Source organism: Streptomyces sp. NPDC052107 (assembly GCF_040680215.1).
In the GTDB taxonomy this organism is placed as follows: domain Bacteria; phylum Actinomycetota; class Actinomycetes; order Streptomycetales; family Streptomycetaceae; genus Streptomyces.
Genome location: NZ_JBFAWG010000048.1, coordinates 1 through 57,671, shown reverse-complemented (window position 1 = coordinate 57,671; position 57,671 = coordinate 1). Strand labels below are relative to the sequence as shown.

Here is a 57,671-nt window from a genome sequence, read left to right as displayed (position 1 = left end):
TCCTGTCAGCGCCTGACGGACGTTCCAACTGCCCCCTGGAGGCGGATGGACGCGTGTGCGGTGCCCCATCTGTGCACTCCGCCGCTCCGTCCCGCGGTTGCCTGGCTATAGGCGGGAGCGCGTAGGCCCGAGGCCATCGCTGCTCGCAACGGTCGCCAGGACCGGGCGTCCCGTTCGTCGGGCGGGACAACGGGCGGGTGCGCAGCTGATGGGAAGCAACTGACGGAAAACGCCCAGCTGTTGCTCTGTGTCCCTCTAGTATGACTGTCTGCGCTGACGGCTCAGCAGTCTCACCCGCATGTCACACCCCTGTCCGGTGCCGGAACAGGGAGATACGGAGCAGCTCAACTGTGCACCTCAACCGCTTCTCCGCGTGCGGCTTCCGTTCTCTGACGCATGTCAAGGACATCCCGCTCGGCAGCCCGACGATTCTCGCCGGTCGGAATGACGGCGGGAAGAGTGCTGTCCTTGCGGCGCTGGCCTTCCTGCTGGGCGAGCATCGTCTGACGGATGAGGACCGCACCTACGAGCAGGGCGAGGACCTCAAAGGGCAGCGCTGCGCGGAAACTTGGATAGAGGGCGACTTCACCTTGGACGCGGCGGAGCAGGCTGCCAGCGAGTTGCCTTCCGAGCTGCGCATCCGTCGCCGCTCCCGCGCCGGTGAGGCTGCTTGCTGGGAGTACTACGGTTTGGTGCCAACCGACAGTCGTCTTCACGGGCTGGGACGGTTGCTGAGGAAGGATCTGGCGGACTTGGTCCGTGAGTTCGGTCTGACTCCGTCGGGCGCCCTGAAAGACGATTTGCTGGCCGCGCTTACCGCACACGCCAAGACCTTGCCGCAGACCGAGCAGTGGCAGCCGTTGCCGAAGCAGCTTGAGGAGCGCCTGCCGCGGCTGTTGGCCTTCGGAGGCCGGGACGAAAGCCCCGACGATGCTGTCCGCACCGCCCTGAACAGCTGCTATGAGACCTACCTTCAGGATGAGACGCTGCAGGGGCGTGTGCGGGAGATCGAAGCGGAGATCACACAGCGCCTAGAGAAGGAAGCCGACTCCCTGTGCCAGCACATCCGCCAGCACTGCACCGAGTTCGTCGGAGTGGAGGTCAAGCCGGAAGTCTCCTTCAAGGGCGGCTTCAAGCGTGCTCCGCTGGAGGTCTCCAAGGCTGACGGCGAGCCGGTCGATCTCACACGCTCCGGCCAGGGCAGCACCCGCCGCATCGCGCTTGCGGTGTGGGAATGGACCAGCAACCTCCTGGAGAACAACGAACTCGCAGCGGCAGCGGAGCAGGACGAACAGGAACCGACCCAGACCATCGTCGTCTACGACGAGCCCGACACCCACCTGGACTACCGCCACCAGCGTACGGTGATGGACATCATCCGCAAGCAGTGCGCCCTGCCACACGTCAACGTCATGGTCGCCACGCACTCGATGAACCTCATCGACGGCGTCGACATCGCCGACGTCGTCCACCTCAAGCTCGGTCCTAACGGCCGCACCCTCGTCGAACGCCTCCAAGACGACACCCACGACGGCATCGACTTCCACCTCGGACAGATCGCGGCCGCTGTCGGACTGCGCAACTCCGTCCTGCTGCACGAACGCTGCTTCCTGGCCGTCGAAGGACCCACCGAGCAGCAAAGCGTGCCGCTGCTCTTCCGGCTCTCCCAGGGGCTGTCCCTGCAAGCGGCCGGCATCGCCCTGTGGGCATGCGACAACAACGAAGGCGCCCTTCACCTGGCCGGATACCTCGTCAAGCACGACCGCACCGTCATGCTCATGGTCGACGCAGACAGCCGCACCAACAAGCACTTCAAGAACGAAAAACTCATCAAAGCCGGCCTCGACCTGACCACGCAGGTCGCCTACGTTGGCGAAAGCGAGGGTTATAACGAACTGGAAGAGCTCTTCACCGACGCGCAGTGGGCCGCGGCCGCCAATGCCCACTGGCCCCGTCAGGAGCAGTTGTGGGACGCCGACGACTTCGCCGCCCACCGCGGCAGCAAATTCAGCGACCGCATCCTCTACATGATCAAAGAACAGGCAACGGAGAAGAGCCCCAACGGCAAGGCCGACATGCTCTACGGCCTGGTATCGATGCTCACCACCGCCGAGGAAGTCCCCACCCAACTACGCGACATCTTCACCGAGGTGCAGGCCCTCGCCTGCTGACATCCTTGTCTTGTGCACGCCGCTGCAGCATGCGTTCCTTACGCTGCTCGACCGTCGGTGCCGCCCAGGCATGCCAGCCGACCTCGGCATTCCATTGCCGCGCATGACCACGCGCTTCGATCCCGCACCACCGGCACCCGCCGGGCGCCACGATGCGTACAGTGCTGGCAGAACGTGGTGATGACATCACATCCTCCTTCCCCCCACTGCTTATCTTGCCTCCTACCACTGACAATCACCCTGCAAGCAGAACCGTGCCCGCAGGGAGGCGAGCACCGCAGGACAGCTCCTCCTCACCGGCCCCCGCCACCCCTGATAAGAGACTGTTTATCGGGAAAACCGCACGTAGCCACAACCTCAGCAGTTACGGTCTGTGCTCATGCGGTTTCTGCACACTTCGGACTGGCACCTGGGCCGCCGGTTCCACGGAGAAGACCTTCTGCCCGCTCAGCGCGCCTTCCTCGACCACCTGGTCGGCACAGCCCGCACCGAGGACGCCGACGCCATCCTCATAGCCGGCGACATCTACGACCGGGCCATCCCCAGTCTGGACGCTGTGCGCCTATTCAACCGCGCCCTGCACCAGCTCGCCGACCTCGACGTGCCGATCATCATGATCAGCGGAAACCACGACTCGGCCCACCGGCTCGGTGTCGGATCCGGCCTCTTCGCCCGCGCCGGGATCCATCTGCGCACCGACCCGGCCACCTGCGATACCCCGGTCCTCCTCAACGACGCCGACGGCCCCGTCGCCGTGTACGGCATCCCCTACCTCGAGCCGTCGATGGTCCGCACCCAGCTGGAGGCGGAGGCCACCTCCCACCACGCGGTGCTCACCGCCGCCCTGGACAAGATTCACGCTGACCTCGCCAACAACCAGCCGGCCGGGACCCGGTCGGTGGTCATCGCCCACGCCTTCGTCACCCCCAGCACCGGACACAGCGAGGAACAGCAGGTAGAGGAGTCCGACAGCGAACGCGACCTCAGCGTCGGCGGTGTCGCCCACGTCGGCTCCGATGTCTTCGACGGCATCGACTACGTCGCCCTCGGCCACCTCCACGGCCCCCAGAAGGTCACCGACCGAGTCCACTACAGCGGCTCCCCGCTGGCCTACTCCTTCTCCGAGGCCACCCACACCAAGTCCTTCACCCTGGTGGACCTCACCTCCTCCGGCACGGCCCCCACCCTGAGGCGTCTGCCCTGCCCGACCCCCCACCGCCTGAAACGCATCGAAGGCCTCCTCGCAGACCTCCTCACCCACCCCGCTCACGAACCGCTGAAGGACGCCTGGCTCGAGGTCACACTCACCGACCCGGCCCTGCCCTTCGAGGCCATGGCCCGGCTGCGCCGTCGCTTCCCCCACACGCTCAGCCTCAAGCACCAGCGGGCCTTCATCCCCGCCCAGGCCACCGACACCCCCACCTACACCGAACGCCTCCGCGGCCGCAGCGAACTCGACATCGCCAACGACTTCATCACCGACATGCGCGGCACCGCCCCTACCCCCGACGAACACGCCCTGCTCCAAAAGGCTGTCGACGCCGCCCGCCTGAACGAACTGCAGAAGGAAACCGTCTGATGCGCCTGCACCACCTCACCCTGCAGGCATTCGGCCCCTTCGCCGGCACCCACACCGTCGACTTCGACGCACTGTCCGCCGACGGTCTGTTCCTGCTGCACGGCGACACCGGCGCCGGCAAAAGCACCCTGTTCACCGCCATCTGCTTCGCCCTGTACGGCGAACCCCCGGTCGACCGCGACCTGATGCTGCGCAGCCACCACGCCCCGGCCAGCCTGCTGACTCAGGTCACCTTGGACGTCACCATCGCCGGCCACCGGCTGCTCATCGACCGCGTCCCCCAGCAAAAGCGCCCCAAGAAGAACGGCACGGGCGACACCGACCAGAAAGCAGAAACCCGGCTCAGCCGGTGGACAACCGACTCCCTCGGCCAGGGCCACTGGGAACCCTCCAGCAAATCCCACCAGGAAGCCGGCAAGGAGATCAAAGACCTCCTCGGCATGAGCCGGACCCAGTTCTGCCAAGTGGTCCTCCTGCCCCAGAACGAGTTCACCAAGTTCCTCTACGCCGATGCGGGCAAGCGCCGCGAGCTCCTCGGCAAGCTCTTCCACACCGACCGATACGCCTTCATCGAACGCTGGCTGAACGACCACAGCCGCACCACCCAGAAGAACCGCGACGCCGCCCGCGACGAAGTGCTGCACCTGGCGGCCCGCACCCACCAAGCCGCCGGCCCGGACCTGAAATCCCAGTACGACGCCCCCACCCCCGATACCGCGCACGCCCTGACCGGCCCCGCCCTGACCTGGGCCAAGGACCTCATCCAGGCCAGCCAGGCCGACGCCCTCGCAGCCCAGGCCCACGCCGAGACGGCAAAGAAGAACCAGCTCACCCACCAGGAGAGGGAAGCCACCGCCCGCGAACTGCACAGGCGGCAAACCACCTACGCCACCGCCCGTGAACAACTGGACCAGCTGGACGAGCAGACCCCCCACCAAGAAGCCCTCGGCCGGCGCCGGGAACAGGCCCGCCGCGCCCAGCAGCTGGCACCGCTGCTGCACGCCGTCAGCACCGCCCGCGCCGACCACACCCGCGCCCAGGACAGCGAAAGCGCCTCCCGCACCCGGCTGCTCCCCGAGCACGCCACGCTTCAAGCCGCCGACCTCGCCACGGCCGGGCAACGCATGCGCGACGACATCGCCGTGCTAAAAACCCTGCTTCCTGAGGAAGCCACCCTCCACCAACTCACAGCCGACCTGAAGCGCATCGACGCCGAGCGGCAGGACTTCACCGTCCAGCAGCGCACCGCCCGCGACTGGCTCGAGCAGGAGACCACCCAGCGCGCCACCCTGGAGACCCGCCGGGAGGCCGCCCGCGAGGCCGAGGAACAAAGCCGCCGCCACCAGGCCCAGCTGGAGATCCTCAACGGCCGCGTGGCGGCCGCCGAACGCCGCGACGCCCACCTGGCGCAGATCACCACCACCGAGCAGCGCCTGGCCGCCGCGCGAAAAGAAACCGAACAGGCCGCCGAGGCCCACATCGGCATCCGACGCCGACGCACCGAGGGCATGGCCGCCGAACTCGCCGCGAGCCTCACCGACGGCGCACCGTGCCCGGTCTGTGGCTCATGCTCCCACCCGGCTCCCGCCCAGGCTCCCGACGGGCATCCCACCCGCGAGGACGAACAAGCCGCCGAGGAGACCCACCAGCGCGCCCAGGAACAGTGCGACGCGATCGCGGTCGAGCTGCAGCAGCTTCGCGAGAACGCCGCCGGTGCCACCGGCGAAGCCGGCGACACCCCTCTGGCCAGCCTCAAGACCGAACACGAGACACTCGCCGCTCAGCTGGCCAACTCTCTCAAGCGTGCCGCCGACCGCAGGACCGTTGAGGAGGAACTTCTCGCGCTGGACCGCGAACACATCACCATGACCGAGCAGGACAGTGTCGCCACCGCCGGCCTGTCCGCCCGCAACGCCAGCTACGACACTCTGTCCCAGCGGCAAGGAGAGCTCACCGAAAAGCTCCACGCCGCCCGCGGTACCGCCCCCACCCTCGCGGCCCGCATCGACGACCTCACCCGCATCGCCGACCACCTCGAGCAGGCAGCCGAGGCATCCCGCGCCGCGGCCACCGCCACCCAAGCCCTGCACACCAGCACCAGCGAGGCCACCGACGCCGCCACATCCCAGGGCTTCGACACACTCGCCGCCGCTGAACAGGCCTTGCTCAGCGAGCAGGACCTGGGCGACCTCGAGGAAGAGATCAACCAGTGGCGCGAGGCCCGCGCCTCCCACCAAGCTGTCCTCGACGACCCCCTCCTGCAAGAGGCAGCCGCACAGCCCGCCGCCGACGTCGAAGCTGCGGCAGCCCTGCGCGCCGCCGCAGACGACCAGCACGCACAAGCGGTCACCACCGCCAGCACCGCCCGGGCCCGCACCACCCAGCTCACCGACCTGACCACCACCCTGGCCGACGTCGTCGAGCGCCTGGAGGCTCTGGAGCAGGCCCACACCACCGCCCGCCACCTCGCCGACCTGGCCACCGGCAACGCATCCGGCACCCGGGTCCGCATGCAACTGGAGGCCTACGTCCTGGCCGCCCGCCTCGAACAAGTCGTCACCGCTGCCAACACCCGCCTGAGCCTGATGTCCGAAGGCCGCTACACCCTCCGCCACTCCGACCACCAAGCCGCCCACGGCGCCCGCTCCGGCCTCGGCCTGGAAATCACCGACTCCTGGACTGGCCGCCCCCGCAAGACCGACACCCTCTCCGGCGGCGAATCCTTCTTCGCCTCCCTGTCCCTCGCCCTCGGCCTAGCCGACGTCGTCACCCACGAAGCCGGCGGCAACCCCCTGGACACCCTCTTCATCGACGAAGGTTTCGGCACCCTCGACGACGACACCCTCCACAACGTCCTCGACGTCCTGGACTCCCTCCGCGCCCACGACCGCACCGTCGGCGTCATCAGCCACGTCCCCGAACTACGCCGCCGCATCACCCAGCGCCTGCACGTCCGAAAAGGCCCCACCGGCTCCACCCTCGCCCACCTGACCGAAGCAGCCGAATAACCTGCACTCCAGGAGAGCGGAGCTCCCGCCCCGCCCTCCTGGAGCACCCAGCCGACCCCCACGGAGCGCTACACCTCCATGGCCCCCGACATCGAGCTACGGCCCCACCAAAAGGAAGCCGTCGCTGCCACCGTCGCCACGCTCCGCGACCACGCCCGCGCGAGCGTGATCGCAGCCTGCGGCACGGGCAAAACCCTGATCGCCGCCCGCAGCACCGCCCGTATCGCCCCCAGCGGGCGGGTCCTGGTGCTCCTGCCGACGCTGGACCTGCTGTCGCAGACGATCCGCTCCTGGCGTGCCGCCGGACGCAAAGGCGCCTCCATCGCGGTGTGCTCGGCTCGCCAGGCCCTCGACCACGAGCCGCTCGGCGCCGATACCCCCCTCACTACCGACCCCGCCGAGCTCACCGCCCTCACCTGCACGCCCCGCCCCGTCGCGGTCACCGCATACGCCACCTACGCCTCCCTGCCCGCCGTGGTCGCCGCCCACCGCGACCACCACCTGCCCCCCTGGGATTTGGTGGTCGTCGACGAGGCACACCGCACCGCTGGCCGTCTCGGCAAGGCCTGGGCCGCCGTCCACCACGACGACCAGATCCCGGCCGCCCGCCGCCTCTACCTGACCGCCACCCCCCGCATCTGGGACCCCGACGACGCCCAGGACGACGCCGCGGAAGCGGTGGCCTCCATGGACGACGAGAGCCTGTTCGGCCCTATCGCCTACAGGCTGACCCTCTCCGACGCCATCGACCTCGGCCTGCTCGCCGATTACCAGATCCTCGTCCCCGTCGTGACCGACGAAGACCTGCGCGACTGGCTCGCCACCGGCCCCGGCGCCGGCGTCGACGGACTGCGCCTGGCCGGTCGCCAGGTCGCCGCCCTGCGCGCCATCCACGACCACCGATTGCGCCGCATCCTCACCTTCCACCACCGCGTCGCCGACGCCCGCGCCTTCGCCACCACCCTGCACGAAACCGCCGCCACCCTGCCCGCCTCCTTTCGGCCCGACGGGCTGTGGGCGGACTGGATCAGCGGCCACCACACCCCCCAGGTCCGCCGCCGCCTCCTGCTCGAGTTCGCCTCCCACACCGACCCCCACACCCCGGCCGTCCTGTCCAACGCCCGCGTCCTGGGAGAAGGCATCGACGTGCCCGCCATCGACGCCGTCGTCTTCGCCGACCCCAAGAACAGCCCCGTCGACACCGTCCAAGCCGTCGGCCGCGCCCTGCGCCAGCAACCCGGCGCCGGCAAGAAAGCCACCCTCGTCGTCCCCGTCTACCTCACCCCCGGCGAAGACCCCGACGACCTCCTCGGCGCCGACGCCTACACCCCGCTCTGGCACACCATCCAGGCCCTGCGCGCCCACGACGACCGCCTCGAAGCACGCCTCGCCGACCCCCGCACCCACCGCCCCACCATGCCCGGCGAGGACCCCGACGCCTGGCTGCACTTCGACCGCCCCACCCAGGCCGAAGAAGTCGCCCTCGCCCTCTCCCTGCGGGTCCTGGCCCCCAAGAGCGCCGAATGGCGCCGCGGCCTGAAAGCCGCCCGCCGCTACCACCACACCCACCACCACCTCGACGTCCCCCAGACCTACGAAGACACCACCGGCTACCCCCTGGGCCGCTGGCTCACCTGGCAGCGCCACCTGCACACCAGCGGCGCCCTCGGCGAAGCCCGCGCCCAGGCCCTCGAACGCCTCGGCATCATCTGGGACCCCCGCCAGCAGGCCTTCGAGCGGGGACTGGCCCACGCCGCCGCCTACGCCGCCCACAACGGCCACCTCGCCGTCCCGGTCGACTACCTCCACGACGAGTTCCCCCTCGGCCGCTGGCTGGCCACCCAGCGCACCCGCGCCCACACCCTCACCGCCCAGCGCACCGCCGCCCTCACCGCCCTGGACCCATGGTGGAACCCGCCCTGGCCGATCACCTGGCAGCGGGCCTACCACACGGCCCGCCGGCAGACAGAACAGAACGCGGCCGCCTCACCGGCGGGGGAGTGGCTCACCACCCAAGGGCAGCGCGCCGACGATCTTCACCTCGAGCAGCGCCGTCTCCTGAAGAATCTAGGACTCGACCTGCCGGACACGCCCGCCTCCCGCGCCAAGAATTCTCCGCTGCCGGCACGGCAGCGCGCCTTTGAGCGCGCACTGGCCGCCGCACGTGCCTTCCGTGAACGAGAGGGCCATCTCAATGTTCCCCAGAGGCACATCGAGCAGATCGACGGCGAACAGGTACGGCTGGGACAGTGGCTGAGCAACCTGCGCCGCCGCCGCTCCGGCCTCAGCCCGCAGCGGCGCGCAGCACTGGACGAGCTCGGCCTGTGATCCAAACGTCTGAGGAGCCGTCTTCTGCCTGCCCTCGCGGCATGATCGGTTCGCCGCAGGCGCCGCTTTTGGACGCTGCTTCATGGAATTGGCCGGATCCATCTCCGGCGCCTGGACCAGTGACCGGTCCGCAACCGTGCTCTGAGCGAGTGCGCGCGGATCCAGGCATGGCCCGACTGCCCAGGTGAGGCGCGCCTTCGGCAGCCGCACGCGGGGAGGATCGCCGGCAGGCGCGGCCAGCATCCCAGGCGCCCCGGAACCAAGCACTCAACCACGGTCGCATGTCCCGTCATGTCCTGAACTACTCGCTACACAGGGCGAGTTGAGCGATCGGTTCGTGATCCGTTGTCAGTTCCCGCCGCCAGCATGTCAGTGATTGCGGGGAAGACACGATCACTGGGGGAGGACCACATGCCGTTTGTCCGGCCGTACGTGCGGTCCGACGGGACGCCAGTACGCGGACACTCCCGATGGGCGCCAGGGGCGCGCCGGGAGATGACCATCTTCGCTCTCTTCGGCCTGGCCGTGTTCGGCATCGGCCACGCCTCGACGGCGAACGGAACGGACAGCGCGCCGCGCCAACCGTCGGTGACCTACCCGATCCGCTTCGACCACCACGCCGGCAGCACCTCAAGGGACGTCGAGCCACGCCCCACCGTGTCGTACCCGATCAAGTTCGATGCCCCCGAGCCGAGGAAGCCGACACCTCAGCCAACGGTCTCGTACCCGATCGACTTCTCCACCCTGGGAGCTGAGCGATGACCCGGCGCCCACCGGCCAAGCGCCGGACCACCAGCCGGCGACGCAGCCAGCAGGATACGCAAGCCGCCATCCTGGCCGCCGCGGCAGCAATCGTGATCACGGTGATGGTGGTCAACTGGCTCCTCGCACACTGGTGGCTGCTGCTTATCGCGGCCGTCCTCGCGGTCCTGGGCGGAACCTGGTGGTGGCAGCAGCGGACCCAGCACGCGGAGCAGGAACGGGCCCGAGCACAGGCCCTGCGCTATCAACTGACACAGCTGGATGCACTGTCCCACCGCCAGTTCGAGCACGCAGTCCGTGACCTGATGCACCGGGACGGCTGCAGCGATGCCATCCAGGTCGGCGGACGAGGCGACCTCGGAGCGGATGTGAAGGCCACCGACCCGCTCGGGCGGCGCTGGGTGATCCAGTGCAAACACCGCCGCAACGGCGCCCAGGGCACGCCGGTGGGCACCCCGGAACTGCAGGTGCTCAACGGGACAGGACGCCCGGTCCACAAGGGTGATGTCGTGGTGATGGTGACCAACGGAAGGATCACCCAGCCCGGCCGCGTCCTCGCCCGGCAGCAGCGACTGACTCGTCGACCGCCACGTACCGGCGTCGTGGGCCGCGGGCTCGAGGCCGCTGTGGGAACTGCTGCCCGTCCTGCCGCCGCCTTGCAGGCCGTCACAGCTCTCCTGAGCCCTGCTCCTGACCATGCCGGCGCATAAAGGTCGGTCAATCGGCTTCGCGGATGTAGCGGTAGACGGTCGCGATCCCGATGCCGAATGCAGCGCTGAGCTGGGCGTAGGTGTCATCGCACCGCAGATGGGCCAGGACGGGCAAGGCCTGCCGCCTGGCCGCGAGCCGCCACTACCGGGTACCGACCTCCCGTCGCCGGACGACAAGTTGCCCGGCGAGGTACCGCAGGGAGCGACAGGACAGGCCTATGGACGACGGGTAGTCAAGCACGGAAGCTCCTGTGGCACGGGTGATCTTGGTCGAGAGCCCGTCTACCAGGAACTTCATCGTTGTGCTGTCCAACTCCCAATTCATCACTGCCAGGTTGGAAGAGGCTCAGTGATCAATCCAATTGTGACGCGAGCAGTTCCCCGAGCTTGCCGAGGCTCTGACTCCAGCCTTCCTTGTGGAAAGCCCGCCGCCGCTCCGTGGCGAAGTCGCCCTGGTCGAGGACCAGCTCGGACCGTGCGGCGTCGATGTCGTGCAGCGACAGCGTCACCACCGTCTCCTGGTCCTCGGGGTCGGGATCCTCCCAGCGGAAGGTGTACGACAGGCGTACCGGGGGCTCGACCTCGATGAATTCGCCCTCCAGGTAGAACGGGTCGCCTTCTGGGGGCTGCATCGCGATCCGGTAGGTACCACCTGGGCGGAGGTCGCTCTCCACACTCGGGATGGTGAACCCATCCGGGCCCCACCAGCGGGCCATTTCCCGGGGTTCGGTCAGCTCTCGGAACACGACCGGGCACAATCCGTCCAGGGTGAGCTGCAGATGCAGTCTCACCTCGCCGTCCTGCGTCATCACGCACTACCTCCCACTGCAGGTGCCGGAATGACCGCCATGCCCATTCTTACGTCTCCCGACCGTAGATCACGATCTCACCGTGGTTTTCGAAAGTCTCTCGCACGTCGGCGTATTCGGATCCTCGGTGGGCGCAGAGGAAGTGGGGACCGGAACAGGATCCGGCATCATGCAACTCGATATCCGGCCCGCCCGAGACGCAAGCAGTTGATGCGTAAATAGCTGAAACGGCAAATGACTCTGAATTTGCGCATTGTCAGGGGCTTGTTAGGGTAGGCCATATGAGTGAGATGACAACGGAGTTCTACGTAGTAAAGAAGGGCGACAACCTGACCAAGATTGCCGCCATGTACGGTCTGACGCTGGACCAGATTCTGCAGTGGAATCCGGAGATCACCAATCCGGACGTGATTCGGATGGGGCAGCGGGTCCGCGTCTCCGCGCCGGAGTCGTCCGGCGAGTACCAGCCCTTCCCGGGTGCCGCCTTCTTCGCCCTTGGCACGGAAAGCCCGATCATCGAGGCCATGGGCTACCGCCTCATCGCGGAGAATTGCTCGGCCTACAGCGACGGGCCCGACGATAAGTGGAGCCCAAACGACCAAAAGTCCTACGCCAAGTGGCAGCGCAAGCTGGGATTCTCGGGCCCGGACGCAGACGGCACTCCGGGCAAGAAGTCCTGGGACAGGCTCCGCGTACCCCTTCTGACCGAGTGATCAGCCTTCGGCCTCCTCGTCGGCTGCACGGGCCCTTGCTGATCCGGCGCGGGGTGCAGGCCCTGCTGCGGGGACGACGGTGGTGCGGCCGACGGGGGCCGGGGGGTCCAAGGGGCCACGTACCGACTCCAGAACCCTTTGACCCTGCCGGTCGACCCATTTGGTGAAGAGTTCCTGGGAGTATCCGAAGATGACGGCCCAGGCGATGATCTGGGCCGAGGAATCCAGCGCGGTAAGCCCCGGCACGAAGCCGCCCCGCATGAGGAGAAGGCCGAGCACGGCTGTGAGGGCACCCGCGGGGATCTTCAGTGCCGCGAGGGCGACCGGCACCGGGTAGGAAGTCGACGTACCCCTGATTTTTCGCAGCGCTGACGCGGCCGCGACTCCGGCGGCGACCAGGCCGACGATTTCCACTACGAGGTAGTCGCCCCATGACGTGACAGCGGCGAAGTTCTGGTCGAGTTCGGTGGAGTGGGGCGAGCCCTGGCTGCCCGTGGGGCAGACGATCAGATAGGGAACCTTCGAATTCGGAGCACTCTGCCGTGGGGGAGTGAAGCACAACGGAACGGCGTCTGGAAAGAAGGCGGTCAGTACTGCCACCGCTGCCGCCAGGAAGAACAGAAAGGCGGCCACCCCACAGACGATGCGCACGAAACTGCCCGCACGGAGCTTCTCACGCAAGGCCACGCTGTGCGCGACATCCACGGCTTCGAGGACGACGACCAGTTCCGTCTCGTCGATGAGTCGTCGGCGGGCGTACTTCTCCATCACGATTTCTGTGGCAACCCTGCGTGGGTCGTCGCGGGCCAGGTGTTCTCTGACCACGGCAAGGAGTCCCGGAAGATAGGGAGCCACCTCGTCGGGGGACGAGAGGAACGACTTCAACCAGAGCAGGCGTGCGGTGTTCAAGTGAACCTGTGCCGCAGTGACATGAGACCCGAACGGCGCCCGGCGATGCTCGTCGAAGGTCAGGGTCTTCTCCGCGCAGTCGAGCTCCTCGTCGGCCGCGCCCAGAATCGCCTGGCCGTCCGGCCTGCCGGAAGCCTGCACCGCGCGCTTACGCTCGCTGACCAGGGCCCGGAGTTTGCAGACCGTGGCGCGGGCGTCCTCACCGAGTTCCCAAGAGCGCCGCTCGCGGTACCACTCCGGGTATCGCCCCGGTACCTTTCCTCGAATCCACCGGCCAAGTCCCATGGGCCCATGGTCCGTATCCAGCCACGTACCGGCGGTGATTGCCCCGAACGGGGGTGCGTCGCCCTTGGCTGCCGGGAGAGCAGGGCTGATGCATTCTCAGCCTGCAAGATGAACTGATCGCCAGTGGAAGTGCAGGCCGTGGCGGTGGTGCTTGCCGGAGTAGTTGGGCCGGTTTTCCGCCCCGGTGCGGCACTGGGTGGGGATCAAGGTGCCGTCGATGAGCACGGCCTCCCCGCCCCGCCTGGCTATCGTGCGAAGCGCGCGGTCCAGGCGCGGGGGGCGCGGGCGGCGAGCAGGCTGATCATCTCGTCGCGCCAGCGCCGCAGGGTCGACTCGGGCACGCCGCTGCCGCCGGCCAGGTCGAGCAGGCGCTGGTCGTGCCGCAGCATCGCCAGCACGAGCACCGCAATCCGGCCCGGCGGCAACGACCTAAACGGGGAGCCGATCGCCTTCGGGTGGCAACGCAGCAGGTCCGCGAGGTAGACGATGGTGCCCGTGGACACGTTCAGCTTGCACTGGTAGACAAGGGAGACGCGCCCTCGGCGGGCTCGTCGATTTTCGTCACACAATCTCAACGGCGCCCGGGTGCACCATGGTTACGCCTCGGGTCGTCCCTCGCGGCGACGGCCGGGCTGATCACAGGTGCGCGGTGAAGCGGTCGTCGGGCAGTTTGCGCAGCCAGCCCCGCCCGGCAAGCTTGGACAGCGTCCCGCGCAGCGGCTCCAGCTTGCCCCGCACCGCCACCTCCAACTCGAGAACCTCGCCGACCTGCTTGACCGTGACCGCCCGCCCGCATCGCGCACGATGGCGAGGATGTGCTGGTACTCCGGCGGCAGCGCGTCCTGGTCCACGTCGGCCCCACGGTGCGGGACCAGCAGCACCGCACGGGCCGCCACCTGCGTCGTCGGCGGCACAGCCGCCGCCGTTTCCACGGCGAGCTGTTCGGCCATCCGGTGCCAAACCCGTTCGGCGACGTCGAGTTCGCCACGCTCGGCCCGCACCTTCTCCGGCTGCTTGGCCAACTCATCTTCCAGCTCGTCCAGTTCCGCGCGTCGCGCCGCGATCCGTTCCGCGATCTTGGACTCCACCATGGAACCGGATCGTAGGCGGCGACGGGCCGTCGCCACGGAGGAACCAGCAAAACCGTCCCGGCCCGCCCGGTCAGACGATCAAGACCGCAGACTCCCGCCCGCGACCAGCACGAGCACCCCGACCGAGCGTCACGCCAGCCCCTCCGACCAGCACGTTCGAAGATGGCGAAGGCTCATTGAGTGATGTCGGGGCTTCTGCCTGAAATTTGACGGTCGGCTCCGGTAGTTCTGGCTGGGTGAGATACGCGCAAGGCGGAGGGTTGACCAACGCCGGGACAGCCGCGCGGGAGCGAGTCCGGCTTCGGGCCGTGGAACGCTTCGAGCACGGGGAGAAGGGCAAGGACATCGCCGCCGCACTGCGGGTGTCGCAGCGGTCGGTGGAGCGGTGGCGGAAGTCCTGGCGTGAGCGGGGTCAGGCAGGAGTGCTGTCGAAGGGATCGCCGGGTCGCCCGCGGCTGGGGCCGGCCCACATGGAGCGGCTGGAGCGGGAGCTGGAGCGTGGTCCACTTGCGCGGCGCCTTCGTTGAGTGTCAACCGCCGCAGGGCCGTGCTCAGGCTTGGGCCACTGACCTGATCACCTCCCAGGTGTGGCCTGGAGTCTTTTGACGGTCCAAGAATGCAGTCGCTGCCTGTCGGCCGTTGTCGAGCAGCTGATTGCGGGTGTCTGTAGACAGGCCGAAGTCCGTCGATGAGACACCCATCGTGTCAACGTAGATGGTGCGCTGGTCGACGCCTTCGTCGTGGAGGTGGTAGCGGTTCCAGTCGCCCGTACGGGTCTCCACGCAGGCGGTGGCGATCTGCAGCGCGGTGCGTACTGGCCGGTCTGGCGTATCGAGCGTCGGCCTGCTGGAAAGCTTCACGCCCCAGCTGGGCCACCGTGCCGGCAGGCCGTCAGTGCGGTCGAAGGCGGTGATCGGGAAGTTGGACAACAGTCCGCCGTCCACCCAGGTGGCGGTGCCGTTGCCGGTTTCGACCTGCACAGGCTGGAAGTAAAGGGGGATCGACATCGACGCTCGGACAGCGTCTACTACCCGCTGTTCGCGGGGTTGTTTGCCGTACTGCTCATAGTCCCAAGGAAGTCGTACCAGGACGCGGCGGGACAGGTCACTGGCGTGCACCACCAAGGAGTAGCGCTGGTACTCCGCGAGCGAGCTGCCCATGTCGTCCTCTGGGGAAATAGCGAGATCGGCGAAAGTGCGAACTCCCGCCGCCTCCAGTTGTGGACCGAGCCAGTCGGTCAGGTATTGGCCGGAGTGAGCGCCTTCGTGCAGCAGCAACTCGACGCCATCCGTCAAGCACCTGCCCAAGGGGCCGGGGAGCGGGCTGTCAGCGAAGCGGCTGTATTGCAAGTCCTTCATCACGCCGACCAGGTCGTGTAGGTCCTTGCCCGCCTTCTGGTAGGCAGCGACAAGCGCGCCCACAATGGCTCCGGCGCTCGTCCCAGCGATCCGTGGGAACCGATATCCGTGCTCGGCCAAAACGAGCACCGCCCCCAGAAGCCCGATGCCCTTAACACCCCCGCCTTCGAGGACCAGGTCCACGTTAGGTTGCTTGTCAGACATCTCCTCACGCTCCCTTACCCGATCCGGACGGTGCGCACGTAGTTGTCTTTCGATCAAATTCCGCAGTCACACTCACACAGACGTTGACGAGTCGACGACGCCCCTTAGTAGGTCGCCGTCGAACGCTGCGGACGCTCACTCGCATCGGAAGAAGTGATGCTGCCCCACTCGCGCAGTGCGTTTGCTCTTCTGAACTAACAGCTACCGGCGGGCGTCACTCACATTCCAGGCTAGGAACCATTGGCCTCACCTGCATCTTCAAATGTCCGGCGGGAAGGCGGTACTCCGCTCCGAGGTCGGTCGCCGCGGCCACGTATGCCTGGCTCCGTTGAATCGGGCCGTGGTGGTTGAGCTGACCCGAGTTTCGTGGAGTCCGCGATCGTGTGATCAAGCGGTCCGCGGGGCTTCCTCCAGAGTCGTCCAGTACGCCTGCTCGTACTCGTCGGGTGGGACGTAGCCCAGGGCGGAGTGGAGTCGTTCGCCGTTGTACCACGCGACCCACTGGAAGATGGCCCGCTCGACCTCGTCGAAGTCCCGCAACGGGCCCTGGTGGTCGATCAGTTCGGCCTTGAACGTGCCGTTCAGGGCCTCGGCCATCGCGTTATCGTACGAGTCTGCGACCGAGCCGACCGATGCCGCGGCTCCAACCTCCGCCAGTCGTTCCGTGTAGCGAATGGACACGTATTGGGACCCCGCGGTCGGAATGATGGATGAGGTCGGCGTCCTTCTTGATCTTCTGCCGCCACAGGGCCATCTCCAGTGCGTCCAGCGGCAGGTCCGTGCGCATGTGATTCGCAACCTGCCAGCCCACGATCCGACGGGAGTAAGCGTCGAGGACGAACGCGACGTCACGCACACTCAACGCCACACCGGGCCCGCAGGACACGCATCACCACAACCGACCTGACCAAGCCCTACTAGTCCCGGGTCCGCGCGGCCATCGCGTCCCAAAACCGGTCCAGTTCCCGGACGCGCATGCCGACCCACTGCGGTGTCTTCCTGCGCAGGCCCCTGGGCAGATGCCGCTTCCACGGTCCAGGCAGCAGGGCCTGCTGCTGGCGGCAGAACGGCTCGCGGACCTCGCTCCTGGGGAGGCTGCCGCGGGGCGGGTACGGGCAGAGCTGGAACTTGCAGTCGGGCAGACAGGCCGAGCCCGGTGTGGGTGGGGCCGCGGTTCCGGCCGGCATGTCGGGCCGCAGGGGCTCCCGGTTGGTTCGGATGCACGGGGGGAGCTGCATGCCGGGCTGCTCGGCGCGGGTCAGGCGCTCCTCAACGCCTTCTGGGAGCCCGTCGCGTTCGATGAGGTTCAGCATGACCAGCACGTCGGCGACGAGGCGTTGGGCGCGTCCGTCGAGGGTGCTCCAGCCGGCCGCGGGCGGGATCCACAGGTTGTGCTTGCGGTACGCCCCGGGGTTGCCGTTGCGGGAGCCGATGTTGTCAGTGACGCCCTTCTCGTCGACCCAGAGGAAGCGCTCGGGCTGTCCGGTCTCGAGGGCGAGGGCCACCAGGTCGCCCGCTTCGGCGACGAACGGATGCAGCTGCCGCCTGGGCGAGTCGCCGTTCAGGCCGGGTAGGCCGGGCACCCTGTTGACCGTGCCCGCCATCGACAGCCAGCGCTCCACGGTCTGGACGGCGGTCGTCCCGCCGATCGCCCGGGGCGGCTCGCGTGAACCGTCGCGGTCGTCGTAGCGGCTGACACTGTCCGGGAGCTCCCACAGGCACAGCGCCTGGAGGAGACAGAGCTGCGTGTACCAGCACCGGGACTGCTGCAGCACGGTCTCCGCCTGCCGGATCAGGTCGGCGCGGCCACCCGGATACGCGTCCGGATGGCGTTGGCGCCGGTTGGCCGCGTACTTGAAGCCCTGGGCCAGCGCGGCCTCCAGAGCGAGCGGCAGGTCGGGGGCGCCGCGAGTGAATGTCGGGTCGAGGTGGCGCAGCCACTTGTCGAGGCGTTCCCGGGCCTCGCCCCGGTGGGCGTCGTCGACGGAGCCCAGGAGCATGGGCAGCATCCAGGCCCGCATCACGAACTCCCGGAACAATTCGAGCCGTTGTTGCTGGTACTGCCGGTTGAACTTCTCCCGTTCGCGTTGCAGCGTCTCGATCTCGGCCAGCACGGCCTGCGAGGGTCTGGGAGCGGACCTCTCCTTCCTCATCTTGTGGGCCCATGCGTCGCACTGCCGCCTCTTCTCGGCCTTCAGCTTCTTGATCTCGTTGTCGTACTGCCTCAACGGGTCGGTGTGCAGACCGCCTACTATCCGCTCGCGGATCACGGCGAAGGCCGCGTTGCCGCCGGTGCCGAACTCCTGGGCGGCGGCCAGCCGGATGGAGTAGGAGGGCTCCGCCTTGCCGATTTGGAAGAGGCGCCAGTACAGCGGCGAGGTGTCGATCTTCTTGTCGGCCGTCCGCAGCGCCGCGCCGATCTGCTGGAGCAGTCTCAGCTTGGCGTCCTCGAGAGTGCGCCGATCCCCCTTGACGCGGTTCCAGCGGCCTTGCACCGCGGAGACGATGTCGCCCAGCAGTCTCGGGTTGTCTTCCACACTTTCGATCTCCAGGGCGGCCGCGTAGAGATCGAGGACCTTCGGGTCGTCCGGTCGCCGGTTCGCGGCCGCGAGGAGCCGGTGGGCCAGGGTGCGCCCGCCAACGGGTGCCCGCCGCACCCGGTCGTCCTTCCACTTCTTCACCTCGGTTAGGAGGCTGCCGCCCTTGTCCATGAGCTGTGCGGCCCGGCGGCGGGACAGGAACACCAAGGCGATGAGCAACTCACGGCTGGGACCGGGCGGTTGGAGTGCCTGCTCGGTGAGTTCTCCGGCGCCGTTCTCCTTGAGGTGGTCGAGCATGCGGTAGCCGAGGTAGGCCTGGATGATGCTGTGCGGGAAACGGATCTTTCGCTCGAAACCCTCCACCAGCTTGAGCTTGTCCGCGTTGTTCGCGAAGCGGGCGAGCACGGCGTTGCACTGGGCCATGTTCCCGCCCCGCAGGCCCTTGGCCTCCTTCTTGCTGAGCCGGTCGCACAGCGCGTCCCAGATCTGCTCCCGGTGCCACTCGGAGAACGCCTTCGCATTTTTACCGTACTTGTCGAAGCGACGACGGCTGTTGGTCCACAGGTGCTCCATCCGGGCCTGCGTGATCCGCACCGGACCGGGATGGGCGTCACGGTCGAGCAGATCCTCGAAGGACACCTCCAGCTTGTCCTGGAGCAGTCCAATGCAGGCAAGGGCCGAGACCACCTCGATGGTGTCCTTGCGCTCCGGCGGGGACAGTGGGACATCCTCGCGCAGTTGGCCCTCGCCCAGCGCCGTGTCCCACGTCTCCATCAGCCACAGCCGGAGCGTGCCGCGGTCGCGACTGCGCGTGTCCAGGCGATCCTTGTCCTCGCGCGGCCGGTCGCGCTCCAGAAGGCCGTGCTGGTGCAGTTCGCGGGCGATCTGCAGGTAGATCGGCGACTCGGTCACCTCCGCCGTCTCCACGATCCAGTCCACGCGGCGCTCGTCCGTCTCCGGTACGTGTGCTTCGACGAAGCGCAGTGCCTCCTCCTCGCTCAGCGGTTCCAGTTCCACGATCGCGGCGGCGGTGCTCTCCAGCGGACTGTGCGGTCGGGAGGCGATGACCAGCGGCAGCTTCTCCTCGTGGGCGCGCTCGATGGCCCGGCGGATGATGTTGTCGCGGTTCTGCTGGAGTTTGTCGTCGAGAAGTGCCTCTTCCAGGCCGTCGGCGATGACGACCGCCTTGTCGTCGGCGAGCAGTTGCTGCCAGACCCGATCGTTCTTGGAGCGGGCCAGGATGCCCTGGGGCGCCTCGTCGGCGAAGCGCCGCTTGCCCAGGAGTTCGAAGTTGAGGTCGGTCCCGTCGGCCACTTCCCGCAGCCGGACCGGCACAGGCACGGCGCGCTGCCGGGCCAGCAGTTCGGTGAGCCGCACCAGGACGGCGGTCTTCCCGACGCCGACCCCGCCGACGAGCAGATAGGGCCGCCGGGTGTTGCGCTCGCGCAGCCGTTGGGCGATGACCTGGGCGATCTCCTCGCGGCCCACGATCTCGGCGGTCTCCGGCCCGGCCGTGAGTACCAGTCCACCGGGGTCTTTGCGGGCCTTCGTGAGGTAACGCCGCCTGGTCCAGCGGTACCACCAGAACAGGAAGAGCGTGGCGGCGATTGAAGCGGTGAGCACTGGACCGACGAAGCGGAGGAAGGCGTCGAATCCTCCGTTCTTCCGCAGGTCCTCGAAGCCGGTCGACTCGCCCGAGATCAGGATGTACAGGCCCTCCCCGCACCAAGCGAGGACCGCAAGTACGGCGATGCCCCAGATGAGCCTGTTCACGTTGGCGTAGGAGATCCATCTGCGCCACTTCCTGGGGCGGGTGGTCTCGCGGCGGGCCTCCAGACGGATCGTCAGGGTGTGCCAGTAACCGATCAGGAGGCGTCGGACCCGCATCCCCGCCCGTCTTATACCCAGAGTGGCCATGGGCGCGTTGCGCGGACGCTCCTTGCCGGGCGGGTGTCGGACGATCTTCGTCATCGTGCGCTCTCCTTCCGAGAACGACTCTCGGCACGGAGGCCCGCGGGCACCTCCTTCTATGGAAACACCCCTGTCAGGCCCCGCAACTCGGCCGTCCGCAGCCGCGTGACCGTGAAGAACCTAGTGACCTGAGTCAGAGATTCTCTGGCAGTAGGCGGCGACCTAGCCGAGGATCTCGTCGGCGGTCTTCGTCCAGGCGAAGGGCCGGGGGTTGTCGTTCCAGTCGGCGACCCATGCCCTGATGTCGCGTTCAAGGGCCTGGACGGAGCGGTGGACACCGCGGCGGCGTTTCTTGCTGGTCAGTTCGCCGAACCATCGCTCCACCAGGTTCAGCCACGATGAGCCGGTGGGTGTGAAGTGCAGATGGAAGCGGGGCGGTGCCAGCAGCCACTGCTTGATGGCGGGTGTCTTGTGCGTGGCGTAGTTGTCCAGGATCAGATGCACGTCGAGGTCTGCGGGGACCTCCTTGTCGAGCTTGGCCAGGAACTTTCTGAACTCGGCGGCCCGGTGCCTGCGGTGGATCGAGCCGATCACCTTGCCGCTGGCGACTTCCAGGGCTGCGAAGAGGGTGGTGGTGCCGGCGCGGAGGTATCGTGGCTGCGGCGTTCAGGAACGCCAAGCATTATCGGCAGGACCGGCTGCGAACGGTCCAGGGCTTGGATCTGGGACTTCTCGTCCACACACAGCACCAGGGCCTTCTCCGGGGGGTCGAGGTGGAGGCCGACCACATCGCGGGCCTTGTCGATGAACAGCGGGTCTGTGGACAGTTTGAACGTCTCGCAGCGGTGCGGGGCCAGGGCGAAGGCACGCCAGATCCTTGAGATGGCCGACTGGGACATCCCGGTCGCCGCTGCCATTGAACGGGTCGACCAGTGCGTGGCGTTCGCCGGTTTCCCTTCCAACGTCTTGACGATGACCCGTTCCACATCGGCATCCGAGATCTTCCTGGGGACACCCGGCCTGGGCTCGTCGGACAAGCCGTCCAGACCGCGGTCGAGGAAGCCCCTTCGCCAGGTGCGGACCGTGTCCGGAGCGACCTTCAGCCGCCGTGACACCTCCAAAACTCCTGCCCCTGCCGGCCCACCACGCCGGCGACGCCGCTCCCGTTGCGGGCCCCCGGCGAGCGCGAGACCATGGAGGTGAACTCCGGGCTCGTGAACGGAGCCCCAGCAGTACGGCCGTCGTCCGCCGTCCCGAGCGACATGCTCGTTCCCCATTCGCAATACCCCGTGCACCTCGCCCGCCGAGGCGGTTTGGGCGTGCGTGGCCTCACCACTTCCAGAAGGTGTCATGGCCCTCTCGGACGAACAGCTGGCCCAGAGCAAGAACATCACCGTCGAACAGGTACAACAGCTCCGCAGAAGCCGGGGCACGACGAACGAGACACTCGAGACCCTCTCCGAAGGTGCTGTACGCCGGGCTCTGCGCCGCCTCAACTACCCAGATCTGCCCAACGCCCGGCGCGCGTACCGACTGAAGCAGGAGCGCGGCGACGACGGCGCCATCCCCGTGCACGCCCGCGGCAGGGCCATCGACCGGCTCCGTTCCGTTCTCGAGAACAGAGACACCGCGTCCGGTCCCATCACCGCGGGCGTACCGACCGGCCAGGCCCCCGGCACCCGTGCCCGCGGGCCGTCACCAACCGCGGGCATGGCGCTCACCCACTGGGAGTGGCTCGGTCCGGGGAACATCGGAGGCCGCACCCGGGGTATCGTCATCCACCCCGAGCAGCCCGAGAAGATGTGGGCCGCGAGTGTCGGCGGCGGAGTGTGGCACAGCCAGGACGCCGGTAAGCAGTGGGCGCCCGTCGACGACTTCCTGGGCAATCTGGCCTGCTCCAGCCTGGCCATGGACCCCTCGGATCCAAACATGATTTACGCCGGCACCGGCGAGGGCTTCAGCAACTCGGACGCCCTGCGCGGTAACGGCGTCTTCCGCACCACCGACGGTGCCTCCTGGAAGCCGATCACGGCCACGCAGACGGACGACTTCCAGGCCGTCACCCGGATCGCGGTCTCGCCCACCGGGGAGGTGGTCCTCGCGGCGACGGAGACCGGGCTGTTCCGCAGCGCCGACCCGGCCCGGTCGACCTGGACCAAGGTCCTGGACAACCCGCTCGGCATCGTGCTGTTCGACCCGCACGACGGAGACCGGGCGGTGGCCGGCGCCCTGGACGCGGGCGCGGCCTGGGCGAGTCAGGACGGCGGGCGCACCTGGCAGAGGGCCGGCCATGGCGCGGGCCCCTGGTCGGGCCGGATCGAACTCGCCTACGCGGCCAAGGATCCCACCGTCGTCTACGCCTCGGTCCAGATGACCAGCGGCCGCATCTGGCGGTCCACGGACGGCGGGCTGACGTACAAGGTCACGGGAACCCTGGACGCGGACGGCCGTATCGCGGACTACCTGGGCGACCAGGGCTGGTACGGCAACGCGGTGTGGGCCGGCGATCCGGACGACGAGAACCTGGTCGTCGTCGGGGGCATCAACCTCTGGCGCAGCACCGACGGCGGCGAGCACCTGGCCGAGATCAGCACCTGGTTCGATCCGCGGTCCGTGCACGCCGACCACCACGCGATCGTCTCGCACCCGGGCTACGGCAAGCACAACCGGACGGTGTACTTCGGCAACGACGGCGGCGTCTTCATGGCGGCAGACCTGACCAAGGTGGGTGTGGAGCCGCAAACGCCGTTCGTGAAGGGCTGGACGGAGCTGGACAACAACTACGGGGTCACCCAGTTCTACGGCGGAGCCGGGCACACCGGCACCGGGCGCATCATCGGCGGTGCCCAGGACAACGGCACCATCTGCTTCGACCCGGCCCGCGGCACCGAGGACTGGCGGCAGATCTTCGGTGGCGACGGCGGCTGGTGCGCGGCAGACCCAGTCGATCCCAAGGTCTTCTACGGGGAGTACGTCTTCCTGGGCATCCACCGCAACACCGACGGCGGCAGCAGCGATGACACGAACGGCGACCGCTACATCACCGGCCAGTTCTTCAACGACCAGAAGCAGGACTGGGACTGGAAACCCGTGCCGTTCCGGATCCCCGACGCCATGAACCAACAGGCCCTGTTCATCGCGCCGTTCTTGCTCGACCCGAGTGTCCCGGACCGGATGCTCGCCGGCGGCCTCTCGCTCTGGCGGACGGACAACGTGAAGGAGACCAATACGCCTACATCCGGGCCTAGTTGGCGGCAGATCAAGCCGAGCGCAGGCCGGCCGATCAGCGCGATCGCGGTGCCATCCACCGACTCGGACGTCATCTGGGTGGGACACGACGACGGCAAACTCTTCCGTACGGCGAACGGCACCGCGCCGACGCCAGCCTGGGACCGGGTCGGGGCGACCGGGCAGCAGCGGCTGAACCCGCAGCGGTTCTGCACGTGCATCGCGCCGCACCCGACGGACCCGGACACCGCGTACGTCACCTTCGGCGGCTTCGCGCCGGACAACCTGTGGGTGACGCACGACGGCGGCGGCAGCTGGCAGGACCTCTCCGCCCAGCTGCCCGACGTCCCGTTCAGGTCGCTGGCGTTCCACCCGCGTCGGCCAGAATTCGTCTACTGCGGCACGGAGATCGGGCTGTTCGCCAGTGAGGACGCCGGGCAGAACTGGTCGCCGACGAACGAGGGGCCGACCAACTGCTCGGTCGACCAGCTGTTCTGGATGGACGAGACGCTGGTATGCGCCACGCACGGCCGCGGCATGTTCCGGATCGACCTGTCGGGCGTGTGAGGGTGACGGGAAGGAGACGGCGATGACACCGAAAATGCGCACACGGGGACGGCTGGAGGCGATCGCCGCCTGCGTGAGCGGAGTCCTCTTCCTCGTCACGCTGGTCTGGCCCGACTGGATCGAACGGGCCTTCGGCGTCGACCCCGACGCGCACGGGGGGACCGTCGAGTGGGCCGTGGTCGCCCTCGCGCTGTGCGCGACGATCGTGTACTCCCTGCTCGCCCGCGGGGCGTACCGCCGGGCGCGCGCCCTGTCCCCCAAATAGGGCCCGGCCACCCCTTAACGAGTGGTGCGTGATAGCGGGTGGGCATGCTCTCGTGGTGAGGGGCATGGTCGATCGGGCGGTGCTGGCGCATCCGTTGTTCACGGGCATATCGACGGTGCATCTGGCGTCGCTGGTTGAGGAGTTGGCCCGGCCGTGGGCGGCTGCGGCGGAGGGCCGGCGGGTGCCGGTGCGTGGTGGAGCGCGAAGGCGTGCGCCGGGTGCGGGTGCTCGGTACCGGCGGGTGGTCACTCTAATTCAGGCTCTTCTGCCGTATGTGTGGGTGCCTGACCAGCCCTGATACGTGAAACACGCCGTCTTACGCATATGGTTCAAGGTCTCTGAGGCCAAGATCCACATGCAGGAAGACGGCGTGTCTGCGAACAGGATATGGAAAGAGCTCCTGACGGTCGAAGGGGCCGTGGTCGAGCAGGTCGAGATCGACCAGGACGCGGGTGTGCGGGTCGCCCGGGTGCGGCCTGTGATGCGGGAGCGGAACCGGTGCGGGATCTGCCGCCGCCCCGGGCGCGCCTACGACCAGGGGCGCGGGCGGCGTCGCTGGCGGTGTCTGGACGCGGGCACGATGAAGGTGTTCCTGGAGGCCGAGCTGCCCCGGATGCGCTGCCGTGCGCACGGGGTGGTGGCCGCCGCAGTGCCCTGGGCCCGGCACGGGGCCGGCCACACGCGGGTCTTCGACCAGCAGGCCGCCTGGATGGCCGCCGAGTGCTCCAAGTCGGCCGTCGCGCAGTTGATGCGCATCTCCTGGCGCACGGTGGGGGCGATCGTTGAGCGGCTTGTCGCCGACCGGGACGCCGAGGTGGACCGGCTGGCGGGCCTGCGCCGGATCGGCATCGACGAGATCTCCTACCGCAAGGGGCAGCGCTACATGACCGTGGTGGTCGACCATCACACCCGGCGGGTGGTGTGGATGGCCGACGGCCACGGCCGCGCAGTCCTTGAGGCGTTCTTCGACGAGCTCGGCCCGCAGCGCAGCGCGAAGCTGACGAACATCTCCGCCGACGGCGCGCAGTGGATCGCCGACACCGTCGCCGCCCATGCCTCGCAGGCGGTGCGCGCCATGGATCCGTTCCACGTCGTCGCCTGGGGCACCGAGGCGTTGGACGACGAGCGGCGCGCGGCGTGGAACCGGGCCCGCCGCTAGGCCCAGGACGCCGCCACCGCCCGGGCGTTGAAAGACTCCCGCTTCGCGCTGTGGAAGAACCCCGAGGACCTCACACCCCGCCAGCAGGCCAAGCTGGGCTGGATCGCGGCCACCGACCCACGCCTGCACCGTGCCTACCTGCTCAAGGAGGGCCTGCGCACGGTCTTCGCCATCGCCCGCGAGCAGGACACGCGGGCGGCAGTCGACGCCCTGGACCGGTGGCTGTCATGGGCCCAGCGCTGCCGCATCACCACCTTCGTCGACCTCGGCCGCCGCATACGCCGTCACCGCGAGGCGATCGTCAACGCCATCGGGCCTTGTCCCCGAGGGGTGGACACCTGTTCGTGTCGTCATGCGGCGAGTGTCAGGGTAGCTGACTGTTGCTCGTAGGCGATCGGTGCCTGGTGTTCGTTCGCCGAGTGTCGTCGGCGGGTGTTGTAGCGGGTGGTCCAGCGGAAGACGGCCAGGCGGCAGGCGCGGGCCCCGTCGAAGCGGCGGGCGCCGCGGAGCGTCTCGCGTTTGAGGGCCGCGTTGAAGCTCTCGGCGAGCGCGTTGTCCGCGCTCGTGCCGACCGCGCCCATGGACTGCCACACCCCCAACTCAGCGCGGATTTCGGAGAATTGGCGGGAGGTGTACTGCGCTCCGTGATCGCTGTGGAATACGGCTCCGGCTAGGCTGCCGCGGGTCGCGGCGGCTGCCCTGAGCGCGTCGGCAACCAGCGAGGTGCGCATGTGGTCGGCGATCGACCAGCCCACGAGGCGGCGCGAGAAGCAGTCGATCACGGTCGCCAGATACAGGAACTCGCCATCGCCCACCGGCAGGTAGGTGATGTCGGTGTGCCATGAATGCACAAAGAGAGGTGCGAAATGTAGGTAGGACCCTCTTGGAAGCAATGCTGCGTGGAAGATGAAGGAAGGCCCTTCGGAACCGCTCTACGGGGAGAGGTTTCAAACCGCTACATGCCGCGTTGGCTAAGGACCGTCGTGGTGAGCGATGTGGAAAGGGCGCCCGCGAGGCGTCAGGTGGGGATCAGGAAGGCGAGCGCGAGCGAATCGCTGATGACGTGTCGAAAACTTACAGACGGCATCAAAACTGGGGATGTAGATATAGCTCCAGGACGAACCTGGCGGACACCCGTTTACTGGCCAGGTGGTGCCCGGCATGGAGGCGACGCGAGTCTGATCTGCTGCTTTCACGTGGAACGTGGGAAGGCGAGTCGCGGCATCGCCGTCCGAACGGGCGGCGTAAGGGAGCGTCCCGAGACGGCAGAAACCGCGAGGGACTGAGTACCGAGCCCGAGGCTCGCTGGCGGACCGGCCTGTAGTAGTGAAGAAGCTCCTGTAATGGGGGTGGAGCGAAGGGGCCGGGTCATCCGTGGCTGTGTTCGTTCGATCAACCAGAGCGCCTGGGAGGAGTCGCGTGAACGAGCTGAAGCCTCCAGAGAAGCCGTTTGACATCTCGAAGTGGGAAGTCTGGGAGGCATGGGACAAGGTCAAAGCCAATAAAGGGGCACCGGGGGTAGACGGCTGCTCGATCGAAAGTGACTGGCCGCGACCGGAGTGGTGATCTCCCTGTGAAAACCATGCGGTAGCCATCAACCTGCCTCGGATCCACACGACCCGAAGTGGGTGGCACCCTCCTGCTGCGGGGTGCCAGAGCATGCGGGCTGCGTGAGCGCATAGGGAAGGTCCGACATGCTGCGACGAGCCATCAGGCGGGCGTCCGGCTGTATGAGCCGACGCGTGTGCTGCAGGGTCGGGTGAGCACGCGGACTGCCGACTCAACTCCCGGGATGCAGCGTCATTGGGACGGATTCATGCTATATGTGTGGCAATCGTCGGCACTCCTCCCACCCAGCTCGGCCAAACCCCCACCTGCCTGGTTCTGGCACACGACGATCGACGCCTCTACGTGGGTGGGTCGGGCGGCCTGGTCTCCGTGCTCGACACGAAGACCCACCAGGTGGTGAGCACGTTCCCGTCCCTCTCCGTCGCCGACCTGGCTGTCGACCTCAGCGGCGATCACCTCTATGTGGCCGGCGTGACCAGTGACCGTCAGGAGCCACTACTCACCGAGGTGGACGTCCGCACGCAGACGGTGACGCGCAGCGCGTCGCTGGAGTCCTGGCCCAACCGCCTGGTCCTCACCCCCGACGGCCGACGCCTGTATCTCACCCTCCCCGACGTCAAGGCGGTGGCCGTGCTGGACACTGGCCTGTGGAAGGTGATCCGAACCCTCTCCGCAACCGTACTGCCCGCCGCACTCGCCGTCTCATGCGACGGTCGGCAGGTCTACGTCTGCGACGCCTTCTCGGTCCAGGTGATCGACACCGCGACGGACACGTGGAAGGCTCCGATCGCGCTGGACTGCCCAGTCAGCAGCCTGGTGGTGACACCGGACGGCGGCAGTCTCCTCGCCACCTCGCCTGGCCGGGTTCTGGTCGTCGACACAGCGTCCGGTCGGACGGAGGCCACGCTCGGTACCGTGGGCACCGGCAGTGATGTCACGCTCTCCGCCGACGGGACGAGAGCCCATGTCGCGGGCGGTGCCAGCGCATCGGTCACTGTGATCGACACGGCGCGGCGCGAGGTGATCCGTGATCTGAGCGTCCCAGGCAGGCCGGACCGGCTCGTCGTCCTGCGCCATGGACACCGCGGCTACGCCCTGGACGCCGACGCCTCGACGGTGGTGCCGTTCCTGACCCGGACCGTGGTCGTGCCTGCGGGTTCGTCTCCCGAAGCGGTGGCGGCGACTCCGGACGGCAGGTTCGTCTGCACCGCGAACTCCGGTGGTGCCACGGTCTCCGTGATCGACAGCATGGACCGGCACCTCCCGATGGGCCCAGGCGCGTACGACGTGGCCGTCACACCCGACGGCGGGAGAGCCTTCGTCAGCGTGATCGGTCCGCAGTCCTGCCCCGTGGCCGGTACGTTGTCCTGCATCGAGACGGCGAGCGGCCGGGTGATTCGGGAGCAGATGTTGGCCGGCGCCACGGGAGACCTGACCGTGTCCGGTGCAGGCCGGCTGTACGTAACCGGACCGGACACCGTCACCGCGCTCGACATCACCTCGTTCGAGGCCGTCGCCCGCAGGAGGACCCATGGGTTCGGGCTTCGGACGGCCGTCTCGCCCGACGGCACGCGCCTGTACGTCCTGAGCGTCGATCCGGCAACGGCTACGACATCGGTCACGACGCTGGACGCCCGCACGCTCGCGGAGGTGCACCCCCCTGTGGAGTCGGGAAAGGAGCCGGACTTCCCCGACCCGGTCGGGCTGGCGGTCGCTGCCGAAGGCCGCCGCGTGCTGGTGTCGGGTTCACCCGACGTCGTGTCAGTGCTCGACATGACCACCTTCCAACTGGTGGCCACGTTGCCGGTCGAAGGCGGCCCCGGCGACCTGGTCGCGACTGCGGACGGACGACTCGTCTACGTCGTGTGCCGGGACGCCGGCACGGTGAGTATCGTCGACGCGATCGGGCTAACCGCGCTGGGACAACCGTTCCACGTCGGCCCCACGCCCATCGGCGCGGCTCTGGACGAGGGGGCGGGACGCCTCTATGTCGTCTGCGCGGACCCGGGAACGCTCGTCGTGCTGGACAGTCGCACGGGCGCGGAGGTCGAGAGGTTCACCGTGGGCCTCGGTGCGAACGCCGTATCGCTGACGCCGGACGGCCGGTACGCTTACGTAGCCTGGGCCAGGATGCTCATGAACCCCGATGGAAGCGATGCGTCAGACGGCGCCCTGTGGGCGTTCGACACGCACACCACCAGGATCCCTGTGGGCACCCACCCGGGCGGACTGGCGATTTCCCCAACGCGCCAGTGCCTGTACGTGGCGGAGTCGGACGCCGGCACCATCTCGGTGTTCGAACTGGCCAGCCGCACCCCGGTCGGCGGGCCCGTGCGCGTCGGCGGTCGTCCCCGTGGCCTGGTCCTGTCGCACGACGAGAGGCGGCTCTACGCCGCCGACGCCGACGGCGCGGTACGCGTCGTCGACACGACCAGCGCGCCTCCGACTCTACTCGCGACCATCCTGGTGGGTGGTACGCCCGCCAGTCTCGCCATGCCGCGCGACGACTCCCGGGTGTATGTGGCCGACTCCTCGGAGGGCAACCTGACGGTGCCGGTCGCCCTTGCTACCGCCACTTCCGACGTGTGCGTGGCACCCGACGGCGGGCGCGTGTACGTCGCGGACGCCGGGGCCGACGCGGTGCTCGTGGTCGACGCGGCCACGCTGTCCGTGACCGGCCGGATCGAACTCCACGCCACACCTCACATGTTGTCGCTCACCCAGGACGGCCGCCGCCTCCTCGTAACCCTCCCCGCAGCCGGTACCCTGGCCCAGCTCGACACGGCCACATCGGCCCTGCTGGACGACCCGATCCCGGTCGGCAATGTCCCGCACGCGGTGACCGTCGCGGCCGACGGCCGAATCGCCTACGTCACCAACGTGGGCTCCGGTACGCTGGCGCTGGTCGACCTCTGAAAACACACCACCAACCCCGCGCCCGGATCAGGCCGACACGTTCCCGGCATGTCCATGGTGCTTCGTGCCCGACGCAGTGAACACCGTCTGGCCCTGGACCGAGGTGATCACCAGCGCGCTCGCCCCGGCTCGACGCCCTCCCGAACCTCGGCTGACCAGCAGCGTTCCGCACCCACGAGTAGCACCGCCCCGGAGCCGTGGAACCTGTGGATCAACCATTTGCCGTATCGACAGTGTCCTGAAGCCGATGGGAGCCTTGTGCGGCAGGCCGCGAGCTGACGGCGGGTCACGTATGCCTCCCATTGGTTGTGGACCCTCGATGTCACTCGTCGCCGCGAGCCGCTGTCACTGCCGGGACGTCCAGGCCCACGGAGGCGATCGGATGCTCAACCTCACCTATCCCGGCGTGTACACCCACGAGCTGGATTCCGGCGTACGAACGGTCACCGGGGCACCCACCTCGGTGGCGCTGTTCGTGGGGCCGACCCGGACGGGCATCGACAAGCGGCCGGTGACGTGCCTGAGCTTCGCCGACTTCGAAAGGAACTTCGGCGGGCTGCATGCCAAGAGCTCGTTGTCGTACTCCGTGATGCACTTCTTCGCCAACGGCGGAGGCCAGGCGGTGGTCATCCGGCTCCCGGCGGCGAGCGCCCAAGCCGCCGCGTCGACGGTCCTGCAGGACAGCTCCGACACCAAGGCTTCCCTCGAGGTGACCGCGCTGAGCTCGGGCTCCGCAAGCGGCACGCTCTTTGTCGAGATCGACCCCTTCGACATCGGTGCGTACCCGTACTCGACCTCGCCGCCGCACGACAAGAAGCGTTTCAACCTCACGATCGTGGATCCCGTCACGGGCCTGGTCGAGCGTTTCGGGGACCTCACGACCCTGGCGGGCGACGTTCGGACGGTCGACTCGGTTGTCGATGATCAGGCCACCGGTTCCCGGCTGGTCGAGGTGAAACTGTCGACGGACGGCATGGGACACGACGGACCGCAGGCCACCGGATCCATCTACCAGATCGGCAAGGAACCTGCGGCGGGCACCTTCGACAAGGCGTTCGCCGTAGATCTGTCGGTGACCCGGTGGAACCCCGACGACGGCAAGGCCGACGACGGATCGTCGGTCAAGGGGCTGACGGTGACCGTCTTCAAGAAGGACGACCCCAAGCCGGCCAGTCGCCTCGAGTTGGTGACGCGCCTGGTGGCGGCGCTCAACGAGGCGATCCGGGCAGACGCCACTGCCCCGGGCAAGCTCGCCGGCGCTTCCGTCGAGGGGTCCCTCTACGAGGGCGGCGCTTTCCTGCGTCTGACCGTCAGCCGTCCCACCGCAGTGCCCGGGGGTGAGCGCGTCCACGACGCGACGGTCACGATCGAGGCGCCGACGGGAGGCACCGACTCACTCCTGACGGAGTACCAGCTCGTCCAGAAGGTCGCCAACCCGTCGCGCTACCGTCTCGGCCAACCGTACGACCAGGCCCAGGTCTCGAAGAGCAAGGAGGCATCGGACGGTGACGCCGCCGGCCAGCCGGCGTCGGACGACTTCAAGGACGCCGTCACTGCCCTCGACGTGCCGGACCCGTTCTTCAACCTCCTGTGCCTGCCCGACCTCGTCCGGCCGAGTACCACCGATCCCAAGGCGCTGCACCACACCAACGCCTTCACGGTGTACGCCGAGGCGGCCCGGGTGTGCGCCGACAAGTTTGCCTTCCTCATCGTCGACCCTCCGCCCGACGTCGTCGACATCGGGACGGCGGCCGCGTGGAAGTCCACCAAGCTCGGGCTTCGGTCGCCCCACGCTGGCGCCTGGTTCCCGAACATCAGGGTCGACGACCCGCTACAGCCGGGCACGATCATGTCGCATCCGCCGTCGGGGGCGGTGGCAGGCGTCATCGCTAGGACCGACAACCGGGTGGGAGTCTGGCAGGCGCCAGCGGGCACCGATGCCTTCCTGACTGGCGTCTACGGTCCCTCCGTCGAAGTGTCCGACGCCGAACAGGGCCTGGTGAACCCGTTGGGGGTCAACGTGATCCGGCGCTTCCCCCTCTACCAGACCGTCGCGTTCGGCTCGCGCACGGTGGACGGCGCCGACGCGCTGGCTAGCCAGTGGAAGTACATCCCCGTGCGCCGGACGGCCAGCTACATCCTGCGTTCGCTGTCGGAGTCACTGCGCTGGGCGGTGCACCAGCGTAACGGCGAGGAGCTGTGGTCCCAGCTGCGGGTCAACTGCACGGCCTTCATGCAGGGGCTGTTCCGCCAGGGCGCGTTCAAGGGGCTCTCGGCGCGGGACGCCTACTTCGTTGCCTGTGACGCGTCGACCACCACCCCGACGGACATCGACCTGGGGATCGTCAACATCGTGATCGGGTTCGCGCCGCTCAAACCGGCCGAGTTCGTGGTGATCAGCCTCAAGCAGATCGTGCAGCCGGCCGTCTGAGACAGGAGCACATCGTGGGACAGTTCTCGGTCAACGCCCAGCGGCTCGATCCGTACAAGAATTTCAAGTTCCGCGTGAAGTGGGACGGCCGTTACGTGGCCGGCGTCTCGAAGGTCTCCCTGCTGAAGCGGACCACCGAGGTCGTCAAGCATCGTTCCGGCGGGGATCCCTCGACGTCCTACAAGGCTCCCGGTCGCACCGAGTACGACGCGATCACGCTCGAACGCGGAGTCACCCACGACCAGGAGTTCGAGGCGTGGGCGAACAAGACGTGGAACTTCGGCTCCGCGCTGGGCGCGGAGGTGTCCCTCGCCGACTTCCGCAAGGACATCATCATCGAACTGCTCAACGAGGCCGGTCAGGTCGTGCTCAGTTACGCCGTCTACCGGTGCTGGGTGTCGGAGTACCAGGCGCTGCCGGATCTCGACGCCAACGCCAACGCCGTGGCCATCGCCAAGCTCAAGCTCGAGAACGAGGGCTGGGAGCGCGACTACGCGGTCTTGGAGCCCCAAGAACCGAGCTTCGTCGAGCCGTGAGTCGTACCGTGAATGCCTCTCCCGACCCCGCCCCGGTGCCGAGCGCGCAGGACGTCGTCCGGCTCTGGCCGCTGTCGCGGCGCCGTCCCGCGGGGGAACGCGTCGTCAGCCTTCTTGTCGCGCTGGACGGACCGGCCGCACTGCGCTATCCGCTGGGAAGCCGTAACCAGCGCCTGCTGGCGGTGCATCAGGCCCTGGTCCGTCGGCCGATCGAGGCTCAGGTCTCCTGTCCCTTCTGCGGGACCGACAGCGAGTTCGTGCTGCCCGTCCAGACCGTGGCCGAGCTGCCATCGGCCGATGCCGATGCGGTGGCGCGCCTGAAGGTGGAGGCCGCGGAACTGTCGTTCCGGCTGCCGGTTCTCGCCGATCTGACCCCGGCGGCGGGCCGTCCCCCGGCCGACAGCCTGCACGCACTGGCCTGCGACACCTGCCTGGCACCCCGGATCCCGCACCTCGGTCCGGACGATCTCGACCGGCTCGCCGATGCCTGGGATGCCCTCGACCCTGCCGGTTCGCTGCGCGTCGACCTGTCGTGCGCGGGATGCGGGCGGGAGATCGCCGCAGACGCCGATCCCGCGGACTTCGTGGCCAGGGACCTTGACCTGTTCGTCGACGAACTGATGCGCGAGGTCGACGTGATCGCCGGCAGTTACGGCTGGTCGGAGGAGGCGATCCTGGTGATGCCCGCCCCGCGCCGCCGCCGCTACGTGGAACTCATCGTCGAGGGACGTTCCCCGGCCCGGCGCGCGGCGGCCGTCCGATGACGGCGCGGCGGTCGGCGTACGCGGAAGCGCTCCGGCGCGCCGGAGGCATGGCGGCCACCGCCGAGGACGACGGTGCCACCGCCGTGGCCGCCGAGCCGAGACCACGCTCTCCCTTCGAGGAGCCATGGGAGGAGACCGTCGTCGACCTGCCGCCGTCCCCCGGTGACAGCATGCCCGGCGTGACCCCGTCCGACCAGGCCCGTCGGCCCTCGGGGGACGGACCGTGCCCGTCCGAGCCGCCGGGCGTCGGCGAGGTCCCCGCCCAGGTGCCCCGGCCGTGGGCGGACCGGCCCGCGCTCGACGACCGGTACCCGTACCGGTCGTACGCCCCCGTGGACAACGGCGAGCGCCCGCAGGCTGGGCCGCGGCCCGGCCCGATGGATTCCCGTCCTGCCGTGCGTCCGAGCGACCCCGCGCGGGCCGACGGGCCGACGGCTGGGGCGGGAACGGACGAGGCGGCCATGACGCACGTCGGCCCGCCGTCACCGGCTCCCGGCGCACCACCCGCTGACACTCCTCGACCACCCGCCCCTGTGCACCTGCCGCCGCTCCACGTCGATGGAGATGACGCCGCGCCTGTCCGTACGGCCGTCGTCCCGGCCGACGACGGGCCGTTCGCACCGGCCGCAACGGCGTCGGACGTGGTGCGCGCCGAGCCCGTGCCCGTGGAATCGCAGCCCAGGCGGCCCCAGGCCGAACCCCAGGCGGAGTCCACCCCGGTGGTCGTCGAGATCGGCCGGGTCGAGGTGAGGGTGGTCGCCGACACCCCGTCGGGGCCGCCACGCGAGCGCAGGCCCCGGCCCAGGACCGGCCCGACCCTGGACGAGTACCTGGGGAGCGCCGCAGGACAGGGGGCGTCATGACGGCGCACTTCGCCATTCCGGCGACCACCTTCGTGCTGCAGGACATCATCCAGCGTCGCATCAAGGCCGCCTATGGGCACTTGACTGCACCCACCGTCTCCGTCGAGCCCCCGCCACGCCCGCCCGCGACGCCTGCGGGCACAGTACCCACTCCCCAACCGGAACCAGCGGGCCTGTACCTGTTCCTCCATCACGTGGCACTCAACGCGGCCTGGCGCAATATGCACGAGGTGCGCCTGGAGCCGGAGGAGCCAGGGAAGACGGAGGGGCCACAGGTTGGTCCTTCCCCGCTTGCCGTCGACCTGCACTACATGCTCGCGGCGACGGGCGCCGACCTCGAGCGCGAGGTGCTGCTCGGCCTCGGGATCGCGGCGCTGAACCGCCGCGGAATCGTCCCCCGGTCGCTCATTCGGTCGATCCTCAGCGGGATCGAGGTACCACGCTCACCCACCCGCCTGCTCGACTACCTCACTGCCGAGCCGCTGCACGATCCGGATAGCCAACCGCAGCGGATCACCGTGTCGCAGATGCCGGTCGACGTCGACCTGTCGACGAAGATCTGGTCGTCACTGCAGTCCCCGATGCGTCCCTGTGCGCACTTCCTGGTGACGACCGTGTTCCTCGACCTCGGCGACAGCCCTTCCCCCATCAAGGAAGTGACAAGGGCTCAGGTCGGCGTGCGGCCGGACCCGCAAAGGTCGAACTCACTGCCGCCGGGTGACACTGTGACGATCACGGGCGGTGCCTGATGCCGACGCCGTCGGCCGGCACCACCACGGCCGGTCCCGAACACCAGGACGCCTCCACCCGCCCCCCCCACGAGCCGGACCTGGCCGCACTTGCCGAGTCGACGTCGTTGTCCGCCCTGGGCCGCCTAGCCCGCGGGGAGCCGCCAGCGGACGGGTTCGGCCCGTTGCGGCAGTGGTTGGAGCGAGCCGATCCCGCGTCCCCGCTGCGGCGCATGGCCGAGGGCTTCGACCTGTCTCCCGCCGAACTCCAGCTGGTCGCACTGCTGTTGGCGGCAAGCACCTCGGAGTCGGTCGCACGCGCCGCGGCCGACGCGGCGACCGCGAACGGCGGTGTGGCGGGCAGCGGTCTACCGGTGTGGCTTGCCTGCCGCGCCGTCGGAGAACTGCATCCCTCGATGCTGGCGGCGGCGCTGCCGCTGGTGCGGTTCGACATCATCGAGGTGGAACCGCTCTTGCCGCGGGTGGAGGCCCGGCTGGCGCTGACCGCGCCGGTGCTGGACCGACTTCTGGGCCAATCCGCCCGGGATCCGCTCGTGGCCTGCCGTATGGGACCGCTGACGGCGCCTGCGGCCGCTCCCGGTGACGAGGGTGACCTGTCGGTCGCCGTGGCACGGTCCCTCGCCTCACGGGGCCCACTCGGCCTTCCGCCGCTCATGCTGTTGCCCGACGTTACGCTCGACGACATCGCACGGGCCCTGTCCAACCTGGGTCTCACGCCGTGGCGCATCGCGGGGAGCGACATCCCGGAGGACGCCGAGTCGCGCGATCGCCTCGCCGCGCGGTGGAGCCGCGAGTCGATGCTGGACACCGCAGCCCTGGTGATCGACGCCGCCGGCTGCCCGCCGGGAACACCGGTCGCGTCCTTCGCCGACCGGGTGCTCGGCCATGTGCTGCTGACGGGGCACCAGGTGCCCGACGGGCTCACGCGTGGGTTCCACGTCGTGCCGGCCCAGGGGGACAGTCCCGCCGCGGCCGTCCGACGGTGGGCACAAGCGCTGGGGCCCGACCGCGCGGCCCGGCTCGGGCGCGGAGTGAACCGGGTGGCCGCGCAGTTCCGGCTCGACGCCAAGGGGATCGCCACCGCGGCCGTCCGGGCTGCGGCGGCCGTCGACGCCGCCCCGGACTCCACGAGCGCCGCGGCAGCGCTCTGGCACGTCGCCGCCCGCTCGTTCACCCCGTCCCCGCTGCCCGGCGTCAGCCTCGTCGAGCCGGCCTACGACTGGGACGACATCGTCCTCCCACCTGCCACGGAGGCCGCGCTGCGCCGGGTGGAGTCGCATGTGCGCCACGCGGCCCAGGTGTTCGACGACTGGGGCTTCGCCGCGCGCGTGGGCGGGCGCGGCAGCTGGCGCGGGCGCGGTGTGGCGGCGCTCTTCTGCGGTCCGTCCGGCACAGGGAAGACGATGGCGGCCGAGGTGCTCGCCTCGGCGCTCGACCTGCGGGTCATGGTGATCGACCTGAGCCAGATCATCTCCAAGTGGGTTGGCGAGACGTCAAAGAACGTCGCGGCCGTGTTCGAAGCGGCCGAGCGCTCCGGGTCGATGATGGTCTGGAATGAGGGAGACGCCGTCTGGGGCACCCGCGGTGGCGTGGCCACGGCGACGGACCGGCACGTCAACGCCGAGGTAGGGGACCTCCTTCAGCGCATCGAGTCCTTCTCGGGCTTCACCGTCATCACCACGAACCTCCGGCAGGCGATCGATCACGCGTTCCTGCGCCGGTTCCGGTTCGTGGTGGACTTCCCGCTGCCGTCGGAGGCGGAACGGCGCCGCCTGTGGCAGTCGGCGTTCCCGCCTCAGACCCCCGTCGAACCGTTGCGCTGGGAGGCACTGGCCCCGCTCCCGCTCACCGGTGGCTCGATCCGCAACGTCGCGCTCGGTGCCGCCTTTCTCGCCGCGGCAGGGGGATGTCCGGTGGACAAGACGATGATCGAGGCCGAACTCGCCGAGGAACTGCGCAAACAGAACCTCCCGGTTCCCCGCGTGAACTGGGAGGAGTCGGTATGAGCGCACTCCAGCCAACAGTCGGGATCCGGGTGGGCACCCTCCGGGTGACCGGCAGTTCGGCGATCGAGGCGCGGCTACTCGCCGACGCCCTGCCCGCGGCGCTCGAGCGGGCGTTGCGGTCGTGGCCGACCCCGACGGCACCGGTCCTGGCGCGGCGCTCCGACACCGCGGCCCGCAGGGCGGACCAGGTGGCTGCGGCCATCGTCGACGCGGCGCGGACCCGACTCGGCGTCGGCGGGCCGCAATGAGGCGACTGGCCCAGACCGTGCGCCCTGACCGGCGCGCACACGCGACGCCGTCCGAGGCAGGCGCCCGGCAGGGCGTCGGCCGGAACATCGCCGGTACGCGTACGTCGGTGCCGTCCTTCGCCTCGACAAGATCGACACCCTCATCCGTACCCTCGGCGACCTCCGTCGCCGAGGCGACGTCGGCACGGATCGGTTCCGCGCCCAGCTCCGCACCCTCGTTCACCCCGTCGGCCGCTGCAGCGGCCCCGGCCACCGCCGCCCTGCGATCCACGCCCACACCGCCTGCTCGGTCATCCGGCTCGCCCCCACCGGTCGCAGCGACCCGGCGACGCGGCACCGAACACGTGGGCCCGGCGATCGATCAGCCCGGCCGTCCCCTCCCGCCGTCCCTGCGCGGTCAGATGGAGGCCGGGTTCGGTCGTGACCTCTCCCACGTCCGGGTGCACGACGGCCCGTCGGCCGCGCGTGCGGCGTCCCTGCTCGATGCCCGAGCCTTCTCCCTGGGACCGCATCTGGTCTTCGGAGCCGGGGAGTACCGCCCGGACACTCCCGGCGGACGCGGCCTCATCGCGCACGAACTCGCGCACGTGCTCCAGGCCCACGCCGACGGCCGGCCGCACGCCGCCGTGGTGGACGACCCCCGGCTGGAGGCGGAGGCCGACCGGGCCGTGCAGGCGCTGGCGGACGGCGGGCGCCCGGTGATCGAGCCGCGGCCCGGCCCACCGGTCATCCGCCGGGCCGGCAAGGGCGGGACCGCGCCGCCGCCCGTCCCGGTGACCCCGCCCGCGTCCGCCCCGGGCACCGTCGCCGCGCCCAAGGAGGCTGCCGCTCAGCCCGGAACGGCCGCGGGCCCCGCGCTTCGGCTGCCCCCCGGACTGACGGTGATCACCGACGAGCCGGCAGGTCTCGGCACCACCGAACTGGTCGTCGAACTCCCGGCTTTCACCCTCCCCTTGGAAAAGGGAGCCGGTCCCTGGGTGCAGAGGGCCTACGACGACGCCGCGGCCGGCGGGCGCCTGGTCTTCAGCCCCCTCATCGAGGGCAATTCGACCGCGAGCTACGACTCGGTCGCCGCGTACAAGGAAGGCGGCGAGAAATACAAGGACGTATGGCTCGGGGCCTTCGGCTTCACCAACACGACGAAACTCGCCGATGCGATCACCACGGCGGCGGCGAGCGACGAGACCGTGCGCACCAAACTGGCCGATCCGGCTGTCAAGGAGGTCGTGAACGGCCTGGGCAAGAGCCTCAAGCAGTCGAAGTGCGACATCGACCACATCGTCGAGAAGCAGCTGAGCGGAACCTCGATCCCCTCGAACCTCCAACTCCTCACGAGCACCAAGAACCAGGCCTCAGGCCGGGAGACCTACCAGGCCCTCGTCGAGGTCGTGAAGCAGATCCGCGACCCGGCCATGCGCGGCCCGGGCGTCCGCAAGCTTCAGATCCGCATCGCCAAGGCGACCGTCCCCACCGGCCAGCCCGACCCCAGTTACGAGATCGAGAACCTGCTGCGCTCCGGTGCCGTGCGCGGATCCGAGGCGGAGAAGGCCAAGGCCGCCGGAAAGCCCGTCAGGCTCACGGCCGGCGGCCAGGGGGAGACGGTGCTGGTGCGGGACACCGGCGAGACACCGCTGGACACCCTCGCCCGGCGCATCGTGCCGGGCTTGCGCATCGAGACCTACAAGCGCACCGCCGCGGGGGCCAAGCCCACATGGGACACCGTACTGGGCACGCTCGACAGCCGCGCCGTGTCGAGCACCAAGGCCGGCTCGGCGGTCACCCTCGAGGCCGAACTGGTGCCTGAGGCCGCCCCTGCCCCCGCCACCGCCGCCGGCCCCGAGACCACGGCGGACCCGACCGCGGCGCCTCCGGGCGAGGTCCGGAGGCTGAGGCTCGACAAGGCGAAGAACCCCAAGATCGCGTTCTTCTACCCGTACCTGAGCCCCGGCGAGCTGACCAAGGTCGCCCTCGACGAGCAGGGCAATCTCACCGGCGAAGGGGTCATCCACTCCTCGGTGCCGTTCCTGGGCAACCTCAACGTCGTCTACACCAAGGACGAGTTGAAGCTGGTCGCGCCCCTTTCCGCCACTCAGCTGGCCTCGCCCCTGTCCGGCGCGTTCCGGTTCACCGGTGGTCAACTGGCCTTGCAGCTCTCCCCGGCGCTGGTGCCCAACGGAACCCTGACGTTCTCGGTCGGCCCCGCCGCCAAGCCCGTGATGCTCGGCACCCTCACCGTGACGTTGCGCAACGGTGTGCTGGTCGCCGCGGGTGACCTGACAGCGGCGGGGAAGCTGCCCGGCGTGAACGCGGCGGCCGGGCGCGTGGAGTGGAACTCGGAGACCGGGTGGTCCGGCAAGCTCACGGCCGACTCGGCCTCCCTCCCGCGGTCCACCGCGAACGTCGAGATCGGCTTCACGACGAAGTCCGGCAGATTCGATCCGTACGCAACCGGTGCGATCACCACGACCGTCCGCAACTCCCAGCTGAGGCTTGGCGCCCTGTGGGACGGGCGCGTCCTCACCTACCAAGGGTCGGTGACGGTCGAAAAACCCCTCCCGTTGGTGAACTCGGTGAAGTTGTCCGGCCGGTACGGCGAACGCGGCCTGTTCCTGCAGGGCGATGCCGACATCGTCTGGAAGCAGTTCAGGGCCACGATGAAGGTCGACTACAACCGGACCGAGGAGGAAGAGGAGGGGCGGTTCTCGGGCGCGGCCACTTTCGTCGTCAAGACCGAGAAGGCGGCTGGCTCCCTGAGTCTGAACTTCGACGAGGAGGGCCGCTATTGGGGCAAGGGCAGCATCGGCTACCAGGTTACAAAGGACCTGCGACCGGTGCTGGGCGTCGAGATCACCAAGGACCAGCGGATCAAGCTCTCCGGCGAGGTCGCCGTCGGCGACATCGTCCTGGTGCGCAAGTGGCCGTCCCCCGAAGGCGGGACGGTGCCGCTGCTGAAGGGCATCGGGGCGAAGTTCTCCTTCCCGACGCCGGTCCCGGCCGTGACCGCCTACCTCGAACTGCGGGGCTCGCTGCAACTGGGCTACGGCGTGGGCCCGGTGGTGCTGAAAGCCGTCGTGTTCAAGGGTGAGCTCTACCCGTTCGAGGACGATCCCAAGGTGGCGGCGAAACTCAACGGCACCTTCGCGGTGCCCGCCTATGCCGAACTGTCCGGCACGTTCGGCGCCTATATCGGGGCGGAGGTCGCGCTCGGTGCCGTCGGCGCCAAGGGCGGGATTGACATCATCCCGTCGCTGCGCATCGACGGTGAGGGTGGCGTCACGATCGCCGCGGACTACGACAAGGACGGCTTCTCGTTCGACGCGGAGGCCTACGCCAAGGGGCAGTTGACGGCGAGCGCGAAGGTATTCCTCGCCGCCGAGCTCTACGCTGCCTGGGGGGTGATCTCCCATCGCTGGACCTATGAGGTGGCCTCCGTGTCGGCGCCGATCGGACCCGAGCTCAAACTCACCCTCGGCCGCATCGCGTACGCCAAGAACGGCGAGATCACCTGGCCCAGCCTGTCCCAGATCAAGGTCGAACCCGAGTCCATCGACCCCGTGCAGATCATCAAGGACATGCTCGGGCGCGGGAAGGCGGTCGAGACATGACCCGCATGCGGAGAGGAGGACCGCGATGACCACATTCCCCGGCTCGCCGCGGACGGTGCGAGGCGGTTTCGTCGTCATGGACGGCGACGGGCGCGCGGTTGTGCGCACCGTCCCGTTCCAGTACAACCCCGAGACCCTGACTCGGACCCTCACCCCGCGGGGCGCGGCCACGGACACCGGTGACCGCCTCGATGCGCTCCGGCTCGTCGGGCCGCCGGTGGAGACTATGAAGCTCGAGATCGTCCTCGACGCCACCGACCGGCTGGAGAAGCCCGATCAGAACCCGACCACGGTCGCCGAGGGCATTGCCGCGGACCTCGCCGAGCTGGAGACGATGATCTCACCGGCCACCGCCGACCTGGTGGCCGCCGAGGCGCTCGCCCGGCGGGGAACGCTGGAGATCCTCCCGCTTCCCTCCCCGCTGCTGCTGCTCGTCCTCGGGGTCAACCGCACGCTGCCGGTGCGGATCACCGAGTTCACCGTCACCGAGGAGGCGTTCGACACGCGGCTCAATCCGATCCTCGCCCGTGTCGGGCTGGGGGTGCGCGCGCTGTCGTTCGACGACCTGCCGCCGGGGTCCAAGGGGGCCGAGCTCTTTCTCACCGCCGCCCGCCGCCGCGAGCGGCTCGCCGCCCGACGGGGAGCCGGCCTCCAGAGCGTCGGACTGTCGAGGGTGCCATGACCGCCGTACCGTTCCCGCCGAACAGCCGCTACCACTCGGTGCCCGTTGTCAGCCGCACCCGCGACGACGGAACCACCGAGGTCTACCTGGCGCGCCGCATCCTGCCGGCGCCCGAACGCCACGTCCCGCTCGGGTACCGCCGGCTGGGCGGTGCGGAACGGCCCGACACTCTCGCCCATGACGCCTACGGCGACCCCGCGCTCTGGTGGCGCATCGTCGACGCCAGCGGCGAAGCCGACCCGGCCCGACTGACCGGCGCGGAGGGCCGGCTCGTCATGATTCCGCTCCCCCTGGAGATCGCCGACCATGGCCGCGCTTAGCACCGTCACGCTGACCGTCCTGATGGGGCCGGTCGCCGTCGCCCCCGCGCCGAAGGCGGTCGTCGACGCCCTGGAGGGCGCCACGGTGACGCATGCGGTCGGGACGCGCTCGGGGTTCCAGCTGAGCTTCACCTACTCCAAGACGTCGCCGATCGCGACGTCCCTGCTCCCCACGGGCTTCTTCGACCCGATGGTGCGCGTCGTGCTCGTGGCGACGCTGCGCGGAGTGCCCAAGGTGCTCGCCGACGGGCCGATCAAACGCCAGGACGTCACCGCCACCGGCCGTCCCGGCGAGCACCGACTGGTCGTCACCGGCGAGGACGTCTCCGGCTACATGGACGTGGCCGACCTCACCGGCTTCCCGTTCCCGGGTATGCCGCCGTTCGCCCGGGTGGCGGCGATGATGGCCAAGTACACCCCGTTCGGCGTCGTCCCGGTGACGATCCCTCCGCCCTTCCAGCCCGTGACGACGGCGGTGGAGAAGTACGCCCATCAGCAGGGGACCGATTTCGAGTACGCCACGAAGCTGGCCAAGGACGCCGGTCACGAGTTCTACGTGACACCCGGACCGGCGCCCGGCACGAACACCGTCTACTGGGGACCGCAGGTGCGCGTCGGCGCCGTGCAGCCCGCCCTCACCGTCGACATGGACGCGGCGGCCAACCTCGAGGGCCTGAGTTTCTCCGCCGACGGCAACGCCGCGATCCTGCCCTACGCGCACGTCAAGGTCGCGAACTTCTCCGTGCCGGTCCCGGCGCCGGACGTGGCGCTGCTCAAACCGCCGCTCGCCGCACGGCCGTTGGTGCCGACCCGCACGAAGCTGCTGGAGACCGACCGGATGCCTCTGCCGGAGGTTCTGATGACCCTGCTTGCCGCACGCGGCACGGCGGATCCGCTGACCGCGACCGGGTCGATGGACCTGGTGCGCTACGGGCAGCCGCTCGACGCCCGCTCCCTGGTCGGGGTGCGCGGGGCGGGGCGGGCACACGACGGACTGTGGTTCGTGCGCTCGGTGACCCACACGCTCGGGCGGGGGAGCTGGAAGCAGGCGTTCCAGCTGGCACGGGACGGTCTCGTATCGAACGTCACGGAGGTGGCGCCATGACGGCTGGACCCAAGTACTTCGGGAAGTACCGGGCGACCGTGCTCAACACCGCCGACCCCCTCGTGCAGGGGCGGATCCAGGTCCAGCTGTCCGATCGCTACGGCCTGTTCCCGTCGACGTGGGCCCTTCCTGCGGTCCCGTTCGCCGCCAAGGGCGCGGCAGGTGTCATCGCGCTGCCCCAGACCGGCAGCGCGGTCTGGGTCGAGTTCGAGGCGGGCGATCCCGACTGCCCCATCTGGACCGGCGCCTTCTGGCCCGACCCGGCGGGCGTCCCGGCCCTCGCCATGGCCGGTACCCCCGCGACACCCAACATCCACCTCCAGACCACGACCGGCGTCTCGGTCACATTGTCCGATCTCCCGGCGGCCCAGGTGCAGGTGCTCACGCCCACGGGGGCGTCGGTCGTCATCGGCTCCGCCGGTATCAGCATCAGCAACGGGCAGGCGTCCATCGTGCTCTCCGGCCCCTCGGTGATCATCAACGGAGGTGCGCTGGTGGTGACGTGAGCCACCCGCCCCCGCACAGCCCGCCGTCCCCACGTACCACGGAAGGAGCCCTCGATGCCGGGGCCCGTCCTGCACACCGGAGCGACCGTGACCTGCCCACACGGCGCGCCCTTGAACGTCGTAGCCGCCGGCCCCCGGGTCACCGTGTCCGGAGCCCAGGCCGCCGTCCTCACCGACCAGGGACTTGTCACGGGATGCCCTTTTACCGTGCCGCCCTCGAAGCCCCAGCCCTGTGTCAGCACGAAGTGGCTCGCGGGAGCCACCCGCGTGACCGCCTCCGGACAGCCGCTGCTGATCAACCCCGCCGGGGCGGTCTGCCTGTCCGCGGACCAGATCCCGGCCGGTCCGCCGATCGTCTCGGGTACCCAGACCAGGGTGGTGGCGACATGAGCCGGCTCGCCTTCCCGTTCACTGTCACCGCACTGGGTCGCTCGGCCCAGGTGGCGTACGGCAGTGACGAGCACGTACGGCAGATGCTCGAACTGCTCGTGCTCACCCTGCCCGGAGAACGGGTGATGCGACCGGAACTCGGCAGTCCCGCACGCCAGTTGGTGCTCGGCCCGCAGGACGGTCCCGCAACGGTCGCGCTCGGCGCCGCCCTGCAGTCGGCGATCCAGCAGTGGCTCAGCGACGTGCTCACCCTGCTGGACGTCGCGGTGCAGGTCACCGACGGCAGCGGAGTGCTCGAGATCGTCGTCACGTACGAGGTCCGCTCCAGCGGAACCACCGACGAGCTACGCGTACGGAAGGACCTCCCGTGACCGGCGCCCGCTGCCACTGCTGCGACGAGCGCCGCCGAGCCGCGCTGGCCGCCACCGAGCAGACGGACGTCTCCGGGATCGACTACGTGGAGGTCCACCGAGGAGGCACGGTCGCCCAGCCGACCCGGATCGACATCGTGCTCGTCAAACCGCTTCCGCTGCCCCACGCCGCACTCAGCGGCGACAACATCGCCCTCACCGGAGGCGTGCGGTTCCCGGCGCCCAGGGTGGAACCCGTCGTGGGTGCGGAGCCGGGCGGAACACAGGTGTCGCGGTACACGGTCACGGTGCCCGGCGGCCAGCCGACCGACTTCTCGACCTACCGGCTCGCGATCGTCGAGGGGCCGGGGTCGGACACTCCGCCCGACTTCATCGATCCACGTCTGTCCGCGGTCGACTTCTCGTTCGCCGTGGACTGCGCCGCGGACGGCGACTGCGCCCCCGACTGCCGGGACCTGCCCGAGGCCGCACCGCCGGACCCGCACTTCGACTACCGGACCCGCGACTGGGAGGGCTTCCGGCGCCTGATGCTCGACCGGATGTCGGTGCTCGTCCCGGGTTTCCGCGAGGACGACCCGGTCGACCTGACCACGACGATCGTCGAGGCGCTCGCCTTCCGCGCCGACCAACAGAGCTACACCCTCGACTGGATCGGGACCGAGGCGTTCCTGGACACCGCGCGCACCCGCGCGTCGGTGACCCGCCATGCGCGGCTGCTCGACTACACGCCCGGCGAGGGCGCCTCCGCACGCACCTTCGTCAGCGTCTCCCTCACACCGGGCGCCGCGGGCAAGGACGGCTACCGGCTGCCGGCGGGCACGCCGGTCCTGCCCCGTTCGGAGGCGTTGGCCCCCGTCGTGCCGGCCGCGGACTACCCGACACTGCTCGCGTCCAAGCTGGTCGTCTTCGAGACACTCGCCGACCTGTGGCTGTGGCGGTGGCGCAACGACATCGCCCTGCACACCTGGGGCGACGACCGCTGCACGCTGCCGGCCGGGTCGACGGCGGCCACGCTCGTCGACACGAGCGAGGGATCCGGGCCGCTGCAACCGGGCGACTTCCTCCTGCTGGTGGAAACGGCGGCCCCCGACACAGGTCGCGCCCAGGACGCCGACCCGGGGCACCGGCACGTCGTCCGGCTGACCCGTGTGACGGCATCGGTCAAGGACGTCCTCGCGCGGGGCACACATCTGCTGGACGTCGAGTGGGACGCGTCCGATGCGCTGCCCTTCGACCTGCCGGTCTCCGCCCTCGTACCGCAGCCGTTCGGCCCGGCGCAGCACGTCGTCTGTGCCATGGCGCGCGGCAACGTCGTACTCGCCGAACACGGCGCGACCCTGCCGCCGCCGCCGCACCTGGAGCTGGCGCCGTCGGCCACCGAGGCGCTCGCCCCGCGGCTGTCCCCGCCCGCCCCGCAGGCCGGGGTGACCTGGCGTCCTCTCCTCAGCGGCGGCATCGGTCCGCTGTCGCGGATCGCGCAACACGGCCCGGCCGACCCCGGGCCGCCGTCCGCACGCGCCCTCACGGCGGTCGCCCCGGCCCGGTGCCTTCCGGAGATCACCCTCCACGACGCATTCGCGAGCTGGACCGTCCGGCGGGACCTGCTGGCCAGCGGGCCGTTGGCCCGGGACTTCGTCGTGGAGACCGGGCCGGACGGGCGTCCGCTCCTGCGGTTCGGCGACGGCACGCACGGGCTGGCCCCGACCGTGGGTGACTCGCTCGGTGTGAGCGGACGTTTCGGCACCGGCCCCGTCGGCAACCTCGGCCCGGACGCGCTGGGCCATGTCGTCCTGCCGGATGCCGACCGCAGCGTGCCCGTCTCGTCGGTGAGCAACCCGGTCGCGGTGCTGAGGGGCGCGGCGCCGGAGGAGGACGCCGCGGTCCGGGTTGCCGCCCCGGAGGCGTTCCGCCGTCAGGAGCGCGCCGTCACGCCCGCGGACTACGCCGCGGCGGCGCTCCGGTTCCCGGGCGTCGCCGACGCCGTCGCCGTGTCCCGCTGGACCGGTGCCTGGCAGACCGTGATCGTCCATGTCGACCGGCAGGGCGGAGCCGGTGTCGACGCGGCCTTCCGCACAGGCCTGCTGGCCCACCTCGAGTCGTTCCGGCTGGCCGGGTTCGACGTCGTGGTACGCGCGGCCCGTACCATCCCCCTCGACATCAGCCTCGCGGTGTGCCCCGAACCCGGCGAGCTGCGCAGCGAGGTGGGGCGACGGGTGCGCGCCGCCCTGTCGCCCGCCGGGAGCCACGGCACTCCGGGGTTCTTCCATCCCGACCGGTTCGGCTTCGGCACCGCCCTGTACCTGTCGGCGCTCCTCGCCGCCGTGCTGGCCGTGCCCGGGGTGCAGAGCGTCACGCCACTGGTGTTCCAGCGCTTCGGGCGCCTCGCCCTGGGAGAGCTCGACCGCGGGGTGATCCGTCCGGCGCCGACCGAGGTACTCGAACTGCGCGACGATCCGAGCTTCCCGGAGCGAGGACGTCTTCGGATCAGTACGGGAGGTGGCCGATGAGCTGCGCGTGCGGCTGCGGCGCGGGTGACACCGCATCGTGCGCGCAAACCGGCCCGGGCACCCCCGGGCAGCTTCCCGGCGACCCCACCCGCTTCCGCTACGGCGCGATCCTGGAGCGTCTGCTCGACAGGATCTCGCGGGCCGAGGCCCTCGACAGCCGGCCACTGGCGGCGCTCGGACGCTCGCCCGACGATCCCGCCGTCGCCCTGCTCGCGGCGGCGGCCGGAGCGCACCACGTGCTGGCCTGGACGCTCCACCGGCTCGCGGTCGACTCCACGCTGCCCGGCACCGAGGACCGCGCGGCCCTGGTCCGGCTGACCGCCATGCTGGGGCACGTGCCCCGGCCGGCGATCGCCGCCGACGCCCTGCTGGCCTTCCGGGTCGGCACGCTCCCGGGCGCACCGGACGACACCGCGCTGCCGGGCCTGCCGGACGTCGTCACGATCCCCCAGGGCCTCAAGGTGGCCTCGGTGCCCGAACAGGGCGGCCAGCCGGTGACCTTCGAGACGGACGGCACCGTCGAGGCCCGTACCGGGTGGAACGCGCTCCGGCCGTTGCGAGCACTGGCCCTGCCGCAGATCTCGGCCACGACGACGAGTGTCGAAGTCGCGGGCGTCGATTTGGGTGCCCGGGTCGGTGACCGGGTGCTCGTGCACGCCGGTACGGCCGAAGCCGGGAAGTCCTGCTGGCTCCTGGCCCGTGTCACGGCCGTGGACGTCGCCGCCTCCGCCGAGCCGGCCCATACCGTGCTCGACGTCTCCGCCGGGCAGTTGCTCACCGTGGACGACACCCTGACGGCGTCGGCCCCTCTGGGCACGGTGATCCTCCTGGGACAGCGTGCGCAGGCGTTCGGCGCGACGGCACCGGACATCACGTTCATGCCGGATGCGGTGCGCAACGCGCACGGCAAACACGTGGACAACGAACTGCCCACTGAATGGGACAAATTCCTGATGGGCACCGTCTCCAAGGACACCTGGAACGTCCACCTCGAGGCCGTGCACCCGGAGGCCGCGCCTGGCCGTGTCGTCGTACTCGAGACCGGATCCGCAAGTCCCGCGCCCGGCGCCGCACGCATCGCCGCAGCCCGGGAGACCGCACGCTCGGACTACGGCCTGTCCGCCCGCTGCACCCTGGTCACCCTCGGGTCCGCGCTCGCCGAAAGCTTCAACAACAAGGTCCGTGAGACGACGATCCACCTCGAGACCGCCCGGGGAACGCTCGTCGCACGCCCCGAGGAGCGCGTCCTGCCGGTCACCGACGCGGGACCCGACGGCCGGCCGGCGCCACCGCAGCACCCCGACTTCGACCAGGAGAACCTTCCCGACCGGTTCTACCTGGCTGGACGGACCGACTTGCCACCGGGGCGGCGCGTGATCCTCACCGGGCGGACGGCCGACGGCGAGACGGTGTCCGAGGCGGCGACGGTGCTGCGCACCGAATCACGCACCGGCCACGCGCACTGGGCGACGCTCGTCGTGTTCGACCGGCCCCTGTCCGGCCGATGGACCAGCGCGACGCTGACCGTGCTCGCCAACGTCGTCCCGTCCTCGCACGCGCAGACACCCGCCTCGGGCGCCGAGACCCTGGGGTCCGGCGATCCGGCGACCGCACTGCCACGCTTCCCGCTGAAGCAGTCACCGCTGGCCCATGTCGCCGCGCCGGGGCCTCGGGGTTACGCCCCGGCGATCGAGGTCCGGGTCGACGACCGCCGCTACGAGCATGCCGACACCCTGTACGGCGAAGGATCCGACAGCCGCCGGTTCCGGGTCACCGAGCGGCCCGACGGGGGGTCCGAAGTGCAGTTCGCCGGCCGATTGCCGAGCGGGAGCGGGAACGTCGTCGCCCTGTACCGCACCGGTGGTGGAACGACAGGGAACGTCCCGGGCGGCCGGCTGACCCAGATCGTCACCCCGGTGATGGGAGTCGCCTCGGTGACGAACCCCCTGGCCGCGGACGGGGGCAGCGATGCCGAGACGATCGACGAGATGCGTACCGGCGCGCCGAAGGCGATCCGGACCCTGGACCGAGCCGTGTCCTTGACGGACTTCGAGGCGTTCGCCGAGGGGTACCGCGGAGTCGGCAGGGCCTCGGCCGTCGAGCTGCGGGCGGGGCTGCGGCGGATCGTGTGCGTCACCGTCGCCACCACCTCGTTCGCGCCGCCCGCGGCGGACTCGGACCTGGTCACCGGATTGCACGCAGCGCTCGTCGCGGCGGCGCCCCCGGGGACCCACGTGCGGATCGAAGGCTTCGTCGACCTGCCGATGACCGTGGCCCTGGCCCTTGCGTCCGACCCGAACCTGCCCAGGCCGGACGTCGAGGCCGCCGTCCGGGCAGCGCTCGTCCGCGACTTCAGCAAGCAGGCCCGGCCCTTCGGCACCGCCGTGCACCGCTCACAGCTCATCGCCACGGTGCAGAACGTCCCAGGCGTCACGGCCGTCGTGCTCACCGGCTTCTCCGCACCGGGTGTGACACAGGACGCTGAAGGGCGACTCCCTTGCCCCGCGCCGACCCTGGTGACCGACCAGGGCACCGGCCTGACCCGGCTGGAGCCGGCCCGGCTCCTGTCCGTCGCCGCACCGGACATCACCTTCTCGGAGCTGACCGTATGACCTTTCCGACGACGGACAGTGGGACCGAACTGCCGGAGTCCCGCATCGAGGCGGTCGCGGAATCCCTGTACGGCCTGCTGCCCGCCCATGTGCGTCAGGCCGATCTGGCCGCCACCGGCTCCCTGCGCGCGCTGTTCGGGGTGCTGGCCCGGGCCAGCGCCGAGATCGACGCCGAGATCGACGCGTGGTACGACGCGCTCTTCGTCGAGACGGCCGGGGACGCGGCACTCGACGCGATCGCCGCCCTGGTCGCCGCGCCCACGCTGCACCCCGTCCCCGGAGACACCGGAATCGGCCGTCGCGCCTTCGTGGCCAACACGATCCGTTACCGGCGCGGCAAGGGGACGGCCCGCGTCATCGAGGCGATGGCCGGCGACGTCACCGGTCTGGCCGCGGTCGCGGTCGAGTACTACCAGCGGCTGGCTGGCTGCGCCCACCTGCTGAACGTGCGTCAGGACCGCCCCGCCACCGCCTGTCTCGTCCCGGGGCGGACCGCGTCGTCGGTCGGCAGCGCCTTCGACCTGCTGCCCCGCCTTCTCGACGTCCGCCGCGTCGACCGGACCCGCCCGGGCCGGCCCGCGGGGCGGCACGCGCCGACCTCGGTGGGTGTCCACCTGGTGCGGCCGTTGGTGACGGGGTTCCCCGCCCCGCCCGCCCAGACCGTGTCGACGCCGGACCCCGTCCCGGCGGCGGACCTGGCGGGCGTCCCCCCGGCGCGGCCGTGGGAGGCCGACGGGACGGCGCGGCCGGGGTACTTCCAGCTGGCCCAGCAGCCAAATGAGAAACTGCGCCTGTTCAATCCCGATCGCCGGGCCGACGCCGCCGGGACCCGGCTCCGGGAGGTCGACCTGCCCGACCGCCTGCGCCGCCTGCCCCTGCACGAGGAGACCACGGAACTGCGCGCCGCCAAGCTGGAGAAGCGGCCGCCCCGGCTGCCCGATCGGCGCTGGTTCGACCAGCGGACCGGTGCACCGTTCACCGTCTTTCTGCGACGGGACGGCGAGAGCGCCTTCCGGCGGGTGCCGCCCGAGGAGATCCGCATCGTGAACCTCGAGTCGCCACCGACTCCGCCAGGTGCACGGCCCGCCGCCCAGGTGTCCCACACCTGGTACGAGCCGGGGACCACGGCTCCACAGCGCAGGAACTGCACCCGCGCCATCGCCTGCGCCGTCGATCCGGTGACCGGCCGGATCGTCGTGCCCGAGGCCTCCGTTCTCCCCGATGTCGTCGAGGTCCGGGTGTCCTGTGCCACGGCCGCCGGCCTGGCCGTCGGAGCCGGTGCCCAGGACCGCAACGCCCCGGACCAGCCGTTCGACATCCGGGACACCGGCGGCCCGAAGGACCTCGTCTGGGTCGTCGACCCCACCACCACGACCGGCGGCTCTGCGGAGATGGCCGGCCGGACAGTCCCCACGCTCGCGGCCGCCCTCGCCGAAGTCGCCACCCTGGGGGCCGGACGGCGCAGCCTCGTCGTCCTGGCCCGTTGCGACCTGGAAGCGGCGCCCGTAGGCTCGGCGACGCTCGACGTGACGGTGCCTCCCGCGTCCGAGGTGCACCTCGTCGCCGCCCAGTGGCGACCCCCGCGGACCGCACCGGGTGCGGGCACGGACCCCGCCCTGCGCGGGTTCGTCGTCCGCCGGGAACGGCGCTACACGGTGGACGCCCCGATGCGGGTGCTGCGGGGGAGCGGAGACGGCACCGCACCCGCCGGCCGCCTCGTGCTCGACGGCCTGGAACTCACCCGCGGTCTGCGGCTCCACGCGGACGCCGTGGCCGAGCTGGGCCTGCGCTACGTCACCGTGCGCGCCCCGGGCGAGGTCGCGGTGCGCGCGGACGGTCCGCTCGTGGCGACCCGCATCCAGGTCGACCGCGCGATCTGCGGCCCGTTGCGGATCGGGGACACGAACATCTCCGTGAGCGGCGCACTTGTGGTCACCGACAGCGTCGTGACCGCCGATGGTGCGCCGGGCGCCGCCCTCGCCGCCCCCGACCTCGACGTCACCCTGAGCGACGTCACCGTGCTCGGGGCCTCGTCGCTGCGCTCCCTGACAGCGACGAACACCGTGTTCGCCGAGACTGTGGCGGTGACTCGACGTCAGACCGGTTGCGTGCGGTATAGCTTCGTACCCCCTGGCTCGGCGACACCGCGCACATTCCGGTGCCAGCCGGCGCTCGCCCTGGCCGCAGCCGAAGAGGCCGCGCGGCGACCGTTGACGGCAAACGAGGCCGAGGCGATCCGGCTCGCGAACGAGCCCGTCTTCCTGGACACCTCCGCCGAGGAACCGACGCTGGCCATGCTGCACCCGCTGTGCCCCGACAGCGTGCGCTCGGGAGGCGAAGGCGAGGTCGAGATGGGCGCCTTCGCCCGCGCCGCGTACGGGATCGCCACGGCCAACGTACGGGCTCTGTTGGACGAGTACCTGCCGGTCGCCCTGGAGGCCGGAATCATTGACGACACGCGCTCCAGCGCCGTCGCAGCCCGGAGGAACAGACCATGACCATCCGCAACGACGCCACACGCCTGACGATCCGGGCGGAGGACGAGCGGCACCCACGCTCGGTGGTCGGCCGGCAGGGGCAGGTGCTGCTGGACGCCGACCTCGACCAACAGAGCGCGCATCTGCTCCACCGGGTCGAGACGGCGACCGACGACATGCTCGGCGCCGGCGGCCGCCTGGTGGTCCCGGACGGTTCGAACGCCTTCTCGGTGACGCCGGCTCCGACACCGGACGCCTGCGGGCTCGGGACCGGCCACGGCTTCCTGGACGGCTGGCTGGTGGAGAACGCCACCAAGGACTGCCTGCTGCGCACCCAGCCGCACCCCCGCACGGACACTACACCCACGGCCCCGGTTCTCCTCACCCTCAAGACGCTGGTCCGCTACGTCGACCCGGTCGAGGAGCAGGCCTTTGCCGACCGGGCTCTCGGCGACGCACAGGCGGCCGGGCGCGCCCTGGTCGACTGGCAGGTGTTCCCCTTCGCCCCGGTCGGCGGCTGGGGTCCGGGCTTCGGCTGCGCCACGGCGACGACGCACCCGGACTGGGTCAAGCTGGCGAAGCCGTCGTCCGGCACGCTGGCCGTGGTGCCCGACACGGCGCCCGCGGCGACCGACCCCTGCTCGCTCATGCCGCAGGGCGGCTACTCCCGGCCGGAGAACCTGCTGTTCCGGATCGAGGTTCACGGCGGCGTCCCGCGCCAGGACCATCCAACCGCGGACGGCCCGCGATTCAGCATGGACGGGCTCACCCTCAAGCTGTCCAGGCGCAATGCCTCGGTCCTGGCCAGGGTGGTGAAGGTGGACGGCACCGACATCACCGTCGAACCGCCGGCGCTCGACCCACTGAACTGGTTCAGCGCAGGTGCCTACGCCGAGTTCGTGTCGAAGCACGACGACGTCGACCCCCGGGACGCGGCCACCCGGGAGCGGCTGTTCCAGGTCGCACGGGCGACAGACGTCGTCGTGACACTGGAGACCGCCGCGGCGGGCATGGTCGGTTCCGTCAAGGACAACCCTGCCGACTGGTTCCTTCGGCTGTGGGATGCCTTCCCGGAGGGCAACGGGGTCGCGACCGTCAAGCCGTCCGCCGAGGACCCGCAGCACTCGGACCTCGTCGACCTGGGCGACGGTCTGCGGATCCGGCTCGGCCGGGGTGGTGACGACGTGTTCCGTCGCGGCGACTACTGGACGGTCTCCGCCCGCGCGGACGGGTCGATCGACTGGCCGCCGGGACGGGAGGAGCCGCCTCACGGCCCGCAGATCCGGTACGCACCGCTCGCAGCCCTGACCGGCCCGTCGACCGCCCCGGACTGCCGGGTGGGCGCCGCCACGCTGACCGACCGCACGCTGCTGTACCGGGGCGGTGACGGCCAGGAGGTTCCAGCACCTGTCGGCGGCGGCTTCGTCACTCTGCCCGGCAGGCTGCGGGTCGCGGTGATGCGCGGGCGTACCCCGGTAGACGGAGCCTCGTTGACCTGGAGCATGCCTGCGGGCGGCGTCCCGAGCCGGGTCGACGGATCCGCGGTGAGCGGGGCCAACACCGTCACGACGACGACCGACCCACAGGGGCTGTGCGAGGTCGCGTGGGCCCTCGACGCCGGCCGCTCCGACACTGAGCACCAGGTGCAGGCGGTCCTCACGTCGGGCACGGGCGCCCCCGAGGGTCCGCCGCTCGTGTTCACGGCAGGCTTCCGGACGGCCGCGGCCACGAGTTACCAGCCCGGTGACTGCACCCTGCTCCAGCAGGCCACCACGGTGCAGGAGGCGCTCGACGTTTTGTGCGCTCATGAAGGCGGCCCGGCGGAACCCTTGGCTCTGCGGCTCACTTCGATCCGGCTGAACGATCCCCAGGGGAATTTTGTCGATCTGGTGACGGGCGACCTCATCTACAACGGGCTCGAGCTGCTCCACGACGCCTTCGCCGCCGGAATCACCCTGAACGCGGCTCTGCGGAAGGAGAACATGCCTCTGGAGTCCACACCGCAGCCGCGCGACCCGATCGTCGAGGTCGAGCTGGACCTGCCGTACCCAGGGACGGACCCCGACAAGATCTACTGGGCATCGGTATCGCGCGAGGACGGCCAAGCCACCGGGATCATCGCTCCGTTCGGTTTTCACCGTGTGCGCCTCGAAGGAGAGGTGACCGTGACCCACGAGCCGGAGCCCGGTCTGGAGTGGAAGCCGTCGGATATGGCGAGGAGGTTCCTCGCGACCGCGCCGCTGCATCGCTGGGGACAGCGCATCGTCGAAGGGGACTCGGTGAAGGCCAGCGGGTGGAGGGGCAGCGACAAGTCCGCGCCGATCCTATGCCGCCTGCGGATCCGGTCCGCCCATGTGTGGGTCCGCGATCCCGAGACCGGCCGCCCGGTGTACCTGAATGCCGAACACCTGGGGGTGAGCGCCGACGTTACGCACTGCGAACTACTCCCTCGCGAGCTGGATCCGCAACGGGCGGCCGATCTCGATCTGTTCTTCTACCTTAAGATCCAAGCGTGACCGCGGTGAGTTGATCAAGTCGCGAGCAGCTTCGCTAGGCGCTCGGCTGAGGCTTCACAGCCGAGCGTTTTGCGTGGGCGGCTGTTGGGTTCGCCGGCGACAGCGTCCGGGTCCTGGCGGGGGTGCCGGAACGAGTCGGGACGTTGCTCAGCAAACTGGGGAGAGGCGCCGCTGGAGCCCGCGCCGCAGGCGGTGGAGCCCACTCCCTCCGTCATTGGGCGCCGCAGCCCGTAGGAGGCGGTCTCTAAGCTCTCGGTGGTCAGGTGACGGCGCCGGGTGCCGGCTGGAACGAGTGCGGCCGGGACGCACGTGCCGGTGATCTTTTGGGCGTTCGGCTCCGGTTCGTCGTGGGCCGGCTCCCCGCCGTAACCTCAGCCGTTAAAGATCTTTACTTAACCATGGCCTGGTAGTGGGTGGCCAGGCGAACTGCAGGCAGCTCGGTGTCGTACACGGCCACCTTGCCGATCGACCCCTTGAAGTACGACTTGAGCGAGGCGGTGCCGATCCGCATCGGGGAGGTGGTGTTGCTGGGGGTGATGTTGTAATCGGCGAGGGCGTCCTGGTCGCGGAGCACCCCGTTTTTGTAGATCTTGACGTAACCGGTGGGGTAGGTGCTACTTGTGTTGCTGGTGTTGATCACCAGCGCGTAGTGGATCCACTCCCCTGGCCTGACCGGATCCTGGAAATAGGAGCCGGCGCCGAGGCCGCCCCCGGCATTGAAGGCGTATCCGCTGATGCGGTTGGCGCGATTCTCGGTATTGCCTTGCGAGTACATGCGGGCGATCCACTCGCTTTGATTGGTGGTGCCGTACGTGATTTTGCCGAGCCAGTTGACGTAGCCGGTGCCCTCGGTGCTGGGGAAGGTCACTGTGTCAGGCCGCATCCACGCCTCCACGGTCAGCTGGCCGGTGGCGGAGACGGAAAGGCTGTCGTCGTCCGGGACGTCCACGTACTGAGAGGTCCCGTCGAATACGGACGCAGGGTCCCCGTTCGGCAGGTAGGTGATGCCGGGCGCGTTGTGGTATGTAGCCGTGAGGGCACCGGTAAGCGACGCTTCTGTACCACTGCCACCCAGCAGCAGGTAGAAGGCGGGCGAGTCGGCGAGGGCCGCGGTGTCATAGCTTGAAGGCAGGGGGTGCCGGCGCCCGCCTGGTGGCGCCGCGCTGCAGGTCATCGGGCTCACCGTCACCAGTCGGGCCATACGTGTCATGGTTCGCTCCTGCGCTCAGGGCCGCCGTGGTGACGACTCACCGCGGCTGCAAAGGACTTTTCGGCACTCGTGAGGCAGAACCGCGAGGAGAAATCGCGCACACACGTGCTCCAGACATACGGAAATCCGAAACCGATGCAATGTGCCATGAAGATCGAGAATCGTAAACGGACTTCGACGTCTGGAGCCCCGGCGGGCAGTCATGTTCGCCGACACCGGAGCCTCTACGCCCAACGGCCTCTCCTCATCCTGACATCGCCGGTCGGTCACATCCACTGGAGTGGTGTATCGACGGCCACTCGGTGATCTCGTTTTGAGGCTATGCAGTGAGTTCGGTGGGCAGGGCGGTCTGGTCGGTTTCTGACTCGATCGGGTGGAGCCGGGCCTTGGCCAGCAGTTCCAGCCCCATGTAGTGGCGGGCCTCGGTCCACTCGTCGTTCTGCTCGGCCAGCACCGCGCCGACTAGGCGGATCAGGGCGGTTCGGTCGGGGAAGATGCCCACCACGTCGGTTCGGCGGCGGATCTCCTTGTTCAGGCGTTCTTACGGATTGATGCCCCTATGGTTCGTCAGATGGGAACCGCGGTGCCGTCAGGAGCCGCCACCCGCGTGTACCCGGCATGCGGATAGCACGCCAAAGCCTCATCGAGCAGCCCCAACGCGGTGTCCTGTGCCGCCGGGTGACCCTGCTGGACAATGTCCAGGAGCAGCGGGGTCGCAACCACAGCCGCTGGGAACACCGCGGCGCTGTGGCCATGAACAATTCAACCGCCGCCGAGCTGCGAGCCAGCCTCCGTCGCCTGTACCAGATTCGCTGCCTCGGACAGGGCACGTAGACCACGGGCGGCACGATCCGGTTCATACCAGTCGGGATGGCCCGGTATGGAGTCCCAGTCCACCGCGTCGATCTCATCCAGCACAGCAGCATCCTCGCACGCGGCCGCTACCCGCCGTTCAAGCGCCAACGAGGCCCTGAGAATCATTCCGTTAGGAGCTCTGAACGCCATAGCCCCCAGTCATGGAGTAGCCGTAGCAGTTCGACGCCGGTCTGCGTGTCGAACACCCGGGTCGATTTGTCGGCGCTGGCAGTCGCCAGCATCGCTCTGCCTCGGCTGAACACCACCGACCGCACCGCGCCCTCGTGCACCAGCTCGGCGCTCCTGGCTCCCGTCTGGGCGTTGTAGATACGGGCCGTGCCGTCCGCGGTGCCGGTTGCCACCAACGCCAACCGAGCAGAGCCGAACGTTCACCTGCCCACAGATACGAGAGGACGAGAACTCACCATCCCTTGCACATAAGGGAACTGACACCTAGCCAGTCCGGCGACAGCCGGACACCACCTGCTCAAGCTCCCCGACAGGGGAGCGCAGGCAACCCAAATAACTGTGCAACCACCCCGTTATGACATCGCCGGTGCAGCCAGGCGCCGGCACCCGAGCCCACCCCCTCCCCGCCAGGGGAGGGGGCTGCCCTCTACCACCGGTCCTGCCGTCAGGCAGGACCGCATTCCTCCTGCTGAGCGGGCCGCCAGGCCCGCCAACTCGCACATAAACCAACCAAGTTGGCCCGCCAGGGCCAACCCTGACACCTGACACACAGTCGTGCCGCCAGGCACGACGACAGCACCTAATGGGCCGTGCGGGAGTCCGTGATGTCCTTGCGGTCGATGCTGTTGCGTGCGGACTCCGGTTCG

At 69.6% G+C, this 57,671-nt stretch carries 37 protein-coding genes and 9 pseudogenes; 33 read left to right on the top strand and 13 right to left on the bottom strand.

Annotated features, from left to right (window positions below; all coding sequences use genetic code 11):
• Positions 1 to 350: 350 nt before the first annotated feature.
• The 6 genes and pseudogenes from AB0M27_RS33110 to AB0M27_RS33085 all read left to right on the top strand — a co-directional run bounded on the left by AB0M27_RS33110 (position 351) and on the right by AB0M27_RS33085 (position 10,529).
• On the top strand, positions 351 to 2,171 hold the full coding sequence (locus AB0M27_RS33110) for an AAA family ATPase (RefSeq protein ID WP_365727255.1): 1,821 nt from the start codon (positions 351 to 353) through the stop codon (positions 2,169 to 2,171).
• A gap of 379 nt (positions 2,172 to 2,550) precedes the next feature.
• Positions 2,551 to 3,750, top strand: coding sequence for an exonuclease SbcCD subunit D (locus AB0M27_RS33105; RefSeq protein ID WP_365727253.1), 1,200 nt, complete (start codon positions 2,551 to 2,553; stop codon positions 3,748 to 3,750).
• Positions 3,750 to 6,758, top strand: coding sequence for an SMC family ATPase (locus tag AB0M27_RS33100; protein ID WP_365727251.1), 3,009 nt, complete (start codon positions 3,750 to 3,752; stop codon positions 6,756 to 6,758). The genes AB0M27_RS33105 and AB0M27_RS33100 overlap by 1 nt, the downstream gene beginning before the upstream one ends.
• A 78-nt stretch (positions 6,759 to 6,836) precedes the next feature.
• A complete protein-coding gene (locus tag AB0M27_RS33095) occupies positions 6,837 to 9,086 on the top strand; it encodes a Helicase associated domain protein (protein ID WP_365727250.1) in 2,250 nt (749 codons plus the stop codon).
• Between the two features lie 495 nt (positions 9,087 to 9,581).
• Positions 9,582 to 9,848 carry a hypothetical protein gene (locus tag AB0M27_RS33090; RefSeq protein ID WP_365727248.1) on the top strand — a complete coding sequence of 89 codons (267 nt, stop codon included), beginning with the start codon at positions 9,582 to 9,584 and terminating at the stop codon, positions 9,846 to 9,848.
• Positions 9,845 to 10,529, top strand: a pseudogene (locus AB0M27_RS33085) (restriction endonuclease). Before AB0M27_RS33090 ends, AB0M27_RS33085 begins: the two are co-directional and overlap by 4 nt.
• 42 nt (positions 10,530 to 10,571) lie before the next feature.
• On the opposite strand, the pseudogene AB0M27_RS33080 reads toward AB0M27_RS33085, so the two are convergent.
• Positions 10,572 to 10,799 (bottom strand): annotated as a pseudogene (locus tag AB0M27_RS33080) (transposase family protein); the annotation flags it as partial.
• A 112-nt stretch (positions 10,800 to 10,911) separates the two neighbouring features.
• On the bottom strand, positions 10,912 to 11,367 hold the full coding sequence (locus tag AB0M27_RS33075) for an SRPBCC domain-containing protein (RefSeq protein WP_365727246.1): 456 nt from the start codon (positions 11,365 to 11,367) through the stop codon (positions 10,912 to 10,914).
• A gap of 281 nt (positions 11,368 to 11,648) precedes the next feature.
• Between AB0M27_RS33075 and AB0M27_RS33070 the strand changes: the two are divergent.
• Positions 11,649 to 11,792: pseudogene (locus tag AB0M27_RS33070) on the top strand (LysM domain-containing protein); the annotation flags it as partial.
• Positions 11,793 to 11,828: 36 nt separating this feature from the next.
• Positions 11,829 to 12,080: pseudogene (locus tag AB0M27_RS33065) on the top strand (peptidoglycan-binding protein); the annotation flags it as partial.
• Here AB0M27_RS33065 and AB0M27_RS33060 read toward each other — a convergent pair.
• Positions 12,081 to 13,274: a hypothetical protein gene (locus tag AB0M27_RS33060; protein ID WP_365727245.1), complete on the bottom strand. Its 1,194-nt coding sequence runs from the start codon at positions 13,272 to 13,274 to the stop codon at positions 12,081 to 12,083.
• A 245-nt stretch (positions 13,275 to 13,519) separates the two neighbouring features.
• The gene (locus AB0M27_RS33055; RefSeq protein WP_365727243.1) at positions 13,520 to 13,777 is read right to left on the bottom strand and encodes a hypothetical protein; all 258 of its coding nucleotides are present in this window, start codon (positions 13,775 to 13,777) and stop codon (positions 13,520 to 13,522) included.
• Positions 13,778 to 14,089: 312 nt separating this feature from the next.
• Here AB0M27_RS33055 and AB0M27_RS33050 point away from each other — a divergent pair, with 312 nt between their 5' ends.
• A complete protein-coding gene (locus AB0M27_RS33050) occupies positions 14,090 to 14,380 on the top strand; it encodes a hypothetical protein (RefSeq protein WP_365727242.1) in 291 nt (96 codons plus the stop codon).
• 221 nt (positions 14,381 to 14,601) lie between these two features.
• Positions 14,602 to 14,892: a helix-turn-helix domain-containing protein gene (locus AB0M27_RS33045; RefSeq protein WP_365727239.1), complete on the top strand. Its 291-nt coding sequence runs from the start codon at positions 14,602 to 14,604 to the stop codon at positions 14,890 to 14,892.
• A gap of 24 nt (positions 14,893 to 14,916) precedes the next feature.
• Here the strand turns inward: AB0M27_RS33045 and AB0M27_RS33040 are convergent, their stop codons facing one another.
• The 4 genes and pseudogenes from AB0M27_RS33040 to AB0M27_RS33025 all read right to left on the bottom strand — a co-directional run.
• Complete coding sequence (locus AB0M27_RS33040; RefSeq protein ID WP_365727237.1) at positions 14,917 to 15,927, bottom strand: patatin-like phospholipase family protein; 1,011 nt, start codon at positions 15,925 to 15,927, stop codon at positions 14,917 to 14,919.
• Positions 15,928 to 16,314: 387 nt separating this feature from the next.
• Positions 16,315 to 16,774: pseudogene (locus AB0M27_RS33035) on the bottom strand (IS3 family transposase); the annotation flags it as partial.
• Between the two features lie 70 nt (positions 16,775 to 16,844).
• Positions 16,845 to 20,438, bottom strand: coding sequence for an NACHT domain-containing protein (locus tag AB0M27_RS33030; protein ID WP_365727235.1), 3,594 nt, complete (start codon positions 20,436 to 20,438; stop codon positions 16,845 to 16,847).
• 162 nt (positions 20,439 to 20,600) lie between these two features.
• A pseudogene (locus tag AB0M27_RS33025) lies at positions 20,601 to 21,496 on the bottom strand (IS630 family transposase); the annotation flags it as partial.
• Positions 21,497 to 21,728: 232 nt separating this feature from the next.
• Between AB0M27_RS33025 and AB0M27_RS33020 the strand changes: the two are divergent.
• The 3 genes and pseudogenes from AB0M27_RS33020 to AB0M27_RS33010 form a co-directional block, all read left to right on the top strand.
• The gene (locus AB0M27_RS33020) at positions 21,729 to 24,173 is read left to right on the top strand and encodes a hypothetical protein (RefSeq protein ID WP_365727232.1); all 2,445 of its coding nucleotides are present in this window, start codon (positions 21,729 to 21,731) and stop codon (positions 24,171 to 24,173) included.
• 22 nt (positions 24,174 to 24,195) lie between these two features.
• Positions 24,196 to 24,438, top strand: a complete 243-nt coding sequence (locus AB0M27_RS33015) for an ABC transporter permease (RefSeq protein WP_365727230.1) — start codon at positions 24,196 to 24,198, stop codon at positions 24,436 to 24,438.
• Positions 24,439 to 24,793: 355 nt separating this feature from the next.
• Positions 24,794 to 25,909, top strand: a pseudogene (locus AB0M27_RS33010) (ISL3 family transposase); the annotation flags it as partial.
• 38 nt (positions 25,910 to 25,947) lie between these two features.
• On the opposite strand, the pseudogene AB0M27_RS33005 reads toward AB0M27_RS33010, so the two are convergent.
• Positions 25,948 to 26,430: pseudogene (locus AB0M27_RS33005) on the bottom strand (IS3 family transposase); the annotation flags it as partial.
• Between the two features lie 586 nt (positions 26,431 to 27,016).
• Between AB0M27_RS33005 and AB0M27_RS33000 the strand changes: the two are divergent.
• From AB0M27_RS33000 to AB0M27_RS32905, 20 genes are all read left to right on the top strand, one after another.
• On the top strand, positions 27,017 to 27,163 hold the full coding sequence (locus tag AB0M27_RS33000) for a hypothetical protein (RefSeq protein ID WP_365727228.1): 147 nt from the start codon (positions 27,017 to 27,019) through the stop codon (positions 27,161 to 27,163).
• A 261-nt stretch (positions 27,164 to 27,424) separates the two neighbouring features.
• Entirely contained in the window at positions 27,425 to 30,082 is a 2,658-nt protein-coding gene (locus AB0M27_RS32995) for a hypothetical protein (protein ID WP_365727227.1), read from the top strand.
• 382 nt (positions 30,083 to 30,464) lie between these two features.
• Complete coding sequence (locus tag AB0M27_RS32990) at positions 30,465 to 32,513, top strand: phage tail sheath C-terminal domain-containing protein (protein ID WP_365727225.1); 2,049 nt, start codon at positions 30,465 to 30,467, stop codon at positions 32,511 to 32,513.
• Positions 32,514 to 32,527: 14 nt separating this feature from the next.
• Entirely contained in the window at positions 32,528 to 33,049 is a 522-nt protein-coding gene (locus AB0M27_RS32985; RefSeq protein WP_365727222.1) for a phage tail protein, read from the top strand.
• Between the two features lie 8 nt (positions 33,050 to 33,057).
• A complete protein-coding gene (locus AB0M27_RS32980; RefSeq protein WP_365727221.1) occupies positions 33,058 to 33,813 on the top strand; it encodes a hypothetical protein in 756 nt (251 codons plus the stop codon).
• Between the two features lie 47 nt (positions 33,814 to 33,860).
• Entirely contained in the window at positions 33,861 to 34,676 is an 816-nt protein-coding gene (locus tag AB0M27_RS32975; protein ID WP_365727220.1) for a hypothetical protein, read from the top strand.
• Positions 34,673 to 35,425 carry a Pvc16 family protein gene (locus tag AB0M27_RS32970; RefSeq protein WP_365727218.1) on the top strand — a complete coding sequence of 251 codons (753 nt, stop codon included), beginning with the start codon at positions 34,673 to 34,675 and terminating at the stop codon, positions 35,423 to 35,425. The genes AB0M27_RS32975 and AB0M27_RS32970 overlap by 4 nt, the downstream gene beginning before the upstream one ends.
• A complete protein-coding gene (locus AB0M27_RS32965; protein ID WP_365727216.1) occupies positions 35,425 to 37,431 on the top strand; it encodes an ATP-binding protein in 2,007 nt (668 codons plus the stop codon). Before AB0M27_RS32970 ends, AB0M27_RS32965 begins: the two co-directional genes overlap by 1 nt.
• Positions 37,428 to 37,679 carry a hypothetical protein gene (locus AB0M27_RS32960; protein ID WP_365727214.1) on the top strand — a complete coding sequence of 84 codons (252 nt, stop codon included), beginning with the start codon at positions 37,428 to 37,430 and terminating at the stop codon, positions 37,677 to 37,679. Before AB0M27_RS32965 ends, AB0M27_RS32960 begins: the two co-directional genes overlap by 4 nt.
• A 344-nt stretch (positions 37,680 to 38,023) precedes the next feature.
• A complete protein-coding gene (locus tag AB0M27_RS32955; protein ID WP_365727212.1) occupies positions 38,024 to 41,284 on the top strand; it encodes a DUF4157 domain-containing protein in 3,261 nt (1,086 codons plus the stop codon).
• A gap of 25 nt (positions 41,285 to 41,309) precedes the next feature.
• Positions 41,310 to 41,966, top strand: coding sequence for a hypothetical protein (locus AB0M27_RS32950; RefSeq protein ID WP_365727210.1), 657 nt, complete (start codon positions 41,310 to 41,312; stop codon positions 41,964 to 41,966).
• The gene (locus AB0M27_RS32945; RefSeq protein ID WP_365727208.1) at positions 41,963 to 42,286 is read left to right on the top strand and encodes a hypothetical protein; all 324 of its coding nucleotides are present in this window, start codon (positions 41,963 to 41,965) and stop codon (positions 42,284 to 42,286) included. Before AB0M27_RS32950 ends, AB0M27_RS32945 begins: the two co-directional genes overlap by 4 nt.
• Entirely contained in the window at positions 42,273 to 43,391 is a 1,119-nt protein-coding gene (locus AB0M27_RS32940) for a hypothetical protein (protein ID WP_365727206.1), read from the top strand. Before AB0M27_RS32945 ends, AB0M27_RS32940 begins: the two co-directional genes overlap by 14 nt.
• Positions 43,388 to 43,897 (top strand): phage baseplate assembly protein V, encoded by a 510-nt coding sequence (locus AB0M27_RS32935; RefSeq protein WP_365727205.1) that lies wholly within the window; start codon positions 43,388 to 43,390, stop codon positions 43,895 to 43,897. The genes AB0M27_RS32940 and AB0M27_RS32935 overlap by 4 nt, the downstream gene beginning before the upstream one ends.
• A 54-nt stretch (positions 43,898 to 43,951) precedes the next feature.
• Positions 43,952 to 44,287 carry a hypothetical protein gene (locus AB0M27_RS32930; RefSeq protein WP_365727204.1) on the top strand — a complete coding sequence of 112 codons (336 nt, stop codon included), beginning with the start codon at positions 43,952 to 43,954 and terminating at the stop codon, positions 44,285 to 44,287.
• Positions 44,284 to 44,658 (top strand): GPW/gp25 family protein, encoded by a 375-nt coding sequence (locus tag AB0M27_RS32925; RefSeq protein WP_365727202.1) that lies wholly within the window; start codon positions 44,284 to 44,286, stop codon positions 44,656 to 44,658. Before AB0M27_RS32930 ends, AB0M27_RS32925 begins: the two co-directional genes overlap by 4 nt.
• Complete coding sequence (locus AB0M27_RS32920; protein ID WP_365727201.1) at positions 44,655 to 47,165, top strand: baseplate J/gp47 family protein; 2,511 nt, start codon at positions 44,655 to 44,657, stop codon at positions 47,163 to 47,165. Before AB0M27_RS32925 ends, AB0M27_RS32920 begins: the two co-directional genes overlap by 4 nt.
• Entirely contained in the window at positions 47,162 to 49,777 is a 2,616-nt protein-coding gene (locus AB0M27_RS32915; RefSeq protein WP_365727199.1) for a baseplate J/gp47 family protein, read from the top strand. The genes AB0M27_RS32920 and AB0M27_RS32915 overlap by 4 nt, the downstream gene beginning before the upstream one ends.
• Positions 49,774 to 52,275: a hypothetical protein gene (locus tag AB0M27_RS32910; protein ID WP_365727197.1), complete on the top strand. Its 2,502-nt coding sequence runs from the start codon at positions 49,774 to 49,776 to the stop codon at positions 52,273 to 52,275. Before AB0M27_RS32915 ends, AB0M27_RS32910 begins: the two co-directional genes overlap by 4 nt.
• Complete coding sequence (locus AB0M27_RS32905; protein WP_365727195.1) at positions 52,272 to 54,770, top strand: DUF6519 domain-containing protein; 2,499 nt, start codon at positions 52,272 to 52,274, stop codon at positions 54,768 to 54,770. Before AB0M27_RS32910 ends, AB0M27_RS32905 begins: the two co-directional genes overlap by 4 nt.
• A gap of 388 nt (positions 54,771 to 55,158) precedes the next feature.
• Here the strand turns inward: AB0M27_RS32905 and AB0M27_RS32900 are convergent, their stop codons facing one another.
• The 4 genes and pseudogenes from AB0M27_RS32900 to AB0M27_RS32885 form a co-directional block, all read right to left on the bottom strand.
• Positions 55,159 to 55,971: a LamG domain-containing protein gene (locus tag AB0M27_RS32900; RefSeq protein WP_365727193.1), complete on the bottom strand. Its 813-nt coding sequence runs from the start codon at positions 55,969 to 55,971 to the stop codon at positions 55,159 to 55,161.
• Between the two features lie 328 nt (positions 55,972 to 56,299).
• Positions 56,300 to 56,530 (bottom strand): annotated as a pseudogene (locus AB0M27_RS32895) (transposase); the annotation flags it as partial.
• 212 nt (positions 56,531 to 56,742) lie between these two features.
• Positions 56,743 to 56,898, bottom strand: a complete 156-nt coding sequence (locus tag AB0M27_RS32890) for a hypothetical protein (RefSeq protein WP_365727192.1) — start codon at positions 56,896 to 56,898, stop codon at positions 56,743 to 56,745.
• A gap of 59 nt (positions 56,899 to 56,957) precedes the next feature.
• Entirely contained in the window at positions 56,958 to 57,197 is a 240-nt protein-coding gene (locus AB0M27_RS32885) for a hypothetical protein (protein WP_365727190.1), read from the bottom strand.
• Positions 57,198 to 57,671 lie beyond the last annotated feature (474 nt).

Excerpts from the sequence above, each read along its gene's own strand:
- AB0M27_RS33105 (WP_365727253.1), top strand. The coding sequence starts at position 2,551 with ATGCGGTTTCTGCACACTTCGGACTGGCACCTGGGCCGCCGGTTCCAC.
- AB0M27_RS33100 (WP_365727251.1), top strand. The coding sequence starts at position 3,750 with ATGCGCCTGCACCACCTCACCCTGCAGGCATTCGGCCCCTTCGCCGGC.
- AB0M27_RS33095 (WP_365727250.1), top strand. The coding sequence starts at position 6,837 with ATGGCCCCCGACATCGAGCTACGGCCCCACCAAAAGGAAGCCGTCGCT.
- AB0M27_RS33090 (WP_365727248.1), top strand. The coding sequence starts at position 9,582 with ATGACCATCTTCGCTCTCTTCGGCCTGGCCGTGTTCGGCATCGGCCAC.
- AB0M27_RS33075 (WP_365727246.1), bottom strand. The coding sequence starts at position 11,367 with ATGACGCAGGACGGCGAGGTGAGACTGCATCTGCAGCTCACCCTGGAC.
- AB0M27_RS33060 (WP_365727245.1), bottom strand. The coding sequence starts at position 13,274 with ATGGGACTTGGCCGGTGGATTCGAGGAAAGGTACCGGGGCGATACCCG.
- AB0M27_RS33040 (WP_365727237.1), bottom strand. The coding sequence starts at position 15,927 with ATGTCTGACAAGCAACCTAACGTGGACCTGGTCCTCGAAGGCGGGGGT.
- AB0M27_RS33030 (WP_365727235.1), bottom strand. The coding sequence starts at position 20,438 with ATGACGAAGATCGTCCGACACCCGCCCGGCAAGGAGCGTCCGCGCAAC.
- AB0M27_RS33020 (WP_365727232.1), top strand. The coding sequence starts at position 21,729 with ATGGCCCTCTCGGACGAACAGCTGGCCCAGAGCAAGAACATCACCGTC.
- AB0M27_RS33015 (WP_365727230.1), top strand. The coding sequence starts at position 24,196 with ATGACACCGAAAATGCGCACACGGGGACGGCTGGAGGCGATCGCCGCC.
- AB0M27_RS32990 (WP_365727225.1), top strand. The coding sequence starts at position 30,465 with ATGCTCAACCTCACCTATCCCGGCGTGTACACCCACGAGCTGGATTCC.
- AB0M27_RS32975 (WP_365727220.1), top strand. The coding sequence starts at position 33,861 with ATGGCGGCCACCGCCGAGGACGACGGTGCCACCGCCGTGGCCGCCGAG.
- AB0M27_RS32970 (WP_365727218.1), top strand. The coding sequence starts at position 34,673 with ATGACGGCGCACTTCGCCATTCCGGCGACCACCTTCGTGCTGCAGGAC.
- AB0M27_RS32965 (WP_365727216.1), top strand. The coding sequence starts at position 35,425 with ATGCCGACGCCGTCGGCCGGCACCACCACGGCCGGTCCCGAACACCAG.
- AB0M27_RS32960 (WP_365727214.1), top strand. The coding sequence starts at position 37,428 with ATGAGCGCACTCCAGCCAACAGTCGGGATCCGGGTGGGCACCCTCCGG.
- AB0M27_RS32950 (WP_365727210.1), top strand. The coding sequence starts at position 41,310 with ATGACCACATTCCCCGGCTCGCCGCGGACGGTGCGAGGCGGTTTCGTC.
- AB0M27_RS32945 (WP_365727208.1), top strand. The coding sequence starts at position 41,963 with ATGACCGCCGTACCGTTCCCGCCGAACAGCCGCTACCACTCGGTGCCC.
- AB0M27_RS32940 (WP_365727206.1), top strand. The coding sequence starts at position 42,273 with ATGGCCGCGCTTAGCACCGTCACGCTGACCGTCCTGATGGGGCCGGTC.
- AB0M27_RS32935 (WP_365727205.1), top strand. The coding sequence starts at position 43,388 with ATGACGGCTGGACCCAAGTACTTCGGGAAGTACCGGGCGACCGTGCTC.
- AB0M27_RS32930 (WP_365727204.1), top strand. The coding sequence starts at position 43,952 with ATGCCGGGGCCCGTCCTGCACACCGGAGCGACCGTGACCTGCCCACAC.
- AB0M27_RS32925 (WP_365727202.1), top strand. The coding sequence starts at position 44,284 with ATGAGCCGGCTCGCCTTCCCGTTCACTGTCACCGCACTGGGTCGCTCG.
- AB0M27_RS32915 (WP_365727199.1), top strand. The coding sequence starts at position 47,162 with ATGAGCTGCGCGTGCGGCTGCGGCGCGGGTGACACCGCATCGTGCGCG.
- AB0M27_RS32910 (WP_365727197.1), top strand. The coding sequence starts at position 49,774 with ATGACCTTTCCGACGACGGACAGTGGGACCGAACTGCCGGAGTCCCGC.
- AB0M27_RS32905 (WP_365727195.1), top strand. The coding sequence starts at position 52,272 with ATGACCATCCGCAACGACGCCACACGCCTGACGATCCGGGCGGAGGAC.
- AB0M27_RS32900 (WP_365727193.1), bottom strand. The coding sequence starts at position 55,971 with ATGGCCCGACTGGTGACGGTGAGCCCGATGACCTGCAGCGCGGCGCCA.